We start from the raw sequence: 53,395 nt of genomic DNA, 5'->3' as shown, positions 1-53,395 counted from the left end.
TACATCATCATCGACGATACCGATCTCGACGCGGTGCGCATCGAATCCAACCATACGATGAACATCGAGGCCTTTGTCGACGAGCGTTCGGTCGACGTCATCTACCAGGACGCGCCCTATTACCTGGCGCCGGATGGCGCAATGGCCGAGGAGACCTTTGCCGTGTTGCGCGAAGCGATGCGCAAATCCGGCAAGCTGGCGATCGCCCGCCTCGTGCTGTCCAGCCGCGAGCGCGTGGTGACGATCGGCGCGCGCGAGAACGGCATGTTCGTCTGCACCTTGAGGAATCCGAACGAAGTGCGTGGCACGGCTGAATATTTCGGCAATATCCCGGCCGGAAACCCCGATCCGGAAATGCTGCAATTGGCCGAAGCGCTGATCAAGCAGAAGGAAACCACCTTCGATCCGAAGAATTACGAGGACCGCTACGAGATCGCGTTGATGACGATGATCCGCGAGAAGCTCAAGGGCCACAAGCCGATCATCGCGGCGGCGCCTGAGCGCGGCAACGTCATCAATCTCATGGATGCGCTGAAGGCGAGCCTGTCGCAATCGGCCAAGCCGCCGGCCAAATCGAAGAGCAAGGCCGATGAAACGGCCAAGCCTGCGGCGAAATCCGCCAAGGCCGGCGCTGGCGCGGCCAAGGAAAACCCGCTCAAGGCGAACCTTCTCAAAGCCGTCGGCAAGAGCAAGGCGTGACGGCTCTTGCCGGCACGGTCTTCGGCATCGTCGGCGCGCTGGCGGCCTTTCCGCTCAGGCTGGCGGCGCGCGAGGTCGCGCGCCAGCACGGCCAGTTGCGGCGCGGCGTCACTCGGCGCACCACGCATGTCGTGTTGGGCCGCATGTTGCTCGCCAGGGCCGGCGACATCGAGATCGAGCGCCGCGTCGCTGCGGAACGTGCAGCCGGGCGCAGGCTGGTCAGCGAGAACGGCTTCCTGCGGCTGCTCGGGTTGATGAAGGCACCGGAAGCCTCGACGCTGTCGCGGCAGTCGCTGATCGATCAGTCGCGGCTGACCGGCGCCGATCTCGACCTTTTGTCGCTGTTCGACGCCTTCGAGCATGATTGCGAACCGTATTCCTTCCGCGACCTGATCCTCGCCCGCAAATATGCCGGGCTGGTCGCCGGCGGCGCCTCATGGGGGGCGATCGTGCGGTCGGTGCATCGCTCCGGCCCGATCGCCTCGCTCACCGCCAAATCGCTCAATGTCGGCTCGCAGCACGGGCGGGCCGACGCGATCTATCTCGAGGGCGGCCAGAGCGAAGTCAACGGCCAGCTGCTGTTCGATCTGGGAACGCAGGATGACGACACGCTGGAAGAGCTGTTCGCCGATGCCGAGGCGGCGGAAGAGGCTGAAGACCACGAGCAGGCCGCGGCACTCTACCAGCGCTGCCTAGCCATCGACCCGAGCGATGCCATCGCCGCCTTCAACCGCGCCAACTGCCTGCGCGCCTCCGGCCACGCGGCCGAGGCGGCGCACGACTATGCCCGCGCCATCAAGTGCGACCCGGTGTTCGTCGAGGCATGGTTCAATCTGGCCGGGCTGATGAGCGAAGAGGGGCGGGTGGCGTCGGCTCGGCGGCATCTGCTGAAGGCGATTTCGCTAGATGCGAAGTACGCCGATGCGGTGTTCAACCTTGCGAGGCTGGAGTTCGACGCCGGCAATCTAGCCGAAGCGCGGCGGAACTGGGCGCGCTACCTCGAACTCGACGCGGATTCCGAATGGGCACGTATGGCGGCCAAGGGTATCCAGTTCGTCGATTTGCAGCTGGCGCGGATGTCGGCGGGGTGAGGTAATCCAATGCCTGCGCTTGAACACCCCCCTCTGTCCTGCCGGACATCTCCCCCGCAAGGGGGGAGATCGGCAGCTTCGGCGCCCCGCGTGCCTTTCAGCTTTGGTGGTTGGCGAAAACGCAGACGTCATCCAATCTCCCCCCTTGAGGGGGAGATGTCCGGCGGGACAGAGGGGGGTGCGAAGGAACTCGGCCTTCATCTGCGGGCCACCCCATGACGACCTTCCTCTTCGACGGCCCCGACACCGCCCCAATCACCATCCTGCTCGCCCATGGCGCCGGGGCGCCGATGGATTCGCCCTCGATGACCGCGACGGCAAAAGCGCTGGCCGAGGCCGGCTTCCGCGTTGCGCGCTTCGAGTTCCACTACATGGCGGCCCGCCGCTACGGCCATCGCAAGCCGCCGCCGCGCGCCGAGACGGTGAACCCCGAATACGTCAAGGCAATCGCCGACCTCCGGGCGAAGGGCGTGAAGGGTCCGCTGATCATCGGCGGCAAGTCGATGGGCGGACGCGTCGCTTCGATGATCGCCGAGGAGATGTTTTCGAAGGGCGAGATCTCGGGCCTGCTTTGCCTTGGCTATCCCTTCCATCCGCCGGGCAAACCGACACAGCTTCGGACGAAGCATCTCGCCGATCTGAAGACGCCGACATTGGTCTTCCAGGGCACGCGCGACGAGTTCGGGACCAAAGACGAGGTCGCGACCTATGCTCTGTCCGACGCAATCGAGATCTTCTGGCTGGAAGACGGCGACCATGATCTGAAGCCGCGCAAAAACATCTCCGGCTTCTCCACCGCCGATCATCTGAAGACGCTGGCTGATGCAGTGAAGGCGTGGACCGAACGGATCGTGCGCTGAAGCAGGCCGATGAAGATCGCCACCTTCAACGTCAACAACATCAACGGCCGGCTGCCAAACCTGCTCGCATGGCTGGCCGCCGCCAAACCCGACATCGCCTGCCTGCAGGAGCTCAAGGCCAGGCAGACGCAGTTTCCGCGCACCGCGCTTGCGGCGGCCGGCTACGGGGCGGTGTGGGTCGGGCAGCCGACCTGGAACGGCGTCGCCATCCTTTCGCGTGGCTCGGAGCCGGTGCTGACCCGCGAGGCGCTGCCCGGCGACGACGGCGACCAGCAGGCGCGCTACATCGAAGCGGCGGTCAACGGCATCGTCGTCGCCTGCCTCTACGCGCCGAACGGCAATCCGCAGCCCGGCCCGAAATTCCAGTACAAGCTGGCCTGGCACGAAAGGCTGGAGACGCATGCGGCGCAGTTGCTCGACACCGGCCTGCCGGTGGTGCTGGCCGGCGACTACAACATCGTGCCCGAGCCGCGCGACATCTACCCGACCCGCTCCTATGACGACAATGCACTGGTGCAGCCGGAAAGCCGGGCATCGTTCCAGCGGCTGCTCGACCAGGGCTGGCTTGATGCGCTGCGCAAGAAGCACCCGACGGAGACGCTCTACACATTCTGGGACTATCGCCGCAACCGCTGGCCGCGCGATGCCGGCCTGCGCCTCGACCATATCTTGCTCAGCAAGAAGCTGTCGCGCCGGCTGGTAGCGGCGGGCATCGACCGCGACGTGCGCGGCGAGGTCGGCGCCAGCGACCACGCGCCGGTCTGGCTGGAGTTGAAGTGAGGCACGAAAGCTGGCGCCGCCTTTCCGGGCGGCAACCAGTCAGGTTGGCCGCGCCGCTTCGCGGGCGAACGCCTCGATCAAAGGGGCGTATCCCTCAAGGTCGGGCTGAGTAGCGAAACTGTAGGTAGCGGCGGTCGAAGCCCAGGGCAGCTTTTCCGAAGTGAAGACTTCGACGAAGGGCACATACCAATGGTGCTCGTCCAGCATGGTCGCGCGCACGTTGACAAGGAAATCCAGGCCATGCGGACGCGTGAACATCCAGTTCTTGCAGTGCGGGCAATAGAGCTGCCGGTGCGGGCCGTGCAGGCCGCCGACCACCGGCTCGCCTTGCGTTATGGCGAAACCGTCGCTGGGCACGGCGATGGTCAGGGAATACGCGCTGGCGCTCAGCTTCTGGCAGCCGGTGCAGTGACACGCCGTCGTCAGCAAGGGCGGCGCGCTGATGCGAAAGCGTATTCCACCGCACAAGCAACCGCCGTCCCAAGGTAGCTTCCAATCGTCCATCGCTGGCCTCGCCTTAGCCTCTGCCAGCGATCTAGCGCGCGACCGCCAAGCTGCAATCTCACCCTTGAGGGTCCCAGAAGGGAGGAGATCGGCAGCTTCACGTCCTTCCCCCAGGAATCGTGAACACCACGTCGGCGCGGCCGTAGCCGCCATCGGCGACCTCCTCGATCAGCACCATCGTGTAGGGGCGCACGCCTTCGCCGAACATCTCGACGAACAGGGCTGTGGTCTTGTGGACCAGGTCTTCCTTTTGTCCGGCGGACAGCGCGCGCTCAGGCACCTTGAAATTTGCAAACGGCATGATGTCGATTTCCTGTTGGCTGTTGGAGGTAAAGTCAGACCGTGCCACCATTGGCGCGCAGCACCTGGCCGTTGACCCAGCCGCTGTCCGGTCCGGCGAGGAACGACACCACGCCGGCGATGTCGGCGGGCTGGCCGAGCCGCCCGAGCGGGATCATCCTGGTGATCGTCTCGACCAGTGCCTCGGACTTGCCGCCGAGGAACAGATCGGTGGCCACCGGCCCCGGCGCCACGGCATTGACGGTGATGCCGCGCGGCCCGAGTTCCTTGGCCAGCACATGCGTCATCGCCTCGACGCCGGCCTTGGTGGCAGCGTAGACACCGTAGCTCGACTGGTAGAGCCCGACCACGCTGGACGAGAAGCTGATGATGCGGCCGCCCTCGCGCAGCCGCCTTGCGGCCTCGCGCATGCCGCGGAAGACGCCGCCGAGGTTCACCGCGACCTGTTGCTCGAAACCGGCGTCGTCCGTCTGCGCGATCGGCGCGAGCTTCATGATGCCGGCATTGTTGACCAGCACGTCGAGGCCGCCAAAGGCCTGCTCGGCTGCGTCGAACAGATGCGCGACCCCCTTGGGATCACCGACATCGGCTTGAACTGCGATCGCCGTGCCGCCTGCCGCCTCGATCTCGCGCACCACGCCTTCGGCGGCTTCTGCGCCTCTGGCATAGTTGACGACGACCGAAAAGCCGTCGCGTGCCAGGCGCCTGGCAATTTCGGCACCGATACCCTTCGAGGCGCCGGTCACCAACGCCACCTTTCCATTCCGCGCAGTCATGTCAGCTCTCCAATTCTTGTCGGCTGAAAATAGGCGATAAATCCTGCGGGATAATCGCTCGGGACTTGCCAACACCATTCGGATATGGCGAACAATGGCGATGGACAGTCTCGACCGGATGCGCCTGCTTGCCCGTGTGATCGAGCGCGGCAGCTTCACCGCGGCTGCCGCCGATCTCTCGATGTCGCGATCGACCGCCACCGAGGCGATCAAGGACCTAGAGGCGCGGCTGGGGGTGAGGCTGCTCGAACGCACCACGCGCCATGTCACCCCGACGTTGGACGGCCAGGCCTATTACCAGCGCTGCCTCGCCATCCTTGCCGATGTCGAGGATGCCGAGGCCGGCTTTCAATCGGCGCAGCCGCAGGGCCTTTTGAGGATCGACGTGCACGGCTTCATGGCCCGTCATTTCATCCTGCCGCGGCTCTCCGAGTTCCTCGACCGCTACCCCGGGATCGACCTGCATATCGGCGACGGCGACCGGCTGGTCGATCTGGTGCGCGAGGGCATCGACTGCGTGCTGCGTTCCGGCGAACAGGCCGACAGCGGCATGATCGTGCGGCGGGTGGCAACATTGCGCGAAGTCACCTGCGCCAGCCTCGCCTATCTCGAAAAGCACGGCATGCCGGCAACCCCCGACGATCTCGAAGGCCATCTGATGGTCGGCTTCCGCTCGTCGCGGACCGGCGAGGTCATGCCGCTCGAATTCACCGTTGGCGGCGCGTTGCGCTATGTCACGCTGCCCAACCGGGTGACGGTCAACGGCTCCGACACGATGGCGGAGCTGGCGCGTCTCGGCTTCGGCCTGGTGCAGGCGCCGCACTACCGCTTCGCCGGGGATTTCGCACGCGGCACGCTTGTCGAAGTGCTGCCGGATTACCCGCCGTCGCCGACACCACTGTCGGCGCTCTACCCGCAGAACCGCCAACTCGCGCCGCGGGTACGCGTGTTCATCGACTGGGTGACCGGGATTTTTGGCGAGGATGGGACATCGGGCCGGGTGTGATCGTGCACCGGGCCGCCGGCTACTTTGCGAAGGGCGATCGGAACGAGATATGCCGTGACGGGCGGGGTTGGGTGAGGACCTAAGCTGCGCTCTCGCTGCGTTCGCGTCCAAGGGCCGGCAAACTGTAGGAGATCACCGACATCGTTGCGCTGATCGAAGCGAGGGAAGCCGAAAGCCGATGGTCGCGGAACGTACAAAAACGGACCGCGCCTCACGTTCACGATGGAAAATTCGGACAGTTAGCCGACAACTCGGCCCATGCTCGATCCAATTCGAGTTTCGATTGGGTCTTTTCAATGCTTTTCGCGGCAGCGTTGTCGATGAAGTTGCTTTCGATCCGCATGACTCGAAAATGTCCACCTGACGGCCGCTGATAGAGGACAATATAGCCGCAGTAACGATCGATGTTTTCAAACTTCGCCGCTATGTCGACCGCGGCATAAACGCCAGGAAAGGCAGCATTCGCTGGGTCCTTCAACCACGTGAATTTGAGTAGCCGGCGCTCGCGCACAGCGCCGGCTTGAGAATGAAAATCTTTACTTTGCTCCACGAAGGCGTTCGATGGGATCGAAGCTTTCGCGGTATCAGTCATCATTTCGTATGCCCGCCCATACTCTTGGTTATCGAGCGAAAGGAAATAGCGACCAACCGTTTCCGTTGCATCTCGAACCGCGTCCTCCGAGGGCGTCCACTCTTGCGATTGTGCGGGTAGGATCGCAACCAACACCGAAGTCACGATCGCAAGGAAAGCTACGGCTGCATGTGTCATGGGAATTTCGTCGCAGGAGCTTGCCACGAATGCAATCCGGTCACGGCCGATAGCCAGAATTTCGAACTGACCCACATCCCAATAGCGCGCTATGTTAGCGCTGCTGCAAGCGGACTGTCACGGAACTCCAGCCACCTGCCATTGCGCTGCGCGTGATCGCGGCCCTGATCCTTGATCAGCTCCGCCCTCGTGCTATAAAAAGCTATGTCAGGGACCAGCCCCGCGGCCACTGCGCCGCTCATCGTGATCGATCTTCAGACCGGCATGTTCGACGGCGTTGCCGAACCGCCGATCTATGATGCCGACGGCATGGTTGCCCGGACCCGCGCGCTGATCGAATGGGCACGGCGGAGCGGGCGCAAGATCGCCTTCATCAGGCACGACGGCCCGCAGGGCGATCCTCTGGCGCCGGGTGAGCCGGGCTGGCCGGTGTGGCCGGCGCTCGGCCAGGCCGAGGACGAGCCGATTTTCGCCAAGCGTGTCGGCGACGCGTTCAGCAATGCCGCGCTTGCAGAATGGGTAGTCGGGCAGGGCGCCGGCGAGGTCATTCTGATCGGCGCGCAGACCGATTTTTGCGTGGCGGCCACGGTGAAGGGCGCCTTTGCGGCGGGCCTGGGCGTCACCGTGCTTTCCGACGCCCACAGCACGCTCGACACCACCAGCGAGACCGCGGCGGAGATCATCGTCCGGCACAATGCGGCATTTGCCGCCGCCGGGGTCAAGCTGGCGACGACAAAGGCCCTTACCGATAGCTGATCGCCGGCTCATTCGGCAGGGCTACTTAAGCCAAGACTCGTATGCGGCCATTCCGTCGTATTCCCATTCGAAGCGTTTTCGTAATGCGCGGACGCTTTCCTTCCACGTTGTTCCTTCGCATTTATCGAGAATGTTGAGGAGGCTTTGTTTGAGACTGGGCCAGTCAAACTCTTCGACGAAGATGACCGCGCGCCGATTGAGATTTATCTGGTCTCTGATCTGGTTAGCGATGACGTACACCTCGAAGTAATCGCTTCCAATATCCTCGTCCCACCCGATCGCCAGGGTTAGTGCTAGAGCGAAGCTCTTGGGATCCGTCGGCCGCCACTGTTCCAGTATTTTCTCGCTGTCCGGGATTTTCATGCCGGAGCGGATTTCCTGCTCGGTACACCCCTCGCTGATCAGGCTTTCCGTAACAAGATGACCGTTTTTCAATATTGGACCGAGATTCCCTGCGCTAACGCCTCTCAACCTCAGCCGGGATGGATAGACGATATTTGACATGGCCGTCTTTGCAAGCTTGCAATCACCGCAAGGTAGTGACCAATTCTCGGCCGGGCAATCGATGTCCATCGACCCTGAAGGCTTTGGGCGATTTGGCGCAGGCGTTCATGATTTGCAGGCTTCCTCTGAGGGGGCCGATCGCGTAAGGCGCGGGGAAAATCCCTGAAGCCTCGCGTGGAAGCATGATACGTCTCGAAAATATCAGCAAGCAGAACGGCCGGCAGATCGTCTTCATCGAAGCCTCCGCCGCGTTGCAGAAGGGCGAGAAGGTCGGGCTGGTCGGGCCTAACGGCGCCGGCAAGACGACGCTGTTTCGCATGATCAACGGCGAGGAGCAGCCCGACGAGGGCCAGGTCTCGGTCGATCGCGGCGTCACCATCGGCTATTTCAGCCAGGATGTCGGCGACATGGAAGGCCGCAGCGCCGTTGCCGAAGTGATGGACGGCGCCGGGCCGGTGAGCGAAGTGGCGGCCGAGATGCGCGAGCTCGAGCACGCCATGGGCGACCCCGATCGCGCCGGTGAGATGGACGAGATCATCGCCCGCTACGGCGAGGCGCAGCACCGCTTCGAGGAGCTCGACGGCTATGCGCTGGATGGGCGGGCTCGCGAGGTGCTGGACGGGCTCGGCTTCAGCCAGGAGATGATGGACGGCGACGTCGGGAAACTCTCCGGCGGCTGGAAGATGCGCGTCGCGCTGGCCAGGATACTTTTGATGCGGCCCGACGCCATGCTGCTCGACGAGCCGAGCAACCATCTCGACCTGGAAAGCCTGATCTGGCTGGAGCAGTTCCTGAAGAACTATGACGGCGCGCTGCTGATGACCTCGCACGACCGCGAGTTCATGAACCGCATCGTCAACAAGGTGGTCGAGATCGACGGCGGTTCGCTGACCGCTTACTCCGGCAACTACGAATTCTACCAGCAGCAGCGGGCGATTGCCGATCGGCAGCAGCAGGCGCAGTTCGAGCGCCAGCAGGCGATGCTGGCCAAGGAGATCGCCTTCATCGAGCGCTTCAAGGCACGTGCCTCGCATGCCGCCCAGGTGCAGAGCCGGGTGAAGAAGCTGGACAAGATCGACCGGGTCGAGCCGCCCAAGCGGCGCCAGAAAGTGTCGTTCGATTTCCAGCCGGCGCCGCGCTGCGGCGAGGACGTGGTGACGCTGAAGAACGTGCACAAGGGCTATGGCAGCCGCTCGATCTACGAGGGATTGGATTTTCAGGTGCGCCGCCGCGAGCGCTGGTGCATCATGGGCGTCAACGGCGCCGGCAAGTCGACGCTGCTGAAGCTGGTGGCTGGCGCTTCCGAGCCGGACAATGGCACTGTGGCGCGCGGCCCGAGCGTCAAGATGGGCTATTTCGCCCAGCACGCCATGGAAGTGCTGGGGGGCGAGCGCACCGTGTTCCAGACGCTGGAGGACGCGTTTCCGCAGGCAGGCCAGGCACCGCTCAGGGCGCTGGCCGGCTGCTTCGGCTTTTCCGGCGACGAGATCGAGAAGAAATGCCGCGTGCTGTCGGGCGGCGAGAAGGCGCGGCTGGTGATGGCGTTGATGCTGTTCGACCCGCCCAATTTGCTGGTGCTGGACGAGCCGACCAACCACCTCGACATCGCCACCAAGGAGATGCTGATCACGGCGCTGTCGCAGTACGAGGGGACCATGCTGTTCGTCTCGCATGACCGCCATTTCCTGGCAGCGCTGTCGAACCGGGTGCTGGAACTGACGCCCGAGGGCATCCACACCTATGGCGGCGGCTACACCGAATATGTCGAGCGCACCGGGCAGGAGGCGCCGGGGTTGAGGAGCTGAGGCGCGGACCCAGCTGCCGCTCGATTCCGGAGGCTAAGCACGAGCTGTTCAGCCGTGTATCGCAATTTCGCGCAGCGGATCGCCGCCGTCGATGAACAGCTGGCCTTGCGCGGTCAACGCGGCGCCGAGCCGCCGCAGGGCGATTTTTCCTGCTTCGGGATGACGCCCATCCAGCGCGCCGACGCGCACCGCAACGGCAATATCGAAGCGCTTCTCGTCGGCCTCCAACTCGAAATCTTCGATCGCGAACCTGGCGAAGACTCAACCGGCCTGCCGCAATCTCGGCGCGCGAGGCGGCCCTGGCCTGCGCGATGGCCTTGGCCGAGCGATCGATCGCCAGCACATGCCCGCCGCCGATCCGGCGCGCGATCTCGCGCGCTGCAGCACCTGGACCGCAGCCGATCTCCAGCACTCGCATGCCCGGCCGCAAAGGCAGCGCGTTGATGATCGCCAAAAGCCTTGGCGACAAGTCGTTCGCCATTCCCTGTTCTCCAGCTTTTTCGCGATCCGAGATTAGCGACCGCGGCCGGCGACGGGAAGACACGCGGACATCGCCGATGCATTCACCCAGCTGCCGGGTCGAGGAGGGACATGATCAACATCGAAGAGAACTGGTCGGTCGCCTCAATTGCGGCGGCCGAGCGGCCCGGCGTCGTTGACCTGAGGGGTAGGGAGGGACTGGCGCCGAGCCTAACCGGTGGGGGGTAGATTACCGGCCGTTTATGTGTATACGCTCAAGCTAATATAAGAGCAAGCTAATGTTATGCGTCAGCGGGCGGGACGTTGGTTCTGATCAGTGGACGGCCGCCGCCTCCTGGCCGCGCACTCCAACCGGCCCAACACCGCTTATTGCCTTCAAGTCGTGGCTCCAATGCTGTACCCAGCCCGAATTCAAGGAGCCTCCATGACCTCACATCCCGACATCCCCGACGCCAGCATGGCCGTCGATGCGGCCGGCATGACAGCCGATGACGAGCGTGCCGACGAGGCGGATGCCGCATGGCAGGACGATGTTCGCGAGGGCGTGCGGCACATAGGCGATCTGGATTCCCTGCCGCTGTCGCCTGCCGAGCGCGCGGCGGCCGAAGCCGCGGCCACGCGTCACAAGGTTCGCATTCCCAAGGCCTATCTCGACCTGATCGACTGGAGCGACCCGGCCGATCCGATACGGCTTCAGGTCATCCCGTCGCCCAATGAACTGACGGAGCAGGAGGGCGAGCTCGACGATCCGATCGCCGACCACGCCTTCAGTCCGGTGCCGAGATTGACGCATCGCCATGCCGACCGGGTTCTGCTGTTCCCGACCTATCAATGCGCGGTCTATTGCCGGTTCTGCTTTCGCAAGGAGTCGCTGACCTCGATCGGCCGGGGTTTTTCGCGCGAGGCGCTGGAGCCGGCGTTCGCCTACATCGAGTCCCATCCGGAAATCCGCGAGGTGATTCTGACCGGCGGCGATCCGCTCTCCCTGCCGGACAAGACGCTGACGGAAATCCGCGCCCGCGTCGAGGCGATCCAGCATGTGCGGCTGTTGCGCATCCACACCCGCGTGCCCGTGGCGCTGCCCTCGCGCGTCACCGGCGGGCTGGTTCAAGCCTTGCAGGGCCGGCTGATGGTCACGGTCGTCACCCATTTCAACCATCCGCGCGAGATCACCGAGGCGACCGAGCGGGCCTGCCGTACTTTAAGGCAGGGCGGCTTCGTGCTGCTGAACCAGAGCGTTCTGCTGAAAGGCGTGAACGACACGGTCGAGGTGCTGGAAGAGCTGTGCCGCGAGCTGATGTACCGCCTTGGCGTCAAACCCTATTACCTGCACCACGGCGATCTCGCGCGCGGCATGGCGCACCGGCGCACCACGATCGCCGAGGGCCAGGCGCTGGTCAGCGCCTTGCGTGCGCGCCTGTCGGGCATCTGCAACCCCGTCTATGTGCTGGACCTGCCGGACGGCGGAGGGAAAGTGCCGCTCGGCCGGTCCTATCTCGAGGCGCGGGACGGGGAGACGTGGCAGATACGTGGGCTTGATGGGGTTGTGAGGGCGTACAGGGAGGTTGCTGGGGAGTAGGGGACGCGCAGCCACCGAACCGTCGAGGTCGCGTTCAGCTTATGTAGTAATGTCCCATATAGATATCATGGTCTAGACAGGACATGTTCGGTTCTGGGAATGTGCATTGGACGTTCCGCTAGTTTAGTCAACTAATATATATCGCCCAACTCATATCGTCGGTTTTGGGCTAGCGGGAAAACCTGCCTCCTGCTTATACGACGGTGCCTGAGGCCACACTTTACAACCGGCTGGCAAAGCTCCCTTTTGTTGATGTCAGCCTAAATCCGGCTGGTGTTTCGATGCGGCGTTGAGGCTATAAAGCCGTTCAACCGGGCGGCCTTGAGATGCATTTCGGTCGGTCGAGAGGGGGTATGGTGATCGACGGAACGCCAAACGTGATTCTGCTGATCGGCAGCGCCCCCGATGTGGTGCGCTGCGCGGCCTGGCCCAAGCAGGCCTTCGGCAAGATCGTCGCCATCAACAATGCCTGGCGCGTGCGCCCCGACTGGGATTTCCTCGTCCATGCCGGCGATTTCCCGGCGGAGCGGATGCCGCAAGGCGATCCCCTGCAGCAGGCGCAGATCTTCAGCGCCTCGCATTACGTTCCGGCGCAAAACAGCTTTGGCGGCTTCGTCTATGCCGGCGGCACCATGTCGATGACGGCGGCCTACTGGACGATCCACAGCCAGAAGCCCGACGTGCTGGCATTCCTTGGCTGCGACATGATCTACGACCAGCCCGGCAACACGCATTTTTACGGCGTCGGCCGCGCCGACCCTTTGCGCAACGACGTCACGCTGCGCAACCTCGAGGCGAAGTCGGCCCGCCTGCTCATCCATGCGCTCCGGCGCGGGTGCCTGTGCGTCAACCTATCCGACCTGCCGCGCAGCCGGCTGATCTTCCCGCGGCTGACGCTCGACGAACTCGATGCGCTTTCTTCCTCTCAGCTTTCGGAAATGAAGGCGGAGGTGCTTGCCGGCCTGCGGCTCGATCGCGCGGAGGAGGCCGACAGGATCGAGAAGGAACTCGGCTATTTCTTCGAGGACGGTATGTACTGGAAGCACCTCGACAAGCTCGACGAGAAATTCCTGGCCGATATCGACCGGCTGTGGATGGCGGCGGTGGAGGCGAGCCAGCCGAAGCTGCCAATCTCCCCCACGAGGGGGGAGATCGGCGCGTCGTCCGCTTAGCTTTTGGCCGCCTCGAGCTTGTCTTGCGTCTTCGTCTCGAAGTCGCTGGCGTCATGGCGCTCGTGCAGCTGCATCGAAGGCTGGCCGAAGGTGCGGTTGACCATGCGGCCGCGCTTGACCGCCGGCCGGGCGTCGATGGCGTCGGCCCAGCGCTGCACGTTCTTGTACTCTTCCACCTGCAGGAACTCGCCGGAATCATCATACATGCGGCCCTTGGCCAGCCCGCCATACCAGGGCCACACCGCGATGTCGGCAATCGTGTAGTCGCTGCCGCCTAAATACTCGCTTTCGGCCAGGCGCCGGTCAAGCACGTCCATCTGCCGCTTGGTCTCCATGGCGAAGCGGTCGATGGCATATTCGATCTTCATCGGCGCATAGGCATAGAAATGGCCGAAGCCGCCGCCGAGATAGGGCGCCGACCCCATCTGCCAGAACAGCCATGACAGGGTTTCGGCACGAGCCGGCTGCTCTGTCGGCAGGAATTCGCCGAATTTTTCGGCGAGATAGAGCAGGATCGAACCGGATTCGAAGATGCGGATCGGCTTTTCGCCGCTGCGGTCCATCATGGCCGGGATCTTGGAGTTGGGGTTGACCTCGACGAAGCCGCTGCCGAACTGGTCGCCGTCATTGATCCTGATCGGCCAGGCGTCGTATTCGGCGCCGCTGTGGCCGAGCGCCAGAAGCTCCTCCAGCATGATCGTCACCTTGACGCCGTTCGGCGTCGCCAGCGAATAAAGCTGCAGCGGATGCTTGCCGACCGGCAGTTCCTTGTCATGCGTCGGGCCGGCGATCGGCCGGTTGATGCTGGCGAAAGCGCCGCCATTTGGCTTGTTCCAGGTCCAGACTTTTGGCGGCGTATATTGGTCCGTTGTGTAGTCGTTCATGTCGGGAGGCCTTTGGATTGGAAGGATTGGGGATTGGAAGGATTGGGGAGGATCTCAGGGTATCAACTTGGGTGATGGAGGAGGAACTTTGCATAGGACAGCTTCGGATAGCCGTAGGTACAGATAGGGCGGCCGGCGCTGTTGCAAAACCCCGGCGCCAACGGCGAGGCGCCGGTCCACACCAAAGCCGGCGCCGCCTCTTGCGCCTGGTCACCTGCGCCATACCTATAGCCCATATCGGCCTGCGAACCTCATATCAGCCTGCGAACATTGTCAGGAACCAAAGCATGAATATCGAGCCCCTTTTGCGATCCATCGTGGCCGTCCGCGCCACCGTCCCCGAAGACGCCTTCACGGCAGACGCGCTGGGCACCCGCCGCGAAGGCAGCGGCGTCGTCATCCGCGGCGACGGGTTGGTGCTCACTATCGGCTATCTCATCACCGAGGCCGAGGAGGTCTGGCTGGCCGACCAGGACGGCCGCGTGGTGCCCGCCCATGCGCTCGCCTACGATCAGGAATCGGGCTTCGGCCTGGTGCAGGCGCTGGCGCCGCTCGGACTGCCCGCCATTGCGCTCGGTGATGCGTCCAGGGCGAAGATCGGCGATCCCGTCGTGCTCGCCGACGGCGTCGGCCGCTCGGTGCGGGCGCAGATCGTCACCAAGCAGGAATTCGCCGGCTATTGGGAATATCTGCTCGACGAAGCGATCTTCACGGCGCCGGCCCACCCCTCATGGGGCGGCGCCGGCCTCATCGGCGCTGATGGCAGGCTGCTCGGCATCGGTTCGCTGCGCCTGCAGATGAGCCGCAACGGTGAGGTCGCCGACATCAACATGGTGGTGCCGATCGATCTGCTGCCGCCTATCCTCGACGATCTCCTGACGCGCGGCCAGGTCGCCAGGCCGCCGCGGCCGTGGCTCGGCGCCTTCTCGGCCGAGAGCGACGGCAAGGTCGTGGTGATGAGCGTCGCCGAGGGCGGCCCCGCCGCCCAGGCGGGCCTACGCCAGGGCGACGTCATCTCGGATGTCCGCGACGCGGCGGTCGACGGGCTCGCCGATTTTTATCGCAAGCTGTGGAAGAGCGGCCCGGCGGGCGCCGAGATCCCGATCCGCGTGCTGCGCGACGGCCGCGAAACCTGGCTGCGCGTCAAATCCGCCGATCGCAACAGCCTGCTGTGGAAGCCGCCGCTGCAGTGAGGCAACCGAAACCTCTCACGCTCCGCAAGCGCTGAAGCCAGTGCCTGGGGTCCACTCCGCGAACGGGATGACCTTGCCTTCGACCGATACGGTCGCGTGCCTGGTGGTGCCGTCCGCCAGCTTCTTGCTGCTTTTGCCCTTGCCGGTCAGCACATTGTAGTCGCAGTCGCCGGCAACATTGTCGTCCATGTAATCCCAATATTCGTAGGCGAAACCGGCGACGACGAACGTGCCGTTGCGCCAGGCGAGCGTCAGCGTCTTGTTGGTCCGCTCGCTGCCGATCTCCATCGCCGGAATATAGAGCTTGATCGAGCCGTTGGGGAGCGCGGTGAGTTCGGGCTCGGCGTCGGATGTGGCGGGGCCTGGCCGGTCGTAGTCCTTCCATTCCGCGTAAATCTGTTCATGCACGACCCCGGCAGGCCTGAGAAAATTGCCGTCGCGGTCCCTGAGGAACAAATGCAGGTCCATGGAATAGCCGGGCTCGGTCTCGACGATCATCGCCAGATCGGCGGCGCCATCGCCGTTCCAGTCGCCGGTCGCCGCCGTGATGATCTTCTGGGTCTCGATCGGCTCCGCCAGGGCGGCGGCCGGCAGCAACAGGACCAGACCGAATATTGTCGATCGCATGTAAATCCCCCGAGCTTGGGCAGGCCTGAGACGCACGCGCTTCTCAGGAGGCCCGGCTCTGCCGCGTCTCGGAACGGCTCGTCTCGTTGAGCAGCCGGCAGAGCGAAACCGCTTCACGACGGCTCAGGCCGATCAGCGCGATCTGCGAAAATTGCGCCGGCAGATCGTGAACGATGTCCCACACCATCCATCGTCCGTTCGGCTCCAAGACACATTCGTAGCGCAATAGTTGTTCCTGCATCCGACCCCCCGGCTTTGCTCACCGGACTGGTACAGTGTCGAGGTAAATGAGTTGTTGCGCCGCGAGAGTATTCCACGGCTATCAAAACCAGGCGTTGAATCCCGCAGCGGCGAGCCTGACACACAGCAGGCCGCCCGGCGGGGCGGATCTCGACAAGGCGGCAGGGCAGGGACGCTTCTGGCGTGAGCGGCGCCGGCCGCCAACGTGGATCAGGCGTTGCGGCTCGCCATATGCGCGTCGAGCTTCCTCCTCGAGGGGCCGTAGCGCTTGATAATGGTCGCGGCCTCGCTTTGCGGTATGCCGTATTTGCGGGCAAACGCAGCGACCTCGTATGGCTCTTCGCCGGAGACCAGTTTGCGATCCTGCTTGGTCTTGGATTTGTCGTCGGCCATGGCGTCCTCCATCACATCTGGTCGTTATAGGGCTCCTTGGTCCGGCCGACCATCCTGGCCAGTTCGGCAAAGGACGGCACGCCGGTTTCGCCCTGGGCATTGTTGGCCGCCTGCAGCAGCCTGAGCGGAAAGCAGACGGCGTCGCGGTTGGACGGCGACATGTCTTCATAGAGACGCTCGTCGCTGGTCATCGCCGCCTCGGCCCGGCGCAACGCCATGTCGACTTCGTCGACCGATAACAGGCCCTTGTGGACCAGCGCGTTGTTGACGGCCGCGATTGCCATCATCAGTCCTTCGAGCTGGAGATTGGCGACGTTCATCGTCTTGCGTCCTTGCCGGGCTTCTTGACGGTAGCCTTGCCGTCTGGACGGATCGCTGCGCGCGGCGGGTTCTGGCCCTCCGAATGCCGGGTCTTGTCGTCGAAATCGTCAGCCGGCCTGGTCAATCCCATGCCGCCGGGAGGTGGCTTGTTGCCGGCCGCATCCTGCGAGAATTCGTCGGCCGCGTCGGGGCTCGTCTTTGCCGGATATTTCCTCGCTCCGGTCTCGTAGCGGTTCTGGTCGTCGGCCATGTCCTGTGCTCCGGTTGCAATGAGCAGATAACTTTCATGCGACGGCAGCGGTTCCGTGGCGAAATCGACCTTGCCGGTGCCGCAGCCTTAGCAATCTGTCGGGTTTTCGTGCATTCTTGTGCATGCCAACGATGCTTCGCTCCGACGCGCCGGCAAAATGCTGCTCCTACTGCGGTGGGCGCGACCACAATTACGAGGATTGCCCGAAGCGCAAAAGCGATGCCGAACGGCAGAAGGACGCGTCAGGCAACGCCTACCAGCGCGGCGCTGCGGCTGGAGTGGAAGTCCGCTAAAGCGGTTCCAGAAAAGTGTCGGCGGTTTTCCGTCCGGAACTGCGTCAAACAGACAAGCGGTTTTCAAAGCCAATCTCCATTGTCCGCCTAGCCTGATGGCGAGCTACCAATCGCTACCTTGCATAAACAGGTAGCGTGTTATATACAGCCATTGAATTGGAAGTTACGCATGACCGACTCGATCCAGGTGCAGTTGCGAAAAGGCGCTCTCGAGTTGTGCGTCCTGGCCGTGCTGTCGCGGGGCGAAAGCTATGGCTACGAGATCGCCAGCACGCTGGTCGCCGCTGTGAACATGGGAGAAGGCACGATCTATCCGCTGATGCGGCGGATGCAGAATGACGGCCTCGTCGCCACCCGCATCGTCGAGTCGAGCAGCGGGCCGCCGCGCAAATATTACCGGCTCACGCCGCTCGGCCAGCAGGCTTTCGAAGCTCATCGCCGCGACTGGCGCTCGCTCGCGGGCGCAGTCGACAAACTTCTTGAGGATTTGCCATGACCAGGGATGCCTTCCTGCGAAAATTGAGACTGGGGCTCGCCGGCCTGCCAACTCAGGAGATCGAGGATATTATTGGCGACTACGCCGCCCATTTCGCCGATGCCTCGGGCCGCAGCGAAGCGGAGGTCGCGGCGGCCCTGGGTGACCCGGCCAGGCTTGCCCGCGAACTCCGCGCCGAAGCTGGGCTGCGCCGTTTTGAAACTCATTGGAGCGTGTCGAACATGTTGGCGGCGACGTTCGCGCTTGCCGGCCTTGCCTTCGTCGACATCGTCTTCCTGCTGCCGCTGCTCATCACCGCGGTCGTGCTTGCGCTCGGCCTTGGCATCACGCTTGTCGCCATCGGTGCGCTGGGCATCAAGATCATTCTGACCACGCTGCTGTTCGAGCCCGGCGGCACGCTCACGGCGATGCTTGGCCGCGTCTTCATCGGCGCCGGACTGGTGTGCGGGTTCCTCGGCGGCGGCGCCCTGCTGTTGCTGGGGTCGAGCGCCGGCATACAGGTCTTCGGGCGCTATGCCCGGATGCATTCCCGTCTGACCCACCCGGACCGCAACCAGGCTTGAGCGGTGCCAAGATCGCAATTTGTCATCACGTTGAAGGAAACGGACCATGACGGGAAAACTGGCATTCGTCGCAGCGGCGGGACTGGCCGGCGCCGCGCTCTTCCTGGCCGTCGGCATCGGGCTGGCCGGGCCGGACTGGATCAACGCCGGGGGTTCATGGATTGGCGGACAATCCACCTGCGGAGCAACCACATCGACCAGAAAAGAGGTCACGCTGCCGTTCCGCAACGACGGCAGTTTCACGATCGCTTTGCCGGCTTCAGTCCGTTATCAGCCGGGTGACAAGGCCGAGGCCGTCGTCAGCGGCGAGTCGACCCTGATCGACCATGTGCGGATGGAAGGCAGCAGGCTCACCTTGGATTGCGAACCGGGCTGGTTCGCGTCCCGGTTCGATGTCAGCGTGTCGGGGCCGGCAATTTCAGACTGGAAAGTGGTCGGCAGCGGCGACCTTGCCCTGTCGCAGATCAATCAGCCCGGGCTGCAGCTGAACATCCGCGGCAGCGGCAGCGTTACCGCAACCGGAACCGCCCAGACGGTCGATCTGGATATCCGCGGTTCGGGCACCGGCCGGCTCAGGAACCTTATCGCCCAATCCGCGCGGATCGAGATCCGCGGCAGCGGCGATGCGGAGATTACCGCACAAGCGTATGCGGACGTCACGATTTCCGGCAGCGGTGACGTCGACGTCTATGGGCACCCGACCATGCGGCGTTCGGAGGTCAGAGGCAGCGGCAGCATTACGCAGGTGCCGTAAAGCAATTTCGGCGTAGGGAATTGTCCTGGCCGGCCCGAACCACCCGGCCGGTCCGACCGGCCGGCGCGAACATCCTTCCATGTCCAGAGGATTGCAATGCCGCCACTATTGTGGGCAAAACCAGCACGGGCAATCAAGTTGGGGTGGGGCAATGACCGATACGCAAGGCAATTCGGGCCGTCCGCAGGGCAAGCCGGGGACGGCGTCGATCGGTTCCGGCCTGATCGCCCTCGTCATCGTGGCGCTCGGCGTCTTTGCGCTCCTGGGATCCTGGTACACGATCGACCAGGGCGACCGCGGCGTGCTCTTGACCAACGGGGCGCTGAGCTCGGTCGTCGATCCCGGGCTGCATTTCAAGCTGCCATGGCTGCAGCGCGTCGAGAAGATCAGCCTGCGCCAGCAGGTGCTCAAATGGGGCTGCGAGAACCAGAACGATTGCAGCGGCCTGCCGGCCATGCAGGCCTATTCGCGCGACCAGCAGCCGGCGGACATGCGCGTCACCGTCAATTTCCACGTGCCGGCCGCCGAAGTCAGCAACGTCTACACCAATTACGGGTCGATCGAGGCACTGGCCGACCGTGTCATCGCCAGGAAAGCACCGCAGGAAATCAAGACGGTGTTCGGCCAGTACGACGCGGTGTCGGTGATCCAGAACCGGGCGAAGTTCAACAAGGACGTCGCCGAGGCCATTGCGGCGGTAACCGATGGCCCGGTGATGATCGACAGCGTGCAGGTCGAGAACATCGACTTCTCCGACGCCTACGAGCAGGCGGTCGAAGCCAGGATGACGGCGCAGGTCGAGGTGCAGAAGCAGGAACAAAACCTGCAGCAGGAAAAGATCAAGGCCGACATCGCCGTCACCCAGGCCAAGGGCCGCGCCGACAGCGTCAAGGCCGAAGCCGAAGCCAGCGCCTACAAGACCAGGATCGAAGGCGAGGCGACCGCGGAAGCCATCAAGGCCCGCGCCGCCGCAATCGCCAACAATCCGCTGCTGGTCGAACTGACCAAGGCGGAGAGATGGAACGGGGAATTGCCGAAGTCGATGATCCCGGGCTCAACCGTACCGTTCCTCGAACTCAGCTCGCCGGCCGCAGCATCGAACTGAGGCGCGGCATCGCGGCGCAACCAGGTCAGGGCGGCGGCGCGGTAGCCGTCCTGATGCGGTCACGGCTGAAGCACGGCGCCTCGGGCGCTTGCTTGCGTTTGCCCGAGAAAAGCCGTCAGCAGCTCCATTCCCGCCGGCCAGTCGCCGAGCCCGCTGTCGCCATTGATGTGGCCAAGCGGTCCGGCGATATGGAGATCGCTGCCCCAGCGCTCGGATTTTGCCCGGACATAGTCCAGCGAGCCGTAGGGATCGTTGGTGCTGGCGACAATCAGCGAGGGAAAGCGAAGCCGTTGTTGCGGTGTCTCGGCGAAGGCGCGGGCGGAGGAGGGGAAGGCCGGCGACGCAGGGTCCGGAACCGCAACCAGCAACGCGCCGCCGACCTCGCGGGGCGAGATCCGCTGCCAGTGCGCGACCAGCAGGCAGCCGAGGCTATGGGCGACGAGCACCGGTGGTGTCCTTGCCAGGCCTACGGCGGCTTCCAGCGCAGCCACCCAGTCGTCGAAGTCCGGCGCGTCCCAACTCGCCGGGCTGAACCGCCGCATCGCCAGGTCCGCCTGTTGCCAACGTGTCTGCCAGTGGGCTTTGCCCGATCCGCCGATGCCCGGCACAATGATGAATTCGGTCATGCGAAGCCCTTCTCTCCTGATGCAACGCGCGCAATTCTAGGTCTTCTCCCAGGCGGCGGAATGAGAGATCATCGGAAAGCAGCGAAGAAATCCGATGGATTAAAGGTGATCATGCGGAACGGCGATTATCGGCCAAGGCTCGATCCCACCGATCTGGCGATCATCGAGATCATGCAGGAGGATGGCCGCATCGGCATCTCCGAGCTTGGCCGCCGCGTCGGCCTGTCCCAGCCCGCCGCTTCGGAACGGGTGAAGCGGCTGGAGGAGCGCGGCGTCATCACCGGTTACAAGGCGGTGATCAATTCGGCAGCGCTCGGGCTCGGCACCATGGCGGTCATCCGCTTGCGCACCACGCATGAGCATATCCAGGCCTGCCTGAAGAAGTTCGCCCAGTTGCCGGAGGTGATCGAGGTACTGCGGGTGACCGGCGAGGACTGTTTTCTGGTCAAGGTCGTGGTCCCGTCACCGCCCGACCTTGAAAGCATCGTCGACAGCATCGGCCACTACGGCACGGTGACGACAAATGTGGTTCTGCGCGCCGAGCCACCGAAGCGGCTGGGGCGCGAATTGGTGACGAGGGCCTGACCGGGGCGCCGCCCCGCCGCCCGTCTATCGCTTTGTCTGCGTATGCCCGACGGCATTGGCGAACGAGATGCCGCCCTTGATCTCGCGCATCGCCATCGAGGTGATCGTGCGCCGCACGCCGGGTAACCGGCTGAGCTCCTCGCGCAGCATCCTGTCGAGCGCCATCATGTCGACGGTGACGATCTGCAGGAGATAGTCGGCCTCGCCTGTCGTGGCGTGGCAGCGGCGGATCAGCGGATGCTTCTGCACCGCCGCCTCGAAGGCGTCCGACAGCTCGAAATCGATCGACACCTGGATAAAGGCTTCGATGCCGAAGCCGAGCTTGGCCGGGTCGATGCGGGTCGAGTAGCCGCGGATGACGCCGGCGTCCTCCAGCGCCTTGACCCGCTTCCAGCACGGCGTCTTGCTCAGGCCAACCTCGTCGGCGAGCGCGGCAAAGGAGATGCGGGCATCGCGTTCGAGCGCCGCGACGATCTTCCGGTCGACCGCATCCAGCAGCATTCGTTCTTTCCTTCCGCTTCAGATGCAGTTTTTGTCCTTTGTTTCCCGCCAGCCGAATAACAGAAAGGGACAATGTTCGGCAAGAAAGCGATTAGACTCGGGGACCGGGACCCAACAAGCGCCTGCGGCCCGACGGCCGGGGCAAGGAGCATGGCCATGGACAAGCAGGACTATTATGCCCGCATCGAAACGCCTGAGATGCGCGACTATGGCGTCTACCTCAAATGCGACAGGCTGCTCGCCTGCCAGAAGCCGCTGGCCGAGATGGTCAATGCCGACGAGCTGCAGTTCCAGATCGTGCATCAGGTCGAGGAACTGTGGATGAAGCTCATCGCCTATACGCTGGTCGACGTCGTCGATTTCCTGGAAAAGCAGGACACGCATCGCATCGTCACGCTGATGGGGCGCGTGCACCGGCTGATGCGCATGATGACGGCGCAGCTCGACCTGCTCGAAACCATGTCGCCCAAGGAATACCAGCAGATCCGGTTGCAGCTCGGCAATGGCAGCGGCCAGGAATCGCCGGGCTTCAAGCAGCTGCTGCGGCTGCCGCCCGATCTGTGGCGGGCCTTCAAGGCGTCCTACCTCGATGGCCGCGGGCTCTCGGTCGAGGACGTCTACGATGCCGGCTACGATCACGGCGACAGCTATGTCGTTGCCGAAGCGCTGGTCGAGTTCGACGAGCTGTTCCAGAAATTCCGCGCCAACCACCTCTACCTCATCCACCGCACGATCGGCCTCGGCGCGAAATCGCTGAAGGGCCGGCCGGTCGAATTGCTGGAGGCCGGCGCCCGCCACCGCTTCTTCCCGGAGCTCTGGGACATACGCTGGGCGATGACCGACCGCTGGGGCAGCCAGTATGGAACGATACGGGAGCCGATCAGCAAGCCGGGGGCCAAGGTGGGGTAGTCCTGAACCTGGTTCCTCGCCCTAGTAAAGGCAGGCAATCGATAGGGAGTCCCCCTCATCCGGCCGCGGAGCCTGTCCTCGGGCTTGCCGGAGGCAAGACCCGTGGGCGGCCACCTTCTCCCCGCTGGGGAGAAGAGGCTGGCATCAACGCAGGCGACCTCCTCTCCCCTCGGGGAGAGGTCGGACTGCCCCGAATTGCCCTTCGCAATTCGGTTGGCAATCCGGGTGAGGGGGCACTTGCCCATATGCGCCCTGCCTCCATTGGGCGAGGAACCAGGTTCTGCAATGTCTGGCCCGCTACGCGCTTGTATCCTGCAGGTTTTTCGGGGGATGATGTCGGGCTTGCGGCTGGTGGTGCGTCCTTGGGGCGAAACCGTCGCAACTCTTGGGAGGACATCATGACCTTGGAAACCACTCAATCATCCGTTCAGTCGCCGTGGCAGACCGCGGCAATCCTTGTCGCCCGCCTGATCTTTGCCGCCGTCTTCCTGATGGCCGTGACCTTCAAATTCATCGATATCGGCGCCACCGCCGGCTATATCGCGGCGGCCGGATTTCCGTTCCCGCTGTTCCTGGCCTGGTGCGCAGCCCTGCTCGAGGTCGTCCTCGTCCTATGCTTCCTGACCGGCGCCTTCTTCTCCTGGGCAGCACTCGTCGCCGGCGCCTATGTGCTGTTCCTGGGCTTCGCCTTCCACGGGCCATCGCACTGGGCCGGCAACCAGGCGGAGTTCGGCTTCTTCGTCGACCATTTCACCTTCCTGGCCGGGCTGCTGTTTGCCGCCGTGCACGGGCCAGGCCGCGTCCTGGCGCTGAAGCTTGGCAGGGGGTGATGCCGGAATTTCGGATCCGGCGTCTCGATCCGCACCAGCATCGTCGTGACATCGAGGACGGCCGGGTCCCGTCATTCAGGCCATCGCAGGTCGAGTGCAATAAAAGCGACAGCTAAAGTAACGGGCGTTCTAGGTTTATGCTTTTTGTAGAGGCGCCTGCATTCCCTCTGTACTTCCAACTTTCGACGGGCTAAGCAAGACACGGGTCTTGAGGGGGAATTCATGAACATCGCCACGCGTTTTGCTGCCGCCATGATCGGCGCGTCACTGCTTGCCGGCTGCACCACGTTGACCGAAGGCGAATTCAACACGATGCATGCCACGCTTGAAGGCAGCCCTGCCGTGAAGCGCCTGGTCATCAAGGACTGCATTGCAAGAGAGAAATCCACGTCGCTCGGCGAAAAGAAAACGTACGCTGCGTTCATGAATGTGAGCGTGGCGAAGTACGAGACGGCCCTGTGCAGCCGTATCAGCAATGCCATTGCCAGTGGCAGACTGACCTACGCCGACTATGTGAAGCTGCATTCGCCAACCGCCGACAACAGCAAGGTCATCAGGATCATGCAGGGCCGCTAGCAGTCGCCGCCAGCCCGGCACGGCAGCCGTTATCGCTGTGTCAACTCCGATCGCGGCGCCAGTTATGATCGCCGCGTCACATCTGGTCGTTGTAAGGTTCCTTGATCTGACCGACCATGCGCGCCAGTTTCGAGAAGGACGGCATGTCCGTCTCCGGCTGACACTGATTGGCCAACTCCAGCAGTCGGATCGGGAAGTTGACGGCGTCGCGGCTCGACGCCGACATGCCTTCGGACCTTTCCTCGTTGGTCTCGCTGGCTTCGGCCTTGCGCAAGGCGATGTCTATCTCCTCGACAGAGAGCACGCCCTTGCGGACCAGCACCTGATTGATCGATGCGATGGCCATAAGCAGGCCTTCGAGTTGCAGATTGGCGACATTCATGGCTTTTGCTCCCATTGGCTAAGCTTCAAACGCGCGAATGCCTGTTCTGATCCGGACGGTGGCGTCTCGCCGGCCGGTGTGCCTCGCCCACCACCTCGCATTTTTTGCTGCCGCCACATTTTGTTCTTGCTTTGTGCCGGCAGCTATGCTACTAATCTGGGTATGGTGCTGATTCACACCGACGACCCGCCTCCCGAGGCGGGTTTTTTGTTTCAGGCCGGTTTGGAGACTATCACGGCGAGCGAGGCGAGCTTTCCGTCACTCAGGCTTCGGATGTAGTTGCGGCGGCGCTGCAGGAATTCCGCGCCCATGACGATTTCATTTGCCTGCTGCTTCGCCGGCGAGGGCACGATGCCGGAATTGGCTCTCTGCAGCGCCAGCTCAACATGTTCGCCGGTTTCGTCGACGATCTCGTCGATGCGAAACCCGGCATCGCCAAACAGGGTTTTCAATTTTTCCCGATCGGCGAGGTGACTGGTCGCCGGCGAAACCGCCCAGGGCATGGGGTAGTACGGCTCGCCGCCGGCGAGCACGGCCTCGGTCCAGATCAGCCTGCCTCGCGGTTTCAGCACGCGCCAGGCCTCGTCGATGACCGCGGCCTTATTCTCGATGTTCATGCCGACATAGAAGCAGATCGCCGCATTGAACGTGCTGTCGCCAAAAGGCAATTTCGTCGCGTCGGCCTGATGGAAGCGAACCTTGTCGGACAATCCGCTGAGTGCGGTCAGTCGGCTCGACGCGGCGACAAAGGCCGGCGTCAGGTCGATGCCGTCGACCTGGCAGCCATAGGTCGAGGCCAGAAATCTTGCCGGCCCGCCAATGCCGCTGCCGATATCCAAGATCCGATCTATCGGCGAAGGCGCAAGACGGGCAGCATGCTCCCGCGTGGCGATCAGTTCGCGGCCATGGAGCTGATCGAATGGATAGAGTTGCGCGGCGGCGAGTTTGCCGGCCGGGTCGGCGTCCGGGATCGCGGCCAATATGCGATCGACGATGCCGTCGCTGCCGTAGTGACCGGTGACATTGCCCATGACGCGTTCCCCTCAAGCGCAAACACCATCCCATCAACGCAAGTCTCACGCAATGCCCCGCCTTTCTCGCCAAAGAACCCCTCTTTCCAGCCGTCCACCGATGAAGGGTGCGAGGTCGTCAGTGCATTTTTTTCCGCTGATGCCACATTTTGTTCTTGCTTTGTGCCGGCAGCTATGCTACTAATTTGGGTATGGTGCCAATTGGCTCCAACGACCCGCCCGCCGAGGCGGGTTTTTTGTTTCAGGCTTCCTTTTCGACCAAACGTTACGTGAGCTGCCAGCTGTGGGGCCGGCAGGACAGGGGCGCGAAGGAACGCGACCTGACGATCGTCGGAACCGCGAAATCACCAACCATGAATCCCGCAACGCGCTCGTGCGCCCACCCCAGAGAACATCCCCATGTCCAACCGTTACGCCACCATCATCACCGACGATGACGGCCACGAGGTCGTCAGCGCCATTGGCGAGTTCGCCGGCGCCGCACCCTATGCACGCATCGGCCGCTTCGAACTGGTCGCCGCCGGCGTGCGGATCGGTATGCTGCGTGGCGGTATCGTCGATGCGGTCGGCGGCTTCGGCTTCCCGTCGGAAGCACTCGACGGCAAGGCGGTGGCAATTCTCAGGGCACGGCTGAATGCCTTGCTTGACGCCGGTGCGATGAAGCCCGGCACGCTGACTGATGCGAAGCCGGCGAGCCAGCCGCACAAGCCGAAGTCGGCACGCGCCGGCAAGAAGGCCAAGCCGCGCAAGCGCATTGTGCGGCCAGCCAACAAGAAGCCGGCGATCTCCGCCGGGACGGCAGAGTAGGGCATGGCCAAGGCTCCTTCCACCGGCGATCCCCAGCCGCACGATCAAGCACCCGGCAAGCGAACCAAGCGGGCGAAGAAGACGCTGGCCGACGGCTTCCTCGAAGCGATCCGCGCCGATTTCCGCGCCCATGGCGCCGGCGTCATCGCCGAGGTGCGCGCCGAAAAGCCCGATCAGTATCTGAAGCTCGTGCTCTCGGTGCTGCCCAAGGATCTTAGTGTCAACATCAACAATCTGGATGCATTGAGCGATGACGAAATCAGGCAGCGCATCCGCGGCCTCGAAGCCGTCCTTAGGCCGTTCCTCGAGAAGCCGGACTTCGCAAAAGGCTTCGCCCAGCCGGGCGGCAAGGAAGGAATATCTCAGCCTGCTGGCGGAGCTGGACCGGAGGCGCCGCACTAACCAGCTTGCCGCCTATCGGCCTTATCCCCGACAGGCCGAATTTCACGCAGCCGGCGCGACCAATCGCGAGCGCCTGTTCATGGCCGGCAACCAGCTCGGCAAGACCAGGGCGGGCGGCGCCGAGTGGGCGATGCACCTCACCGGCCGCTATCCCGATTGGTGGCAAGGCAAGGTTTTCGATTGTGCGGTACGGATGTGGGCGGCCGGCGTCACCGGTGAAAGCACGCGCGACAACCCGCAGCGCATCCTGATCGGCCCGCCGCAGCAGCAGGCGGCCTGGGGCACCGGGATGATCCCGGCCGACGCGATCGTCAGCACGATGGCGGGACGGGCGCCGGGCGCGCTCGACAGCATCGTGGTGCGCTGGGGCGGCGGTGGCGATGTCCAGGCCGACGAATCGGTGCTGTCGTTCAAGAGCTACGAGAAAGGCCGCGAGAAATGGCAGGGCGAAACGCTGCACGGCGTCTGGTTCGACGAGGAGCCGCCGCTCGACATCTATTCCGAGGGACTGACCCGCACCAACGCCACCGGCGGCATCACCATCGTCACCTTCACGCCGCTGCTCGGCATGTCGGACGTGGTGCTGCTGTTTTTGTCCGCGGAGCAGGTGGGAGGGATGGGGAGGGGATGACAGGGCTGCGAAATCGCGCAACTCGCGTTCCTTCGCGCCCCCTCTGTCCTGCCGGACATCTCCCCCTCTAGTGGGGAGATTGGATGTCGCATTGGCTTTCGCCAATCTCCAATGCTTGCGGATAAGCGAGACGCTGAAGCTGCCATCTCCCCCCCAAGGGGGGGAGATGTCCGGCAGGACAGAGGGGGGCGCTGTCCCGCCATCATGAAAACATCTTACCGAACAGCAGCATACGTCCAACACCTGCCACCATGATTCAATGCCGCGAGGGTGAAAACAATGACCCGTCACGTCACCTTCATGACCATCGACGATGCCGAGCATTATACGCCGCAGCAGCGCGCCGAGATCATTGCCGCCTATCCGGCGCATGAGCGTGAGGCGCGGGCCAAAGGCATTCCGGTGCTCGGCTCCGGCCGCATATTTCCGGTGGCCGAGGAGCTGATCGCCTGTGAGCCGTTCCCGCTGCCGCGCTATTGGCCGCGGCTCGGCGCACTCGATTTCGGCTGGGACCATCCCTCGGCGGCGGTCGAGCTCGCCTGGGATACGGAGGCCGACGTCGTCTATGTCACAAAGGCCTGCCGCGCTTCGCAGCAGACTCCCGCCATGCAGGCGCTGACTCTGAAACCGTGGGGCGAATGGCTGCCATGGGCATGGCCGCGCGACGGCCGCCGCGAGACACTGGAGGGTGCCGGCACCGCGCTTGCCAAGCAATATTCGGCACATGGGCTGAACATGCTCGCCAGCCATGCGCAGTTCGCCGACGGTTCGGTATCGGTCGAGGCCGGGCTGATGGACATGCTCGATCGCATGCAATCAGGCCGCTTCAAGGTGTTTTCGACGCTTTTGCCGTGGTTCGAGGAGTTCCGGCTCTATCACCGCCGGGATGGCCAGGTGGTGAAGTTGCGCGACGATTTGATGGCGGCGACCCGCTATGGCGTGATGATGCTGAGGGAAGCGGTGGTCGACCCGGCGGTGTTCAAAGCCGCGCGGCGGAAGGCGGGGCAGGCCGATCCGCTGGGGGCGTTTCGGTGACCATCCGCATCATCCCCGCCACACTGCGCGATCTCTCCTATATCGCCGCCAACCTGCGGCCGGAGGACCGAGCCGAGATCGACTGCCAGTTCGACGAGTGGTCGCCGGCTTTGCTGGCGCTGACGGCGCTGCAGGGGTTTGCCTATGTTGCCGAGCTCGACGGCAATCCGGAGGCCGGCTTCGGCGCCGCCGAACAGCGCAGCGGGCTGTGGATCGCCTGGAGCTGGGGCACGCGCCGCATGAGGCGCTGCGTGCCTGGGATTACGGAATTCTTTCACGCCGTGCTCGGGCCGCAGGTTGCGGCGCACGGCGCCTGGCGGGTCGAGGCGCGAGCGCTGGCCGCCAATGAATTGGCGCTGCGCTGGCTGGCCCGGCTTGGTGCCACGCAACGCTGCCGCCTGCCGGGCTACGGCCGGAACGGCGAGGATTTTCTGCTCTACGACTGGACGAGAATCTCTCACTTTGGAGCAAACCATGTGCCTTTTTCAAAAGCCGCCGGCGCTGAAGCCGTTGCCGCCGACACCGACCATTGCCGACAAGGACGTGCAGGCGCGCGAGGCCGCGTTGCGGGCCCAGCTGGCGGCCAATGATGGGACCGCGGGAACGGTGAAGACCGATTTGTCGCCCAGTGAGCTCACCGGCCAGCGCCGCGTGCTGCTGGGGGTTTGACATGGGCGCGATGAGAAGAGTGTTCCGCAACCGCGTGCTGGCGTGGTGGTACTGGCGCCGGCACGCAAGGTTGGTGAAGAAGAGAGGCGGGTGATGCTGCCGATCTCCCCCCTCGTGGGGGAGATGCCCGGCAGGGCAGAGGGGGGCACTGTCCCGCCGGCCTTGGTGATCAATTTGTAAGTTGCCGCCATCGGCTCATTCCGGCGGGAAACGAAAACAGAGGCTGGCGTTCCTTCGCGCCCCCCTCTGGCCTGCCGGCCATCTCCCCCCTCGAGGGGGGAGATCGCAGCTTCCGCGTTTTCCGTAACAACCGAGCGCAAATCGTGTTCCTTCCGCACGGTTGACATTCTTCCCTCAGCCGCCATGCTGCATTGCAACATGGCTATCGAGAAGTTCGGCATGACGGAAACATCGCGCATCGAGTGCCTGGACGGGCTTCGGGCGCTCGCCGCGATCTGGGTGCTTATCGGGCACTGCCTGCTGTTGACCGGCTGGCAGGTTCCTATCCTCGGCGAACCGGACCTCGGCGTCGATCTGTTCATCATGCTGTCCGGCTTCCTGATGGTGTTCCATTACCAGCTGCGCCAGGACAAGGAGCCCTGGCAAAGGCCGGAAACCTGGCTGAAATTCTGGACCCGCCGCTACTTCAGGATAGCGCCGCTGTTCTACATCATGCTGTTCGCTGCCCTGGCGCTTGGCCCCTATCTCTACCAGTCGAGGATGGTCATCGACGAGTTCCTGCTGAGGTCGCCGCAGGCGCCCGAGCGTTATCTCGACAGCGGCCTGAAGAATATTGGCGCCCATCTGCTGTTCCTGTTCGGCCTGGTGCCGAATTTCGCCTATCGCACGCCGCTGCCGGACTGGAGCCTCGGGCTGGAGATGCAGTTCTATGCGGTGTTTCCGGCGATCATGCTGCTGGTGCGCAGGCTTGACTGGGTATGGAGCGCCATTCTGGTAGCGGCCACCGGCAGCGCGATCGTGTTGTTGATGGGGCAATTGTCGGTGCATTTTCCGATGCCGTCGTTCCTGCCGCTGAAGATGCAGATTTTCCTGTGCGGGATGCTGCTGGCGGGCGTCGTCCATCAAAGGCAAAAGCGGCCCTTCGCATATCTGGCGTTGGCCATGGCTCTGGCCGCGCTGCCCTTCGGCGGCGGCTATGGGCTTGGCAAGCTTTTGATGCGGGAAGCGCTCGTATTGGGTTTCTTTGCCCTGGTTCTCTACCGGATGCTGCCGGGAATGATGGGCATCGTGGCCAGAAAGATCGCCATGACGCTCGCCAACAGGTTCTTTCATCTGATGGGTGAGCTTTCCTTCAGCATCTATTTGATCCATCTGCTGGTTCTCCAGCCGGTCGCGGCCCTGGTCATCACCCAGTTCGGCCACGAATTGTCGGCGCCGCTGCGCTTTGCGGTCGTCACTGTCGTCGTTCTGCCGGTGGTGTGCCTGCTGTCCTGGATCACCTACACGCTGATCGAAGTGCCCGGCCAGAAGATGGGACGTTTCGTGGTGCAGCGTTTTGGGCGGAGCCCGGCGCTCGAGGGCAGCGCATGATCAGCTGAAACTGCCGATCTCCCCCCCCTCGTGGGGGAGATGCCCGGCAGGGCAGAGGGGGGCGCTGTCCCGCCGGCTTGTGGATCATTTGTAACGCGACGTTAGGCGAATTCCGGTTGGGCGAATCCGGTCGGAAAAACATAAAAAACGCAGGCTTGCGATCCTTCGCGCCCCTCTGTCCTGCCGGACATCTCCCCCACAAGGGGGAGGTCGGCAGCTTCGGCGTCCCGCCGCTTCTTTTCAATCAAATCCATCAAGCGAGGCTGACCATGAGCGATTCCCGTGCTCGCGATATTCTGTCGCGACAGGCAGAACTGGAGAGCGAACGCAGCCAGTATGAGCATGTCTGGGAGGCGGTTTCCGAATTCTGCGATCCCGATGCGCCCGACATGTGGAGTGGCCGCCGCCAGGCCGGCACGGATTCGCAGGCCGAACGGCAGGAGCGGCGCGGTGCGCGCGTCTACGCCAACACCATCAACTCGGCCGCCAACCGGCTGGCCGCCGGGCTGGAAAGCCTGATCATCCCGCAGTCAGAGAAATGGCATGGGCTGTCGACCGCGGCAATCAACGACGAGGAAACCGACGAGGAAAAGGAATGGGCGGAAGCGCTGCGCGATTTCCTGTTTTCGCTGCGCTACTCCGCCAATTCGAACTTCGTGCCGGCAACACAGGCATGCCTGCGCAATGTCGTGCGCTACGGCCCAGCCTATCTCTACGCCGAGGAGGGTTTTGGCGGCACGCTGATCCGCTATGCCTCGATCCCCGTGGTCGAGGGCTATCTCTCGCGCAACCGCTGGGGCCAGGTCGATATTTTCCACCGCCGCTACGAGCGCACGGCGCGGCAGGCGGCGCAACTGCTCGGCTATGAAAAGCTGCCGGTGCGGATCAAGGTTCTGGTCGACGACCCCTCGAAATGCGAGACGAAGATCTCGCTGATCCAGTGCATCCAGCCGCGCGACGAGCGCAAGATGTACAGTCTGAGCGGCACCTATCAGTATCTCGATACGGCGTTCGCTTCCTATCACGTCATCGAGGACGAGGAGGTGATCGTCAGGGAAAGCGGTTTTCGCTCGTTCCCGGTATCGTGCTTCAACTGGCGCCGCTACGAGGGCGATCCCTACGGCATCTCGCCGACCATCGAGGCGCTGACGACGGTGCGCGAGGAGAACGCCGTGCGGCGCTCCGGCCTGCGCGCCCTGCAGCAGATCACCGATCCGGCGACCGCGTCCAAGGCGCGGCTCGACTATGTGCCGGTGCTCAATCCCGGCGAGAATTATCCGGGCCTGATCGACGATGCCGGCCGGCCGCTGATCGCGCCCATCGCCACCGGCCAGAACCCGACCTATGCGTTCAATTATGCCGACAGCCGGGCCGAGGATATCCGGGACATGATGTTCGTCAACCTGTTCCAGACGCTGGTGCAGAACCCGCAGATGACGGCGACCGAGGCCTTGATCCGGCAGGAGGAGAAGGGCGCGCTGCTCGGGCCGTCCGGCTCGATCATCCAGGCCGGCTTTGCCAGCAATCTCGACCGCGAGCTGGGTATTCTGGAAGACAAAGGACTTTACGAGGAAGACAGCCGCTTCCTGCCGCCGGCGAGCCTCGCCGGCAAGGCGCTGCGGCCGACCTTCACCGGCCCGCTCGACGTGCTGCGCCGCTCGGCCGAAGCCCGCGACACCATCCAGGTGGTGACGACGGCCATGCAGATGGCGCAATTCGATCCCGGCATCATGGACAATATCGACGGCGATGAAGCACTGAAGATCGTGCAGGGCGCGGGCCGCAGCCCGCAGCGCATCTTTCGCCGCCAGGACGAGGTGGCCGGTATTCGCGATGCTCGTGCCAAGGCCCAGCAGGAACAGGCCGGCATGGCGGCGGTCGCCACCGCCGGCAAGGTCGCCAGGGATGCCGTGCCCGCCGCAGTGCAGGCGCGCGACAGCGGCCTGCTCGATGGGCTCGGCGGGCTGATGCCGCAGGGTGTGCAAGATGCTTCGGGCGGGCAGCGCGCATGAGCGGCAAACGCTTCGCCCATTCCAGCCAGGCCGGCGGCCCGGCCAAGGCGCGGGATGCGCTGGCCAAGGCCTATCTCAGGGTGTTCTCAGGCCAGGACGGCGAAATGGTGCTGGCCGACCTGACGGCCGCGACCGGCTATTATCGCCGGCCATCCTATGGCGAGTGGCTGGCCAAGACGAAAACTCCGAACGGCTTCGAGCTGCACAGCGCGCTGAGCAATGCGCGGGCCGAAGTGGTGCAGCACATTATGGGGTTTTTGACGCTGGACGAAGCGCAGCTGGCGGCGCTGGCAAAGGCGGCGAGGCTGGAGGGGAGGTAGGGTGGTGGAGGACCTGTGGCTAAGTCTTGCTCAAATCTACGGTGAGTCGCAACGGGCTGGTTTTGACGCCTGGCGGCCAACACCTCTGGACCGATTTCGAAAGTTGTCGGGCCGCTTCCGCCGCTGCTTCCGAATGAGGTTCGTAGGATACAACCGTAACCGACTTGATCTTGCCGGCCTTGTCCAGTGTCACCTCGAAAGTGGCTTTGACACGATTGTCGACAGCGGCCACCGGCAAGACCAGGCATTCGTCAATCCGCTCAACACTGACAGCCTGTCTGGCGTGTGCGGAAACCGAACAAACAGCCAGCAGTGAGGTCATCAAAAATCGCATCGTCGCCCCCTTTGGATAGCAGACGATAGCGCCGACGTTTAATCAGCGGAAGGACCAAATCATCGGGGAAAAAGGATGCGCCGAGGCTGAAGCTGCGCCCCTCTCCCCGTTCTACGGGGAGATGATGCCGGCAGGCAGGTGAGGGGCGGAGCCGGCATGTCAGAAGTTTGCGCTGCCCCTCATCCCCCTGCCGGGACCTTCTCCCCGCAGAACGGGGAGAAGGGGGCACGCTCAATAATCGCCGTTATAATAGCGGTCGTCACAGGGGGCGGTGTAGATGCGGCCGCTGTTGCGATCCTGATAACGGCAAAGCTGTTCGCCGCGCGGCTGCGGCGTGGTGGCGTTGCCGACGACGGCGCCCAGCAAGGCGCCGGCTCCGGCACCGATGACCGTGCTCTTGGTGTTGCCGCCGATCGCCTGGCCGGCAAGCGCACCGGCGCCGGCGCCGAGCAGCGCACCGGTGCTGGTTCTCTGCTGTGCTTCGGTCTGCGCGCAGCCTGCCAATGCGGCGGTTACGAGCATGGCGGCAATGGCTCTGGAAATGGTCATCGTCTGGTACTCCCTTGAAGTCTATGAACTAATACACGGGCCGATTTTGCCAAGTGCGGTGGCATTTGCGGCGGAACATAGGCACTGAGCCTCACGAAATAAGACATGGTTGTTTTAGTCTGACAGCTCGGTTTCGGAAAGAAATGTAACCGAACAAGACGACGGAGCTTCATCTCAAATCGACCTTCGAGGGGCTACGCTGCCTCGATCTGCATCACCTTTTTTGCCGCAGCGGTCAGAAATCCGGATCGGCTGTAGCCGTGGCGCTCTGCATATCGATCGATCTGATCGAGGATATCTTCCGGAATGGTGACATTGACGCGCACGACTTTCGCCGCTTCGGCTTTCAAGGGAACCAGGATGGCGACACCGCTCAGATTGTCCTTGTCCGACATCACTTCCTCCAGGGACGACGGCTCGGGAATTGCTTCGCCATCCTCGACCAGCCCCTCGACATGAAAGGCCAGTGCTTCCTCGGCCATGGCGCGGGCATCATCCAGATTGACGCCTGCTGTCACCAGGCCCGGAAAATCGGGGAAGGAGACGCCGAAGTCGCTGTCCGCTTGCTTGTGGATCAGTCCGATGTAGTTCCGCATTTCTCTACCTCAGCTTCAAGCCGGATTGTTTTTCGATACTCTTGAGAGTGCCGATCGGGATGTCGCGCTTGGGATGCGGAACCGTCACCCGGCCCGGCTTGGCTTTGTGCTTGAACTGGGCGTGACTTCCTTTTCGAGCCACTTCGTACCAGCCATCCGCCAGCAGCCTATGAATGACATCGGCGCTCTTCATGTTGTGTATAGATACACACAGAAGGGCTAAATGTCCATGAGATTTGCGGCAGATTACGTGCCGCGGTCCAGTTGAACCTTCCTCAAATCCCCAAAAAATGGAGATACCAGATGACCCGAGGTCTTCCCCGGACGCTTTCGCGTGCCGCCGCCAGAGAAGCCGGCCTTGCCCCGCCCAAGGCGGGGCTTACCGCCAGGACGACCGGGCAGGGCGGCGCCTACCGCACCGTCTTCTCCTTCAATGCCATGCCGGTGCCGGTCACCGATGCACTGGCCTATGCCAGTCAGAAGCTGTTCGATTTCATCGATGGCAAGATCCGTATCAAGGGCGGCACGGCAAGATTGCAGTTCGCCGTGCTGACGCCGCGAGCCTCGACCATCAACGACAATGCCGCGCTAACCTGGTCGCTCGGCTCGACGGCAGCATTGAGCGCTGTGCTTGCCGGCACCATGGTCAATGTGCTGGGCGCGACCGGCCGTACGCTGGATGGCGCGGGTGCCGCGCTGTCGAGCGCATCGATTGCCGATGTTGACGCAGCCGCTACGCTCGACGGCACCGTGACGCCGGTCGACCTCTATCTCAACCTGGCGTTTGCCACCGGCACGGATATCGACGCTGACGGCACGGTTGCCGTCACCGGCACTATCACGCTGTTCTGGGAGAACTGGGGCGACAATATCTAGGTTCCCTCCAGATATGGGTGATTGGCGAAAGCGGAAGTGACGGCCAATCTCCCCCCGCGTGGGGGAGATGCCCGGCAGGGCAGAGGGGGGCGCTGTCCCGCCGGCTTATCCAGCTGATTCGTGCTTGCAATCTTTCCCGGGGCGTTGGTGACGAAGTGCACCGGATCCTCGCGTTCCTTCGCGCCCCCCTCTGTCCTGCCGGACATCTCCCCCACGAGGGGGGAGATTGGCAGCTTCGCCGCTGGCTCTCTCTAAACCTCAACATAAGGAATCTTTTCATGACAGATCTGGCAGACGCCGGGTCCGCGGTGGCGGCGCCACCGGCGGGCAACCTTGCACGGCCACCGGCCAACGGGGACAACGGGTCCGCCCCGCCTGCGGCCAAAAGCTGGTTTGACGGTCTTTCCGAAGGCAACCGCAAGCTTGCTGAAACCAAGGGCTGGACCAAGCCTGAAAGCCTCGATCGGGTTTTCACCTCTTATGCGGAGCTGGAGCGGCAGCAGGGTGAGAGCCTGCGCGTTCCGGCAGCCGATGCAGCCGCGGAAGACTGGGACAGGTTCCATGCCCGACTGCCCGAGGCGATGCGTCCGCTGACCTCGCCCGACAAGGTCGAGTACAGGCGCCCCGACGGGCTCCCCGAAAACTTCGCCTATTCGGACGAGCTCGCCAATGCGTCCAAGGCCTGGGCAGTCGAGGCAGGTGCTACCCCGAAGGTCGCGCAGGCCTATCACGACCGCTTCGTCGGCTACATGGCCGAGCAGGCCAAGGCACAGCAAATCGCCGTTGCCCGCTCGGTCGAGACGACCCACGACGACCTTGTGCGGGATTGGGGACCGACCGGCAGCGATGGCTTTCGCAAGAAGCTCGAGGTCGCCAACAGGGCGATGAAGAAGCTCGGCCTGGTCAATGCCTATAAGGCGAAGGGCATCCTTCTGCCGGATGGCGCCTTGACCGACCCGCAGATCGCCAAGGCGTTCCACGCCATCGGCGAGGCGATGTTCCGCGAAGACACGATCGACGGCGGCGCGGCCTTGAGTGGAGGCAATCCCTTCAAGCGCAATGCCGCCGGCGAGCGCAACCTGACTGGCATCTCAGCCCTGGTCAAAAGCGACCCCGCCCGCGCCCGGCGGCTGGCACGCGAGGCCGGCGAAAACCCCGATCTGTGGATGCCCAATAATCCTCTCTGAAATTGGACCATGATCTTTTCCGAAACCGGTTTCCACTTTTCTGGATCATGGTCCGCCAATCCCCACAAACCTGAAGGAAGACAAAAATGGCAGACGCCTATACCCGCATCGCGGACGCGATCGTTCCGTCCGTCTATGCGCAATACTCGTTCGAAGAGCATGTCCAGTCGCTCGACATCTACCAGGCCGGGATCCTGTTTTCCGACCCGGCCATCGCCTCGAAGCTCTCCATGGGCGGGCGTTCCGTCGACATGCCCGGCTGGAAGGATCTCGGCAACGATCCCTCGGAGCCGGTCAATGACGACCCGGCCGACTCGATCGAGATGAAGAAGATCGGTGCGCGCCGTGAAGTCGCGGCCCGCAATGTGCGTGCGCAGGCCTGGGGCATCCCGGACCTGACTTCGATCCTTGCCGGCGACGATCCGCAGAAGCTCATCGTGCGTCGCCAGACCGACTACTGGCAGCGCGCCAACAAGCTGACGCTGCTCGGCATCCTGAAAGGCGTGCTGGCCGACAACATCGCCAATGACGGCAGCGATCTGGTGCGCGTTACCGGTGCTTCCATCGTCGACACCGACATCATCGAGGCCGCCTATCTGATGGGCGACCGCGCCGACAAGTTCAAGACGATCTGGATGCATTCGAAACAGATGAAGGCGCTGAAGCTCGCCGACCTCATCGACTATGTGCCGTCGTCCGAGCAGGGCGGGCCGCTGATCCCCTACTACATGGGGCTCAGGGCCGTCGTCGATGACGATATTCCGGTCGCCGGCGGCGTCTACACCGCCTTCATGTTCAAGGAGAAGGCGATCCTGTGGAACGAGCTGCCGGTCAACACCGAAGGCGGCCCGCTCGAGTTCGACCGCAAGCCGCGGCAGGGCCATGGCGGCGGCGTCACCGAAATGGTCGGCCGCCGGCATTTCGTGCCGCATGTGCCGGGCACCCGCTTCCTCGACGCGTCCTCGGCCGGCGAATTCGCCACCGATGCCGAGCTGGCATTGGCGGCAAACTGGGACCGCACGGCGTCGAGCGTCAAGCACATGACGTTCATCGCGCTGAAAACGATGGAGGCCTGATCCGGCCGGAAGGGGCGGGCATCAGAGGTCCCGCCCCTTCTGGACACCAGGTCGGCCGGTGTGGCGAATCCCAAGTTCACCCGCTGCGCCGCGCCGGAGTGATGCGAATTTTGCGGTTCGCCACAACGTTCATGTTGCTCGTTTGGCCAATCGACGGCACCAAACAGTTACAAGAAAGGGCGATGCTGCCTTGTCTGAGCAAGGGAGGTAACTATGAACGTGAAGTACAAAACAGTTCAGGAAGTGCTCCGAAAAGCGGGCATTGTCATGAGCAAGAAGGGGGAAGTTCATCGCATAAACTTCTTCAGCGGTCTGGAGGACACCGCCTACTACACACCAAGTCTTCAAGATGCCCTGGACAAGGGCTTGGCTATGGCGGGAGGTATCGGAAGGGTGAAAGCAAGCGTCTTTGCCAAGTCAGCCGAAACAGGGATCTCGACCAGCGCACGCATCGGCTGACTCAATCCAGGCAAGACATCGCCGCATTGTGCGGCGGTGTCGTGAAACCGCAATAACCGAAGCATTGCCGTCTTCCTTGCTCGAATGGAAAAAAGACGGATCACGCAGCACGTGCCACCCATTCCCTGACGGGCGGCTGGCATCGTGACGGCTCCCTGCACGAGACGTGCAACGTTCTGCCCAAGCCACAATCACAAGAAATCCCCAGCCGCCTTGAAGCGGCTTTTTGCCGTGGAGACACCATGCCCCGTTTTCCCCGACCAACCACACAGACAGAGGCCTGAGCCATGGCCATCACCCCGCTCGACATCGCCAACATGGCGCTCGCCGTGCTCGACGAGGCGCCGATCGACAGCCTCGACCAGGACGCCAAGGCGGCGCGTCTGCTCAATCTGCACTTCGACCTGACCCGCGAGGCCGAATTGACCAAGCACGCCTATGTCTTCGCTATCCTGGCGGCCTCGGTCGCCGGCTTCGACACCGGCAGCGGCGCTGGCACGCTGAACTTTGCCTATGAACTTCCCGCCGACTGCCTGCGGCCCTTGCCGCTGACCCATAATGGCGAGCCGGACGGCGTGCCGCTCTCATGGCGGCAGGAGGCCGGGTTGGTCTATTCCGATCAGGCCGGGCCGCGCATCATCCGCTATATCGCCAACCTGACCGACCCCAACGACTGGGACGCGCTGTTCACCGAGGTGCTGATTGCGGCGCTCGCCATCAAGATCGCGCATCCCTTGACCCACAAGTCCGGCATGATCGACGTCGCCCGCAGCGCCTATGACAGGGCGCTGGATGCCGCCTACTCGGCCAATGCCATCCAGCGCGGCGGCAGATTTTCCAATATGTCCTGGGCTTTCCAACGCGGCGACAACAGGTTCGCCGGCCGATGACCACGCTCTATCCGGTCCAGGACGCATTCATCCGCGGCGAGATTTCTCCCCGCTTGCACGCTCGCGCCTCGCTCGAGCTCTACCGGGCGGCGCTGTCCAAATGCACGAACTTCGTCACGCTGCCGCATGGCGGCATCAGAAAGCGTGGCGGAACGTATTTTTGCGCGGAGGTGAACAACTCGTCGAAGGCGACACGGCTGATCCCGTTCATCTTCTCGGCCGATCAGGCCTATGCGCTCGAATTCGGCGATCTTTACATCCGCGTCTACGCCTATGGCGCCCGCGTCGGTACGGTCGAGGTGGCGGCCCCTTATCTCGAGGCCGATCTCTTCGACCTGCAATTCGTCCAGTCGGCAGACCAGATGTGGATCACCCACAAGGATTATCCGGTCAAGGTGCTGACGCGCACCGCGCACACGACTTGGACGCTCGCCGATTTCGTCTTTCTCGACGGCCCATACGACAAGATCAACACCACCGCCACGACGTTGACGCCGGCCGCAACCGGCAACGCCATGCCGGTCATGACCTCGAATACGCTGCCAAGCGGCACGGTCAGCAACAGCAACGGCTCATCCGACGTGTGGCAGGTGTTCGACGGCGACAAGCAGGAGGGGGTGGACATAGCGGGATTTCCGAGCGGGTATCTGCGCTACCAGTTCGGCGGCGGCGAGGCCAAGACAGTCGACGCCTACTGGATTACCGCGACGAATGATCACTCAGACACTGTCTCGCCGACCCAGTGGCAATTCCAGGCCTCGCACAACGGCACCGACTGGACGACGCTCGACAGCCGGGACGGAGAGACCGGCTGGTCCAAATCGGAAACCCGCTTCTTCGACGGCTTCAACAACACGGTTGCCTATGAATATTATCAGCTGCTGTTTTCGGGCGGCGACAGCGACGGAACCGCCATCGCCGAACTGGCCCTGCACGAATACGCGCCGTCGCAAACGCCGTTTGATCTCTCGGCCTCCTCGGCCGTCGGTATCAATGACGGCACTGGTTTCCAGACGAGCGATGTCGGCCGCGCCATTCGTCTGCTTGGCGCGGATGGCTTCTGGCTCTGGGCAAAGGTCACTGCCCGCACCAGCATGACGGTGGTCACGGTCCAGTTGTATGGACATGCTCTGCCCGATCTCAGCCCGATCATCCGCTGGCGTCTCGGCACGTTCGTGCCCGGCAAGTACGTGCAGAGCGGTTCGCTTTACGAGGAGCGCCTGGCGTTCAGCCGAAAATTCTCGGTCTATGCCTCGCAAACCGGCGATTTCGACAACTTCGCCACCGGCGAGAAAGACACCGACGCGCTGGAATTCGTGCAGGCCGGCGGCGGTCAGGCCAATGACATCACGTGGGTGGCGGAATCGGACGGTGCGCTGATCATCGGAACGCTTGGCGGGGTGAGGGCGCTGTCCGGCTCTGGCATCGACGAGGCGCTGACACCGTCCTCGTTCAAGAACCGCCGGTCGCGGACCTTCGGCTGTGCCCCGATGCGTCCTGTCGATGCGGGGCAGTCGTTCCTCTATGTCACCCGCTCCCGCAAATCGATCGCCGAGCTGACACAAAACGCCACCGGCCGCTTCACCTCCGACGACGTCGGTCAAATATCGGAGCACATTCCGAAGAAAGGCGTCGTCGAACTCGCCTTTCAGACCGACCCCGACCCGCTGCTCTGGTTCCCGCTCGGGAATGGCGAACTCGGCGGCTACACGCACCAGCCGTCGCAAGACGTGCGCGGCATGCATATCCACCAGATCGCCGGAAGCTCGCAGGATCCAACTGGGCCGTTGTCGAAAGCGCCGTGGTGACGCCCGGCCAGGACGGCAATGACGACCTGTGGCTGATCGTCAAGCGCACGATCGGCGGCGTGACCAGGCGCTATATCGAAATAAAGACCGTGCCGTTCGAATATGCGCAATCGAGGACGCTTTCGAGGTCGACTGCGGGCTGACCTATTCGGGTGCTGCCGTCAATGTCGTCTCCGGCCTCGATCATCTCGAAGGCCAGGCGGTCGACGTGCTGGCCGGCGGCAAGGTCTACAAAGGGCTCACGGTCGCTTCCGGCCAGGTGATGCTGCCCGGCGGCGCCACCGCCGCCAAATGGCAGGTCGGGCTCGGCTACCAGTCCGAGGCCAACACGCTGGAGCTGGACGTCGGCGGCCGCGACGGCTCGATCGTCGGCCGGCGCAAGAAGGTCGCCAAGCTCATTCTTTCGCTGCTGGAAACCGACATCGCCGGGCTTCAGGTCCAGTCGTTTATCCGCGGCCGATGGGAGCAGGTTCGCATCCCGTCCGTGGTTGCTCCGGGTGCCATGGCGAAATTGTTCACCGGCAATGTCGAGGTGCCGATCGACGACAGCTGGGAAGGGCAGGGGCGGGTGAAGATCCGCCACGTCAATCCGACGCCCTGCACGATCAGGGCGATGACACCGGTGTTCGACGCCGAGCCTTAGACGCATTGCAGGTTGGCGAAACTCTTGACGACGGCCGATCTCCCCCCTCGTGGGGGAGATGTCCGGCAGGACAGAGAGGGGCGCTGTCCCGCCGACCAATCGTAATTACGTCCTTATCCATTCTGGCCTGACCGCAGTTAGCTAAAGCCGCCGCGATCCTTCGCGCCCCCCTCTGCCCTGCCGCGCATCTCCCCCACAAGGGGGGAGATTGGCAGCTGCGATGTCCTCCCTCAAGAAGGAACCACCCGTGACCCAACTCCCCCATGCCGAAGACCTCGGCAGGGCGCGGACGGCTGCCGATTTTGCCGCCGTCATCGCCTTGCTCGACACCGACCTCAACAATGCGATCGCCCGCAAGGGCGAGCTGGAAACGGAAAAGTTTCACGCGATCTTCGGCGCCGGCAATTTGACGGCGGCGCGTGCCGCATTGGACGACTGCACCGCTGAAATTGCGCGAATCGAGAAAACTATCGAGGACGCGGACGAGCGCCGCGTTGGCGCCCCCCTGGACGAACCCCCCGCCGAACCCTGCGCTGACACGCCGCCGCACGGCGACGAGGTCAGGACAAACGCCGAGGCGCTCGGCGAGCGCTGGCGCACGGTCCACTGGCTGATCGAGCAACTGCGCCAGGAGCTGTTCGCGGCCGATGCCTTGAGCCGCGCCGTCACCGCCGCCAACGGCGTGTCCGACGGCGCCGCCGGGGTCAAAGTCAACCTGACCACCATCCGGCGCACAGCCATGGCCGGCCCGCGGGCCACAGCACCCACGCGGCTCAGCCGCCCGGCGATCCAGGCCGACCGGCTGCTTTTGTCCTTCCTCAGTCCCGGCGGCGTGCTCGACCGGCGCCCTCGATCGGCGCGCCCGTCGACGGCATCAAAAGCAAATTCATTCCCGCCGGCGAACGAGGCTGACCATGTGCACACTAGCTCTTATCGGCACGGCGCTTTCGGTCGGCGGCGCGCTGGCGGAAGGCCAGCAGTCCAGGCAGATGGCCGACTACCAGGCCAAAGCCTATGAACAGCAGGCGCGGGCCGACGCTCAAAGCTCGGCCTTCGAGCAGGGCCAGGAGCGCCATAAGCAGGACCTGCTGCAGGCGCAGGCGCGTGCCCAGGCCGGCGCTTCGGGCGTCGCCATGGCGGGATCGCCGACCGAGGTGCTGGCCGCCAATGCCAGGCAGGGCCAGCTCGACCTCAAGGCGATCCAGTACGGCTCGCAGCTGCGCCAGAACGGTCTCGGCACGCAGGCGGCGATCGCGCGCTTTTCCGGCAGGCAGGCGGTGGGCGCCTCGATCTTCAAGGCAGGCGGCAACCTCGTATCGGGCATTGCCGGCCTCTACGACCCGGCCAAGGCGGTGACGTTCGGCAGAAGCGCCTTCCCGCCGGCGCCGGGCGGAGGCCTCTACTGATGGCCACCATCCCGCTCCAGCTTGCCCAGCGCCGGCTCGATACCGACACTGTGGCCTCCTATCCCAACGGCTCGCCGGTGGGCGCCGCCATGCAAGGCTTTGGCGACGAGCTCTCGGCGGTGGCCGAACGCTTCCGGCAGCAGAAGCAGCAGCAGGATGCGTTCGACGCCGACATTATCGGCCGCGAGCTGAACGCACGCATCGCGCACGCCGAGGCCGTGGCGGTGCAGACCGCGCCGGCCGACGGCGGCGGCCTGCACGACTTCATGTATGGCCAGCTCGATCCGCGCAGCGACGGCGTCGTCAAGCCCGGCCTGTTCGACCAGATCTTCGACGACACGGCGGCGAAAGTGCCGGAGGGCGAACGCGCCAATTTCCTCGCGCAAAAGCAGGCGTTGCGGCTGGCCGGCTCGGCGCGCATGGCCGCGCAGCAGCACGCGCGCCGCCAGAACTACGAGCAGGCCGAGTGGACCAAGGTCGAGCACGGCTACACAAGCGCCATCGCGCAGGGCGACCCGGACGATAGCGACACATTCGAGGCGATCAGGCGGAGCGGGCTCGAACTGATCGGCAAGATGGGCAGCCCGGTGGCCCGGCAAGCGGCCGAGGCCGCCTGGCGCAGCAACGCGGCAAAGGCGCTCGTCCAGGCGATGATCGCCCAGGATCCGAAGCGCGCTGCCGAGATGCTGGGGGCGGTGTTGGCCGCAACGGACGGCAAGACCAAGGACGATACCGTCGAGGCTGTGAGTGGGCCTCCGGCGGATGGAACTGCCGCACCGGCTTCGCTCCGTGACCGGGTAGGCAAGCTTACGCCGGACGAAAGGTCGGCGCAGGCCTTTGGGGACGACATTGCCCCCGAAGAGCGGCCAGGGTTGGTCCAGCAGGCCCGAGCCGCCGACGCGATGCGGCAAGTCGAAAAACGCACAAACATTATCCTGGCCGAGCAGAATGCGCCGGCCGACATCAGGGACAGTGGAACCTATTCCGGCCCGATCCCAACGCCGGAACAATTCGTCGCTCTCTATGGCGCTACCGAAGGCGCCGGGCGCTTCGAGGCGTTCAACAGGACCGTTGAGGTTAATCGCCAATTCCACGGCATGCGCGACCTGTCGAATAACGCCGTGCGGGCCATGGTCAAGGACGCCGACCCCACCGCAGATAGTTCAACGCCGGAAGTGGACAAGGCACGCCATGACGCTATCGCCGCCGCCGCGGACCTGACGTTCAAGGCCAGGCAGGCCGATCCGGGCGGCTATGTCCGCGAGGCATTCGCGAACCTTGATGCGGCCTGGAGCAACCTGTCGAAGCCGGGAGACTATCGGGCGGCGATCATTGGCTCCATCGCCGCCCAGCAACAGTTGGGTTTTGAGACCGCCCAGCCGCTACCCAACTCTGTCGCTGAGGACATTGTCGGCAGACTCAAGGCCCAGCCGCAACACCAGACCGCAGAGCTGCGCAATGTGTTCGCCGCGCTACCGAATCAAGCCGCGCGCGAAGCGGTGCTGAGCCACCTGTTTCAGACCAGCGCGTCCCAAACGGACAACAGCATCGCGGACAGGTCGGTCCGGGCAGCTGTAGTCGACCCGATGATGCTGCTCGATTTAGCCAACACTGTCGAGCCAGGACGATCGGTATCAAACGCGGAACTCACCAACTACTTACCGACGAATCAAGAGTGGCTCGGGAGATTGATAGCCGGCGACAGTGAGCGGGGGAGCCTATGGCGTCTTCTCGCGCAAAAACTCGTGGGCTCCGATGGGCTTGGCGAAGACAGCATCTCGGTGGCCGACTTCACGCCGTTGGGGACGTCATTTGCACTGGAGAAGGCTGGAAATGCAGCGCTGGAAGGCAACTACGACCAAACACTGCTCAATGCCGCGGGCGCAATTCCTGGCGATAGGTTGGCGGTGGTGGCCCTGGAACGCGCCGCGGCGAAGATTGCCAAGCCCTGGGTAGAGAAACTCTCAATATTTTCGAGGCGGCCGACTGACCTAGTCGAAGGCGGCGAGGCACTTGTTCGTGGGGTCGATGCCGAAACCCTTAGGCACCAGCAAGCGCTTGCGCGCTCGGTCTCGCCACCAATCCCACGCCGGAAGACGCGAGCCGGTGAAATGTCCGATAGTGCCTTTGATACCGCGTTACTAGGTGCGATGCTTGCTAGGGATACGTCCAAAGTTAAACATGCCGGGGCGAAGGTTGGGTGGGCTCCATCCAAGGACTATCGAAAAACCTTTTTCGACGCGAATCCTAGTCTCAACAAAAGCGACTATATAGTGCATCATGGCGTCGAGCAGGGAGTTTTTAAAAGGTATCCCGGGCTTTTTGCAGAGCAAGAGCTGCATTCAATCGAGAATCTTCGTGGAATCCGGAACGAGTTCGACATAAATTTGCACCAGAAGGTCATTCGGAACGAGTGGGAATATTTCTATAAGAAAAACCCTCATGCTACTCGCCAGAAGGTCCTTGACTATGTTACGGAAATCGACAAGAAGTATGGACATTTGTTCTATCTACCAATAGGTGACTGATGAGATACTTTGACATTCTGCCCGATGTGGCCGGCGGATTGGGCGACGGCACTGTCATGGATACCAGTGTCCACCCTCCTATCGTGAGCAAGCTTGTGTACCAGATGGAGGGATGGATCGGTGATGTTCTTATAACAAGCTTTCCATGTTTCCTCGTGACGGAAGAGGCCGCGCACGCATTGTCAGAAATCGGCTTCACCGGAGCGGCATTCGCCCCTGTTGAAGTCATAACGTCCGAAGATTTTCGCGAACAGCAGCCCGAGGTAGAGCTTCCATCTTTCGTGTGGCTGAAGGTGAGCGGGAAGGCGGGTCACGATGACTTCGGCATCGCCAAGAACCTTGACCTCGTCTTATCAGAGCGAGTCTTCGATGTGTTTGATGAACGAGGTCTCCCTTCAGCTACCATCAAGCCGTTCGACATTTGGCATGAGCAGCGTTGAGCTTTGCGAGCCCATTCCGGTAGAGCCGTGCAGCGCACTCGCGACAAGCCTGTGCAGCGCTGAATATGGATGTGTCTCACGAGAAAGCGCTGGCCGACCGGGGGCACGCATCGTGCGAGAGCAGATCATATTAAACACCATAGCGATGCAGGAGACTATGCTCGCTGGGCAAGAAGAAGATGGCTCAAGCAAGAAATGAAAGGGAACACAAGTGGTCGAGCGAAATTGTAGCGACGTCAAACCCGACTTGACTAGCGTCACCCGCTTGCCGTCGGCTGACAAAAGCACAGGCGATGAAGAGCTTGATGCTGCACGTCTGGAAGCCCGAAAATATCTTGAGTTTTATGACTGGTTTCAGACATCAAGGGAGAATATCTTGGGTATGGGGCCGACGGCATAGTATATATTTTCCTTTTCGAGATTGTACCTGGCAGGCCGGAAGTGGATCCGTGAGTATGGGTGATCGTAGGCGATGTGCCTCCGACATACCTGACTTGTGAGGACGCCAAGACTCCATACGAGGCGCTGGATGGATATGTCGGCGCCATGGAAGAGTGGGTCGAAGCTGCGCGACGGGGGGACCCGGTGGCGGATCTAATCCCGGTCGATGTGCCGGCTAGCCCAGCCAACGCCGAAATGTGGGTAGCCGTCTCAAGTTCCTTGATGAGAATGTGCTTCCGTTACTTCCGAAGTGATGTATCGGCGCTTCTCTGCAAGCGCCGTCAGCTAGCTAAAGGTTCTACCGTGCGGTGATCATCGGCAAGCCCCGAACTCGAGCAGCAAGCAGGCGCATTGCCCAGACTTCGATCGCAAAGAGCCGCGGCAAAGCAGCTTGGTTCAACCAGCTATACTAATCTTTTAGTGCTTTCACGATGCTGGCTTATGGCCCGCTAACCGCAGAGCGGTCAGTTGGCGGTGCCTTCTGGATCGCCTCCCGTTTCAGATGAAGGATTGACCTGTTGCGCACAGACTCTTTTGCGACCATGGCAAGGATCGCTTTTCTGCTTACCTTGGCCGGTGTTCTCCTGCTCGCGCTTTCGCCGGTGCGCTTCCTGCAGGAGTTGGACATGGGCTTCACCTTCCACCATGACAAGCTCAACCACGCCGCGGCGTTCGCTGCGTTGGCGGCACTCGGAAGCCTCGGCTGGCCGGAACACAAGACGAGGCTGGTCGTGCTCCTCGCCATTACCGGCGCGGCGATCGAGCTTCTTCAGGGCGCGCAGCTGATCGCGCGCGACATGGATATCCTCGACTGGGTCGCCGACTGCGCCGGCATGGCCTGTGGGCTGGCGGAGATCGGCGGCACAAGAAGGCTCATTGGCGGATCGCTATAGCCCTGGACCGCGTTGCTCGCTGTCCGCAAAATTGTCCGTGAATACACCGGCCGCGCCGGATAACGCGGTGTCCGGCCGCGCAGCTTAGATTTCCCACCGCCAGCACCGAACCCCCTTCCAGCCTCGCTCATGCGGGGCTTTTTTTATGGAGCAAGCCCTCATGTCCCGACCTGCAACTGCCGCCGTTCGTCTCCTGACCGGCGAACGCGAACCCGTGCGCCTCGCAACCACGGCCGACATCCTCCTGCACGGCCTGCAGGCCATCGACGGCGTGCCGGCCGAAATCGGCGACCGCGTGCTGGTCAAGGACCAGGCCGACCCGACGCAGAACGGCATCTACACGGCGAGCGCAGGCGAATGGTTCCGTGCCGCCGACGCCCGCACGACGCGCACCCTGCAGAAGGGCACGACCGTTCACACCCAGATCGGGTCGGTCAATGCCGACCGCGTGTTCGAATTCACGGCCGACGAGCCGGCCGTCGGCGCCGATGCCATCACCATCGCCGCATCCGTTCCGCCCGACATCGCCGACGTGGTCGAAGAGGTCGAAGCGCTGCGCGATGAAACCCAGGCCTTGAAGGATGCTGCGGAAACCAGCGCCGGCCAGGCATCGGCCAGCGCAGCCGCTTCCGCCGCGAATGCCGGCCAAACCACGGCGGACCGGGCTGCCACCAATTCCGATGCCGTCGCCGCCGCGGCGGCCGTCGTCAGCGCCCAGGCCGCACGCGACGCTTCGCTCTACGGCAAAGGCATTTTCCCGACGACTGGGGCGGCAATCGGCTTCGGCATCGTCGGCAACGGTCCGATCACGGCAGGCTCGGGCGGCGCCAATGGCACGTTCGACCTGGCGTTTACCGGCGGCACCGGTTCGGGCGCCGCCGGCCGCTTCGTGGTGGCGGGCGGGGCGCTGACGCAGATACTGATCACGGCGCCGGGCTCCTACACGGTGGCGCCGACGCTCAGCTTTGTGGCGTCGGCAGGGCTGGCCGGCGCAGCGGCGGTGGCGGTGCTTGGCAGGAATGTCGATGTCGGCGAGTATTTTTGGACGGAGGTCAGCGCCGGCATTGTGGGGCTGTACAGCGTCGGGGCAGGCCCGATTGCCGTCGACACCGGCATTCGCGCGTCACCGGCGGAAATTGCCCTGATCAGCTCACGGACTGTGGGGCCAGTCCCAATCACTGGTTCTGTCGGCGGCACGGTCGTTGCCAACGACAACGTCTTTTTCTGGCCAGGGTCGCTGTCGGCTGTCGATGAATATCTGTCGACGCTGGAGCTTGGATTTGGCGCCGTGCCGGGGACAGCACATATCGTCTTAGCCCACGTTGAGGCCGACGGGACGCTTAGCCTGGTTTCCGAGCAGACGATATCCGCTCCAGCCGGCCCGTCGTCAGTTGTTTCGGGGCTCGCGATCCTGAAGCCTGCCGGCAGTGTCATGGGCGTCCAACGCACTGGTGCTGGCAGCTGGTACTACACTGCCGGGGCAATTCCGAACGGCGAAGTCGAGTGGTTCACAGGGGCAATTCCTGGGTCGCACATGGTCAAGACTATAAGCGCGATAAATGGTCCACAATGGAGGGCAACCTTTAGCGGCGAAGTAGCCGGCAAAGCACGCGCGGCTGCGGCGGCACTTGCCGGCATTAATCAGGCGATCGGCACCACGCAGATGATCGGATGGCCAACGCTGGTCAACACGGGGACGGATACACCGGCTAGCTACAGCGTCATCCCTGAAATCCCGTCTTCAGTCAGTGGCTACATCACTGAAGTTAATGTCGGAGCCGCAGCCAACGGCGCTGCCAAGATCCACGTTGTTGATATTGCGGCTGGCCCCACCGTCAATGTGATTAGCACCACGCCCGTCGACTTGTTGAATGGCGTCGCCAAGCTATCGCTCGGCATTCCGATTGCGGTCGGGCAATATCCAGCGATCAGTGGTGGCGGCTACAAATATCAGGCGAACAGTAATCCGCTCGGCATTCGAGCGTGGGTGAAATCGGGAGCACTGTCGAATGGCGCAGCCGTCATCGAGCAAGGGGCGCACCGTTTCGAGGTTTCATTCACGATCAAGACTGGCATCATCGCCGATGTCTCGCGCGCCTTAAATCCGCCAACGACCAATGGGGCGGCGGCCGCCGGCATCGGCTTGTTGAAGGATGCCGATCACACCGGCGTCTCTGACGCCACCGCAATTTTTGCGGCCGCCGCGGCGCAGCATCCGCAACCCTATGTCGATCACGGCAGTTTCGCGCTGACTGCAATGCCCGCAACCGGCGATGGATTTTGGGGACCCGGAAAGCCATCTGTCGGCGGGCGCCGGTTCTTCATCCCAAGTCGGCCGTCGCTGCAGAATCTGTACGATGGCTTTCGGGCGAAGATGGCGGAACACATCGCCAACAATGACGTGCTTTGTCTGATCGCGGACAGCATCGGTCTTTGGGCGCTTGCCAGCGATGGGCCGAAGCACTGGTTCAACCATGTCACCAGTTTCGCCAACATCGGCATCGCTGCCGACGAGCCGGGCATGACCGCTTTGCGGCCCTCTTCCAGCTATACGCCGGCTTTCTATGGCGTCACGGCTGCTGGAACCGTCTCGACCGGAACGCGCGGGCCGATCGGCGAAAGCATCATCTTGGCGGCCGGCGCGTCTCTCACGTTCACCGGCGCCTATGAACAGGTCGACGTGCACTATACTCAGGACGCCGGCCAGGGCTCGCTTGCCTTCGCCTTTAACGGTGGCGCGGCCTACAAGACGGTCAATGCTGCCGGGGCTCTGGTGCTTGACCAGTTTTCTGGACCGTCGCTTACCGGGCAGGCCGCGAGTGGCAATTACACTCTTACAACGGTTGGCGGGCCGGTCGAGATCACCGGGCTTATCCGGCTTGGCATAAAGGCAACTGCTTCGCGCGCACGTTTGCGCACGCTGCGCGCGGCACATGGGAGCTTTACCTTCTCGTCCTACAATACGGCGCGTCTTACCTCTGCCATTGTTCAATGTGGTTATGCCGGTGGCAAGATCGTGCCGGTTCTGGCGCTCGGCATCAACGATAGCTTTGGCACTGCGCCATCGTCCATTTCGTCCACCATCGCGACGATCCTCAACACGCTGGAAGCGGCCTTGGCTCCCCGCATCATCGTGATGCCGCCCACGCGGCCATCGGCGGCATGGGATGCAAGCTACACGTCAGGCCGTACCTACGATGCCGCCCTCGGCGCAATCCGTCAGGCCTATAGGTCCCGCAATGTGCTGAGCATCCCGATTGATGGGTTCGACTATATTAGCTCGGGCAACTACCAAGAGGGTTTGCATTTCAACGATGCCGGCCATGACGGCAACGCGCAGCGCTTCATCGAACACGTCGCGGAAAGGGGATAACTAGTCGACACTGGACGCGGTTCGTGGGTTATGGCAGGGTTTCCCCGAAGGGGAGCCCAGTGCCATGGCCAACGCCGACAGCATTATTGCGATATACGATGACTACTATGCCGGCGACAAGGTGCACGCGAAACGCGAGATTGCTTCTGTTCAGTCAGTCGACCACGTCGAAGACTTTGTCCAAGGCGAAATCTTCGACACGATACTCGATATCGGCGGCGGCGAAGGCGCCGTGCTGGACAAACTCAACAAGCGTGGGATCGGAAAGACCTTGGCGGTGGTCGAGATTTCTTCTTCGGGTATCGAGGCGATCAACTCGCGGAAAATTCCCAATCTCAAAAGCGTCTTGCGTTTTGACGGATATCACATCCCCCATCCCGACAAGTCCTTCGACCTGGGATTGGCAATCCACGTGGTCGAGCATGTCGAGCACGAACGGATGTTTCTGAGGGAGGCGGCTCGGGTTTGCAAGAAGCTCTATATCGAAGTGCCTTTGGAACATACGCGAGATCTTAGCAAAGCCATTCGGATGTCGGGGCCGTTTGGGCATATCAACTTCTACACGATCCAGACGTTTGAAAACCTTCTCAAAACATCCGGGCTAAAGGTCGAACGGCTAAAGGCTTTTGGCCAAAGCTTGCCCTATGAGCAGTATCTGGCGGGCCGCTCAAAAGGTTGGCTAAAGCACCAAATCCGAACGGGGTCGTTGAAAATCGCACCCAAAACCGCGATGCGCAGCATGGCCTACATGGCTGGGGCACTATGCTCGACCAGCTGATGGATTTTTCGCGCCAATAGGTTTTGCTGGATTGCCCCCGACCATAGTCAAGGGGGGCACGTCTTTGGTCACTACAGATCCCGCACCGACGACAGCCCCTCTGCCGATCGTCACACCTTTGAGAATGATAACATTGAAGCCGATGAAGACGTTGTCTTCAATTTTCACCGGCGCCATTGTGATATTCGTCCAGTCCTTCTTGCCCTGATGCCAGTCAGCGACGTCAGCCGTCCGATTTTGCCATGCTGTTGCATGGGAGTTGTGGTCAACAATCGTTGTCCCCCAACTTATGATCACGTCATTCCCGATCTCGATGCGGTCTGCTGCCACTAGATGGCTCTTGCCGATGTAGGTTCCATTTCCGATAACGATCTGCGCGTCAGGCCGGTCGAACGAAAAATACGAGCTTAAGATGCAACGTTCGCCGATGGAGTGACGGCCGCGCCGAGCGGTGTGTACGCTGCGCAGGTCCATCTTCGTGCCGGCACCGGCCTTGATGCCGGCTAAGCGCTGCAAGAACGGTGGCACGAAACGCATTTATTGGTTTTGCCCGAAACGAGATAGCGATGTGCGACCGGTCTGGATTATCTAAATCGCGCTGTCAACCAATGAGCACTGTCAAGCGAGAGTGCAAGCATCCAGCGCAGCGGGAAAGTAGCGAGTTCACAAGGCAAGATCTTCGCCGTCACCGAAACTGCGTCCGCCGCCGCCAGCGGCTAGCGCCTGCTGTCCTGCGGCTTCTCGTGAGATTCCTGGCCTTTCGACCACCAGACAAAATACAGCGAGCCCATCTTCATCACGGGAACGCGGCGGTCGCGTTCCCGGGCTCGCAACTCACGATAGGTCTTCATCTTCAGAGTGCCGCCCGGCAACCTGATACGCACTGCCATCGGTCCAACTCCCGTTGTGCAACGCAGCAATTGTGTGCAATGCGGTAAGTAGAGACCTTCCGTTACGGAAGAGTCAACAGCAGCACCATCAACTTATTTTGCGAGCTGGCCGGCGCAGGCTTCGCGGTGCCGGGCGGGCAGGCGCATGCCCGGGCGACGGAGCTTCATCCTGGCGACTGTTCGTCAATCAGGCGCTGGCGGTTCGACCACCAGGTGAAATAGACGCGGCCGAGCCTGACGACGGGTATGCGGCGGGCGCGTTCGCGATCGCGCAATTCGCGATACACTTTCACCTTCAGCGTGCCGCCAGGCATCCTGATACGCACCGCCATCGATTCCGCCACCCCATTGTGCAATGCAGCACCAGAGACCTTCCGTGGCGGAAGAGTCAACGCCTGCCCGCTGACTATTTTTGGGATTTGGCGAGCGGTCCTGGAGGTTTGGCGCGCGCAGGGCGGTTCCTGATCCTGCACGAAGGCGCCAGCGCCCGGTCGGGGATCGTCTGGTGTGCGGGCTATTTCCTGGGCGGGAGTTTCTTGGGCGAGGATGGGCGATCGGACACGCTGCTCGGCCACCAGATGACGAAGTAATTGCCGACCTGCCAAACCGGCACCTCGCACTTCTGCTCGCGACGCCGCAGCTCGTCGTTTTTCTTGATCTTCAAAGTTCCGCCTGGAAGCCTGATTCTTATCGTCACGTGTCCTCCCACACCCGCTACAGGTACGAACGATATACGCGAACAGTTTCATCCGGCTAAGCAATTTCATCCAGGCCGAGCAATTTCGGGCCGGTAGACGCAGCGCGCCGGACCGGCGCGAGATCGCCGGAACCGGCTCTATTTGAAGAAATCCGCAATGCCGTTGATGGCCAGCACCGCATAGACGATCGGTCCGGCGATAAACGCACAATAGAGGCAGAGGATCGCCGCCAGCACCAGCAGCAGCGGCTTGTCGCGACCGACGGCGCGGAGCTCGGACCTCACCGACCAGCGCGCCGCAGCGGTTTGTTCATCATCAGGCATGTGCACCATCCCGCGCCCATTTCACACGGCGGGTCGAAAACATCAACCTTCCTTGCCACATCGGCACGCGCTGCCGCCCAATTCTGCTTTGCCGCCACGCATCCGTTTTTCAACCTCAAAACCTGCCCACAAGGGCGGAA

Annotated in this window: 65 protein-coding genes and 1 pseudogene (1 of these 66 only partly in view); 41 read left to right on the top strand and 25 right to left on the bottom strand. The window is 63.0% G+C overall.

Features of this window, described 5'->3' with window-relative positions:
• From ku to NKH37_RS13000, 4 genes are all read left to right on the top strand, one after another.
• A protein-coding gene (ku, locus tag NKH37_RS13015) for a non-homologous end joining protein Ku (protein WP_023718114.1) crosses the window boundary here: on the top strand, positions 1-699 show its 3' portion. The gene continues 216 nt to the left of window position 1, outside the view; 699 of the gene's 915 nt are visible here — the last part of the coding sequence; the start codon falls outside the window, past its left edge; its stop codon occupies positions 697-699.
• Positions 696-1,790 carry a tetratricopeptide repeat protein gene (locus NKH37_RS13010; protein ID WP_352481636.1) on the top strand — a complete coding sequence of 365 codons (1,095 nt, stop codon included), beginning with the start codon at positions 696-698 and terminating at the stop codon, positions 1,788-1,790. The genes ku and NKH37_RS13010 overlap by 4 nt, the downstream gene beginning before the upstream one ends.
• 215 nt (positions 1,791-2,005) lie before the next feature.
• The gene (locus tag NKH37_RS13005) at positions 2,006-2,650 is read left to right on the top strand and encodes an alpha/beta hydrolase family protein (protein WP_352496061.1); all 645 of its coding nucleotides are present in this window, start codon (positions 2,006-2,008) and stop codon (positions 2,648-2,650) included.
• A gap of 9 nt (positions 2,651-2,659) precedes the next feature.
• The gene (locus NKH37_RS13000) at positions 2,660-3,430 is read left to right on the top strand and encodes an exodeoxyribonuclease III (RefSeq protein WP_352496062.1); all 771 of its coding nucleotides are present in this window, start codon (positions 2,660-2,662) and stop codon (positions 3,428-3,430) included.
• Between the two features lie 39 nt (positions 3,431-3,469).
• On the opposite strand, the gene NKH37_RS12995 is transcribed toward NKH37_RS13000, so the two are convergent.
• From NKH37_RS12995 to NKH37_RS12985, 3 genes are all read right to left on the bottom strand, one after another.
• Positions 3,470-3,934, bottom strand: a complete 465-nt coding sequence (locus tag NKH37_RS12995; protein WP_352481634.1) for a GFA family protein — start codon at positions 3,932-3,934, stop codon at positions 3,470-3,472.
• A 97-nt stretch (positions 3,935-4,031) separates the two neighbouring features.
• Positions 4,032-4,235 carry a tautomerase family protein gene (locus NKH37_RS12990; RefSeq protein ID WP_292656388.1) on the bottom strand — a complete coding sequence of 68 codons (204 nt, stop codon included), beginning with the start codon at positions 4,233-4,235 and terminating at the stop codon, positions 4,032-4,034.
• A 34-nt stretch (positions 4,236-4,269) separates the two neighbouring features.
• Positions 4,270-5,010, bottom strand: a complete 741-nt coding sequence (locus NKH37_RS12985; RefSeq protein WP_353003525.1) for an SDR family oxidoreductase — start codon at positions 5,008-5,010, stop codon at positions 4,270-4,272.
• Positions 5,011-5,110: 100 nt separating this feature from the next.
• Between NKH37_RS12985 and NKH37_RS12980 the strand changes: the two genes are divergently transcribed.
• On the top strand, positions 5,111-6,016 hold the full coding sequence (locus tag NKH37_RS12980; protein WP_353003737.1) for a LysR family transcriptional regulator: 906 nt from the start codon (positions 5,111-5,113) through the stop codon (positions 6,014-6,016).
• 217 nt (positions 6,017-6,233) lie between these two features.
• Here NKH37_RS12980 and NKH37_RS12975 read toward each other — a convergent pair whose 3' ends face one another.
• Positions 6,234-6,785 carry a DUF4019 domain-containing protein gene (locus NKH37_RS12975; RefSeq protein WP_352496063.1) on the bottom strand — a complete coding sequence of 184 codons (552 nt, stop codon included), beginning with the start codon at positions 6,783-6,785 and terminating at the stop codon, positions 6,234-6,236.
• Between the two features lie 204 nt (positions 6,786-6,989).
• Here NKH37_RS12975 and NKH37_RS12970 point away from each other — a divergent pair, with 204 nt between their 5' ends.
• The gene (locus NKH37_RS12970) at positions 6,990-7,541 is read left to right on the top strand and encodes an isochorismatase family protein (RefSeq protein WP_502895810.1); all 552 of its coding nucleotides are present in this window, start codon (positions 6,990-6,992) and stop codon (positions 7,539-7,541) included.
• A gap of 21 nt (positions 7,542-7,562) precedes the next feature.
• Here NKH37_RS12970 and NKH37_RS12965 read toward each other — a convergent pair whose 3' ends face one another.
• Positions 7,563-8,045, bottom strand: coding sequence for an Imm8 family immunity protein (locus NKH37_RS12965; protein WP_352643614.1), 483 nt, complete (start codon positions 8,043-8,045; stop codon positions 7,563-7,565).
• Between the two features lie 182 nt (positions 8,046-8,227).
• Here NKH37_RS12965 and NKH37_RS12960 point away from each other — a divergent pair, with 182 nt between their 5' ends.
• Entirely contained in the window at positions 8,228-9,850 is a 1,623-nt protein-coding gene (locus tag NKH37_RS12960) for an ABC-F family ATP-binding cassette domain-containing protein (RefSeq protein WP_353003521.1), read from the top strand.
• A gap of 48 nt (positions 9,851-9,898) precedes the next feature.
• Here the strand turns inward: NKH37_RS12960 and NKH37_RS12955 are convergent.
• Positions 9,899-10,331, bottom strand: a pseudogene (locus NKH37_RS12955) (SAM-dependent methyltransferase).
• 423 nt (positions 10,332-10,754) lie between these two features.
• Here NKH37_RS12955 and NKH37_RS12950 point away from each other — a divergent pair.
• Both NKH37_RS12950 and NKH37_RS12945 read left to right on the top strand, forming a co-directional pair.
• Positions 10,755-11,909, top strand: coding sequence for a KamA family radical SAM protein (locus NKH37_RS12950; protein ID WP_502895809.1), 1,155 nt, complete (start codon positions 10,755-10,757; stop codon positions 11,907-11,909).
• 353 nt (positions 11,910-12,262) lie between these two features.
• Positions 12,263-13,081 carry a hypothetical protein gene (locus NKH37_RS12945; protein WP_352917597.1) on the top strand — a complete coding sequence of 273 codons (819 nt, stop codon included), beginning with the start codon at positions 12,263-12,265 and terminating at the stop codon, positions 13,079-13,081.
• On the opposite strand, the gene yghU is transcribed toward NKH37_RS12945, so the two are convergent.
• A complete protein-coding gene (gene yghU, locus NKH37_RS12940; protein WP_353003520.1) occupies positions 13,078-13,965 on the bottom strand; it encodes a glutathione-dependent disulfide-bond oxidoreductase in 888 nt (295 codons plus the stop codon). The genes NKH37_RS12945 and yghU overlap by 4 nt on opposite strands.
• Before the next feature lie 287 nt (positions 13,966-14,252).
• On the opposite strand from yghU, the gene NKH37_RS12935 reads away from it, so the two are divergent.
• The gene (locus NKH37_RS12935) at positions 14,253-15,158 is read left to right on the top strand and encodes a S1C family serine protease (protein WP_023718127.1); all 906 of its coding nucleotides are present in this window, start codon (positions 14,253-14,255) and stop codon (positions 15,156-15,158) included.
• 15 nt (positions 15,159-15,173) lie between these two features.
• Here the strand turns inward: NKH37_RS12935 and NKH37_RS12930 are convergent, their stop codons facing one another.
• From NKH37_RS12930 to NKH37_RS12910, 5 genes are all read right to left on the bottom strand, one after another.
• Positions 15,174-15,785: a hypothetical protein gene (locus NKH37_RS12930; protein WP_023718128.1), complete on the bottom strand. Its 612-nt coding sequence runs from the start codon at positions 15,783-15,785 to the stop codon at positions 15,174-15,176.
• A 43-nt stretch (positions 15,786-15,828) separates the two neighbouring features.
• Complete coding sequence (locus NKH37_RS12925; RefSeq protein WP_031193725.1) at positions 15,829-16,026, bottom strand: hypothetical protein; 198 nt, start codon at positions 16,024-16,026, stop codon at positions 15,829-15,831.
• Between the two features lie 209 nt (positions 16,027-16,235).
• Positions 16,236-16,418 (bottom strand): DUF3606 domain-containing protein, encoded by a 183-nt coding sequence (locus NKH37_RS12920; protein WP_023675702.1) that lies wholly within the window; start codon positions 16,416-16,418, stop codon positions 16,236-16,238.
• An 11-nt stretch (positions 16,419-16,429) separates the two neighbouring features.
• Positions 16,430-16,738, bottom strand: a complete 309-nt coding sequence (locus tag NKH37_RS12915; protein WP_023675703.1) for a hypothetical protein — start codon at positions 16,736-16,738, stop codon at positions 16,430-16,432.
• Entirely contained in the window at positions 16,735-16,989 is a 255-nt protein-coding gene (locus NKH37_RS12910; protein ID WP_023718130.1) for a hypothetical protein, read from the bottom strand. The genes NKH37_RS12915 and NKH37_RS12910 overlap by 4 nt, the downstream gene beginning before the upstream one ends.
• Before the next feature lie 122 nt (positions 16,990-17,111).
• Between NKH37_RS12910 and NKH37_RS12905 the strand changes: the two genes are divergently transcribed.
• The 5 genes from NKH37_RS12905 to NKH37_RS12885 all read left to right on the top strand — a co-directional run bounded on the left by NKH37_RS12905 (position 17,112) and on the right by NKH37_RS12885 (position 20,200).
• Positions 17,112-17,282, top strand: a complete 171-nt coding sequence (locus tag NKH37_RS12905; protein WP_352642923.1) for a hypothetical protein — start codon at positions 17,112-17,114, stop codon at positions 17,280-17,282.
• Positions 17,283-17,451: 169 nt separating this feature from the next.
• Positions 17,452-17,778 carry a PadR family transcriptional regulator gene (locus tag NKH37_RS12900; RefSeq protein ID WP_023718132.1) on the top strand — a complete coding sequence of 109 codons (327 nt, stop codon included), beginning with the start codon at positions 17,452-17,454 and terminating at the stop codon, positions 17,776-17,778.
• Positions 17,775-18,341, top strand: coding sequence for a DUF1700 domain-containing protein (locus NKH37_RS12895; RefSeq protein WP_023718133.1), 567 nt, complete (start codon positions 17,775-17,777; stop codon positions 18,339-18,341). The genes NKH37_RS12900 and NKH37_RS12895 overlap by 4 nt, the downstream gene beginning before the upstream one ends.
• Positions 18,342-18,387: 46 nt before the next feature.
• On the top strand, positions 18,388-19,095 hold the full coding sequence (locus tag NKH37_RS12890) for a GIN domain-containing protein (RefSeq protein WP_352481626.1): 708 nt from the start codon (positions 18,388-18,390) through the stop codon (positions 19,093-19,095).
• Positions 19,096-19,246: 151 nt separating this feature from the next.
• The gene (locus tag NKH37_RS12885; protein ID WP_023718135.1) at positions 19,247-20,200 is read left to right on the top strand and encodes a prohibitin family protein; all 954 of its coding nucleotides are present in this window, start codon (positions 19,247-19,249) and stop codon (positions 20,198-20,200) included.
• Positions 20,201-20,259: 59 nt separating this feature from the next.
• Here the strand turns inward: NKH37_RS12885 and NKH37_RS12880 are convergent, their stop codons facing one another.
• The gene (locus tag NKH37_RS12880; RefSeq protein WP_352481625.1) at positions 20,260-20,826 is read right to left on the bottom strand and encodes an RBBP9/YdeN family alpha/beta hydrolase; all 567 of its coding nucleotides are present in this window, start codon (positions 20,824-20,826) and stop codon (positions 20,260-20,262) included.
• A 111-nt stretch (positions 20,827-20,937) separates the two neighbouring features.
• Here NKH37_RS12880 and NKH37_RS12875 point away from each other — a divergent pair, with 111 nt between their 5' ends.
• Positions 20,938-21,411 carry an Lrp/AsnC family transcriptional regulator gene (locus tag NKH37_RS12875; RefSeq protein ID WP_023718137.1) on the top strand — a complete coding sequence of 158 codons (474 nt, stop codon included), beginning with the start codon at positions 20,938-20,940 and terminating at the stop codon, positions 21,409-21,411.
• Between the two features lie 24 nt (positions 21,412-21,435).
• Here NKH37_RS12875 and NKH37_RS12870 read toward each other — a convergent pair whose 3' ends face one another.
• Complete coding sequence (locus NKH37_RS12870; protein ID WP_031193729.1) at positions 21,436-21,912, bottom strand: Lrp/AsnC family transcriptional regulator; 477 nt, start codon at positions 21,910-21,912, stop codon at positions 21,436-21,438.
• A 156-nt stretch (positions 21,913-22,068) separates the two neighbouring features.
• Here NKH37_RS12870 and NKH37_RS12865 point away from each other — a divergent pair, with 156 nt between their 5' ends.
• From NKH37_RS12865 to NKH37_RS12855, 3 genes are all read left to right on the top strand, one after another.
• Entirely contained in the window at positions 22,069-22,821 is a 753-nt protein-coding gene (locus NKH37_RS12865; protein WP_352481624.1) for a tryptophan 2,3-dioxygenase family protein, read from the top strand.
• Positions 22,822-23,219: 398 nt separating this feature from the next.
• On the top strand, positions 23,220-23,651 hold the full coding sequence (locus NKH37_RS12860) for a DoxX family protein (protein WP_352481623.1): 432 nt from the start codon (positions 23,220-23,222) through the stop codon (positions 23,649-23,651).
• Positions 23,652-23,873: 222 nt separating this feature from the next.
• Positions 23,874-24,227, top strand: coding sequence for a hypothetical protein (locus tag NKH37_RS12855; protein ID WP_023718140.1), 354 nt, complete (start codon positions 23,874-23,876; stop codon positions 24,225-24,227).
• 76 nt (positions 24,228-24,303) lie between these two features.
• Here the strand turns inward: NKH37_RS12855 and NKH37_RS12850 are convergent, their stop codons facing one another.
• Both NKH37_RS12850 and NKH37_RS12845 read right to left on the bottom strand, forming a co-directional pair.
• A complete protein-coding gene (locus NKH37_RS12850) occupies positions 24,304-24,609 on the bottom strand; it encodes a hypothetical protein (RefSeq protein WP_023675713.1) in 306 nt (101 codons plus the stop codon).
• A 212-nt stretch (positions 24,610-24,821) separates the two neighbouring features.
• On the bottom strand, positions 24,822-25,640 hold the full coding sequence (locus tag NKH37_RS12845; protein ID WP_353003517.1) for a class I SAM-dependent methyltransferase: 819 nt from the start codon (positions 25,638-25,640) through the stop codon (positions 24,822-24,824).
• A gap of 399 nt (positions 25,641-26,039) precedes the next feature.
• Between NKH37_RS12845 and NKH37_RS12840 the strand changes: the two genes are divergently transcribed.
• From NKH37_RS12840 to NKH37_RS12805, 8 genes are all read left to right on the top strand, one after another.
• A complete protein-coding gene (locus tag NKH37_RS12840; protein WP_023718143.1) occupies positions 26,040-26,447 on the top strand; it encodes a hypothetical protein in 408 nt (135 codons plus the stop codon).
• Positions 26,448-26,450: 3 nt separating this feature from the next.
• Entirely contained in the window at positions 26,451-26,849 is a 399-nt protein-coding gene (locus NKH37_RS12835) for a hypothetical protein (RefSeq protein ID WP_023718144.1), read from the top strand.
• Positions 26,850-26,928: 79 nt separating this feature from the next.
• Positions 26,929-27,480, top strand: a complete 552-nt coding sequence (locus NKH37_RS12830) for a terminase large subunit domain-containing protein (protein ID WP_352642931.1) — start codon at positions 26,929-26,931, stop codon at positions 27,478-27,480.
• A gap of 279 nt (positions 27,481-27,759) precedes the next feature.
• Positions 27,760-28,515: a phage terminase large subunit family protein gene (locus NKH37_RS12825; RefSeq protein WP_051409635.1), complete on the top strand. Its 756-nt coding sequence runs from the start codon at positions 27,760-27,762 to the stop codon at positions 28,513-28,515.
• Positions 28,512-29,105: a hypothetical protein gene (locus NKH37_RS12820; RefSeq protein WP_352861866.1), complete on the top strand. Its 594-nt coding sequence runs from the start codon at positions 28,512-28,514 to the stop codon at positions 29,103-29,105. Before NKH37_RS12825 ends, NKH37_RS12820 begins: the two co-directional genes overlap by 4 nt.
• Before the next feature lie 478 nt (positions 29,106-29,583).
• Complete coding sequence (locus NKH37_RS12815; RefSeq protein WP_352516075.1) at positions 29,584-30,735, top strand: acyltransferase family protein; 1,152 nt, start codon at positions 29,584-29,586, stop codon at positions 30,733-30,735.
• A 269-nt stretch (positions 30,736-31,004) separates the two neighbouring features.
• On the top strand, positions 31,005-32,747 hold the full coding sequence (locus NKH37_RS12810) for a portal protein (RefSeq protein ID WP_353041066.1): 1,743 nt from the start codon (positions 31,005-31,007) through the stop codon (positions 32,745-32,747).
• A complete protein-coding gene (locus tag NKH37_RS12805) occupies positions 32,744-33,067 on the top strand; it encodes a Bbp19 family protein (RefSeq protein ID WP_353003516.1) in 324 nt (107 codons plus the stop codon). The genes NKH37_RS12810 and NKH37_RS12805 overlap by 4 nt, the downstream gene beginning before the upstream one ends.
• A 19-nt stretch (positions 33,068-33,086) precedes the next feature.
• Here NKH37_RS12805 and NKH37_RS12800 read toward each other — a convergent pair whose 3' ends face one another.
• The 4 genes from NKH37_RS12800 to NKH37_RS12785 all read right to left on the bottom strand — a co-directional run bounded on the left by NKH37_RS12800 (position 33,087) and on the right by NKH37_RS12785 (position 34,739).
• On the bottom strand, positions 33,087-33,389 hold the full coding sequence (locus tag NKH37_RS12800; RefSeq protein ID WP_352589714.1) for a hypothetical protein: 303 nt from the start codon (positions 33,387-33,389) through the stop codon (positions 33,087-33,089).
• A 243-nt stretch (positions 33,390-33,632) separates the two neighbouring features.
• Positions 33,633-33,950, bottom strand: coding sequence for a YMGG-like glycine zipper-containing protein (locus tag NKH37_RS12795; protein ID WP_023718151.1), 318 nt, complete (start codon positions 33,948-33,950; stop codon positions 33,633-33,635).
• A 194-nt stretch (positions 33,951-34,144) separates the two neighbouring features.
• Positions 34,145-34,546, bottom strand: a complete 402-nt coding sequence (locus NKH37_RS12790; RefSeq protein WP_023718152.1) for a type II toxin-antitoxin system HicB family antitoxin — start codon at positions 34,544-34,546, stop codon at positions 34,145-34,147.
• A 4-nt stretch (positions 34,547-34,550) separates the two neighbouring features.
• On the bottom strand, positions 34,551-34,739 hold the full coding sequence (locus tag NKH37_RS12785; protein ID WP_352496017.1) for a type II toxin-antitoxin system HicA family toxin: 189 nt from the start codon (positions 34,737-34,739) through the stop codon (positions 34,551-34,553).
• A 110-nt stretch (positions 34,740-34,849) separates the two neighbouring features.
• Here NKH37_RS12785 and NKH37_RS12780 point away from each other — a divergent pair, with 110 nt between their 5' ends.
• The 14 genes from NKH37_RS12780 (at position 34,850) to NKH37_RS12715 (ending at position 51,344) form a co-directional block, all read left to right on the top strand.
• Positions 34,850-35,422 carry a hypothetical protein gene (locus NKH37_RS12780; protein WP_353003514.1) on the top strand — a complete coding sequence of 191 codons (573 nt, stop codon included), beginning with the start codon at positions 34,850-34,852 and terminating at the stop codon, positions 35,420-35,422.
• A 278-nt stretch (positions 35,423-35,700) separates the two neighbouring features.
• Positions 35,701-36,609, top strand: a complete 909-nt coding sequence (locus NKH37_RS12775) for a hypothetical protein (protein WP_352496019.1) — start codon at positions 35,701-35,703, stop codon at positions 36,607-36,609.
• Positions 36,610-36,695: 86 nt separating this feature from the next.
• Positions 36,696-37,685, top strand: a complete 990-nt coding sequence (locus NKH37_RS12770) for a Coat protein (RefSeq protein WP_353041064.1) — start codon at positions 36,696-36,698, stop codon at positions 37,683-37,685.
• A 213-nt stretch (positions 37,686-37,898) separates the two neighbouring features.
• Positions 37,899-38,144 (top strand): hypothetical protein, encoded by a 246-nt coding sequence (locus NKH37_RS12765; protein WP_023718157.1) that lies wholly within the window; start codon positions 37,899-37,901, stop codon positions 38,142-38,144.
• Between the two features lie 287 nt (positions 38,145-38,431).
• Positions 38,432-39,034 (top strand): phage connector family protein, encoded by a 603-nt coding sequence (locus NKH37_RS12760; RefSeq protein WP_352851174.1) that lies wholly within the window; start codon positions 38,432-38,434, stop codon positions 39,032-39,034.
• Positions 39,031-40,842, top strand: coding sequence for a phage tail protein (locus tag NKH37_RS12755; protein ID WP_353003510.1), 1,812 nt, complete (start codon positions 39,031-39,033; stop codon positions 40,840-40,842). The genes NKH37_RS12760 and NKH37_RS12755 overlap by 4 nt, the downstream gene beginning before the upstream one ends.
• Before the next feature lie 28 nt (positions 40,843-40,870).
• Positions 40,871-41,485 (top strand): phage tail protein, encoded by a 615-nt coding sequence (locus NKH37_RS12750; protein ID WP_353003508.1) that lies wholly within the window; start codon positions 40,871-40,873, stop codon positions 41,483-41,485.
• 247 nt (positions 41,486-41,732) lie between these two features.
• Positions 41,733-42,503 carry a hypothetical protein gene (locus NKH37_RS12745; RefSeq protein ID WP_353003507.1) on the top strand — a complete coding sequence of 257 codons (771 nt, stop codon included), beginning with the start codon at positions 41,733-41,735 and terminating at the stop codon, positions 42,501-42,503.
• Positions 42,475-42,891, top strand: coding sequence for a hypothetical protein (locus tag NKH37_RS12740; RefSeq protein WP_353003505.1), 417 nt, complete (start codon positions 42,475-42,477; stop codon positions 42,889-42,891). The genes NKH37_RS12745 and NKH37_RS12740 overlap by 29 nt, the downstream gene beginning before the upstream one ends.
• Positions 42,891-45,419, top strand: coding sequence for a hypothetical protein (locus tag NKH37_RS12735; RefSeq protein ID WP_353003503.1), 2,529 nt, complete (start codon positions 42,891-42,893; stop codon positions 45,417-45,419). The genes NKH37_RS12740 and NKH37_RS12735 overlap by 1 nt, the downstream gene beginning before the upstream one ends.
• On the top strand, positions 45,419-45,859 hold the full coding sequence (locus tag NKH37_RS12730) for a hypothetical protein (RefSeq protein WP_023723056.1): 441 nt from the start codon (positions 45,419-45,421) through the stop codon (positions 45,857-45,859). The genes NKH37_RS12735 and NKH37_RS12730 overlap by 1 nt, the downstream gene beginning before the upstream one ends.
• Positions 45,860-46,818: 959 nt before the next feature.
• The gene (locus NKH37_RS12725; RefSeq protein WP_353003501.1) at positions 46,819-47,193 is read left to right on the top strand and encodes a hypothetical protein; all 375 of its coding nucleotides are present in this window, start codon (positions 46,819-46,821) and stop codon (positions 47,191-47,193) included.
• A 160-nt stretch (positions 47,194-47,353) separates the two neighbouring features.
• Positions 47,354-50,566 (top strand): SGNH/GDSL hydrolase family protein, encoded by a 3,213-nt coding sequence (locus NKH37_RS12720; protein WP_353003499.1) that lies wholly within the window; start codon positions 47,354-47,356, stop codon positions 50,564-50,566.
• A 64-nt stretch (positions 50,567-50,630) separates the two neighbouring features.
• A complete protein-coding gene (locus NKH37_RS12715; RefSeq protein WP_352964444.1) occupies positions 50,631-51,344 on the top strand; it encodes a class I SAM-dependent methyltransferase in 714 nt (237 codons plus the stop codon).
• Here NKH37_RS12715 and NKH37_RS12710 read toward each other — a convergent pair.
• From NKH37_RS12710 to NKH37_RS12690, 5 genes are all read right to left on the bottom strand, one after another.
• Positions 51,327-51,881 carry an acyltransferase gene (locus tag NKH37_RS12710; protein WP_352964447.1) on the bottom strand — a complete coding sequence of 185 codons (555 nt, stop codon included), beginning with the start codon at positions 51,879-51,881 and terminating at the stop codon, positions 51,327-51,329. The genes NKH37_RS12715 and NKH37_RS12710 overlap by 18 nt on opposite strands.
• A gap of 179 nt (positions 51,882-52,060) precedes the next feature.
• Positions 52,061-52,234: a hypothetical protein gene (locus NKH37_RS12705; RefSeq protein ID WP_352788670.1), complete on the bottom strand. Its 174-nt coding sequence runs from the start codon at positions 52,232-52,234 to the stop codon at positions 52,061-52,063.
• A gap of 164 nt (positions 52,235-52,398) precedes the next feature.
• Positions 52,399-52,566 carry a hypothetical protein gene (locus tag NKH37_RS12700; RefSeq protein ID WP_352549019.1) on the bottom strand — a complete coding sequence of 56 codons (168 nt, stop codon included), beginning with the start codon at positions 52,564-52,566 and terminating at the stop codon, positions 52,399-52,401.
• Positions 52,567-52,748: 182 nt separating this feature from the next.
• Entirely contained in the window at positions 52,749-52,898 is a 150-nt protein-coding gene (locus tag NKH37_RS12695; protein WP_353041062.1) for a hypothetical protein, read from the bottom strand.
• A gap of 171 nt (positions 52,899-53,069) precedes the next feature.
• Positions 53,070-53,255 carry a hypothetical protein gene (locus NKH37_RS12690; RefSeq protein WP_353003496.1) on the bottom strand — a complete coding sequence of 62 codons (186 nt, stop codon included), beginning with the start codon at positions 53,253-53,255 and terminating at the stop codon, positions 53,070-53,072.
• Positions 53,256-53,395: the final 140 nt, after the last annotated feature.

Origin of the sequence: Mesorhizobium sp. M1217 (assembly GCF_040318275.1) — a bacterium.
Classification (GTDB): Bacteria; Pseudomonadota; Alphaproteobacteria; order Rhizobiales; family Rhizobiaceae; genus Mesorhizobium.
Note: the sequence above shows the minus strand (reverse complement) of the source record. Positions and strands in the feature narration are given on the sequence as shown.

Bases quoted from the DNA above. Each gene is read 5' to 3' on its own strand.
- NKH37_RS13005 (WP_352496061.1), top strand. From the start codon at position 2,006: ATGACGACCTTCCTCTTCGACGGCCCCGACACCGCCCCAATCACCATC.
- NKH37_RS13000 (WP_352496062.1), top strand. From the start codon at position 2,660: ATGAAGATCGCCACCTTCAACGTCAACAACATCAACGGCCGGCTGCCA.
- NKH37_RS12995 (WP_352481634.1), bottom strand. From the start codon at position 3,934: ATGGACGATTGGAAGCTACCTTGGGACGGCGGTTGCTTGTGCGGTGGA.
- NKH37_RS12990 (WP_292656388.1), bottom strand. From the start codon at position 4,235: ATGCCGTTTGCAAATTTCAAGGTGCCTGAGCGCGCGCTGTCCGCCGGA.
- NKH37_RS12985 (WP_353003525.1), bottom strand. From the start codon at position 5,010: ATGACTGCGCGGAATGGAAAGGTGGCGTTGGTGACCGGCGCCTCGAAG.
- NKH37_RS12980 (WP_353003737.1), top strand. From the start codon at position 5,111: ATGGACAGTCTCGACCGGATGCGCCTGCTTGCCCGTGTGATCGAGCGC.
- NKH37_RS12975 (WP_352496063.1), bottom strand. From the start codon at position 6,785: ATGACACATGCAGCCGTAGCTTTCCTTGCGATCGTGACTTCGGTGTTG.
- NKH37_RS12970 (WP_502895810.1), top strand. From the start codon at position 6,990: ATGTCAGGGACCAGCCCCGCGGCCACTGCGCCGCTCATCGTGATCGAT.
- NKH37_RS12965 (WP_352643614.1), bottom strand. From the start codon at position 8,045: ATGTCAAATATCGTCTATCCATCCCGGCTGAGGTTGAGAGGCGTTAGC.
- NKH37_RS12960 (WP_353003521.1), top strand. From the start codon at position 8,228: ATGATACGTCTCGAAAATATCAGCAAGCAGAACGGCCGGCAGATCGTC.
- NKH37_RS12950 (WP_502895809.1), top strand. From the start codon at position 10,755: ATGACCTCACATCCCGACATCCCCGACGCCAGCATGGCCGTCGATGCG.
- NKH37_RS12945 (WP_352917597.1), top strand. From the start codon at position 12,263: ATGGTGATCGACGGAACGCCAAACGTGATTCTGCTGATCGGCAGCGCC.
- yghU (WP_353003520.1), bottom strand. From the start codon at position 13,965: ATGAACGACTACACAACGGACCAATATACGCCGCCAAAAGTCTGGACC.
- NKH37_RS12935 (WP_023718127.1), top strand. From the start codon at position 14,253: ATGAATATCGAGCCCCTTTTGCGATCCATCGTGGCCGTCCGCGCCACC.
- NKH37_RS12930 (WP_023718128.1), bottom strand. From the start codon at position 15,785: ATGCGATCGACAATATTCGGTCTGGTCCTGTTGCTGCCGGCCGCCGCC.
- NKH37_RS12925 (WP_031193725.1), bottom strand. From the start codon at position 16,026: ATGCAGGAACAACTATTGCGCTACGAATGTGTCTTGGAGCCGAACGGA.
- NKH37_RS12920 (WP_023675702.1), bottom strand. From the start codon at position 16,418: ATGGCCGACGACAAATCCAAGACCAAGCAGGATCGCAAACTGGTCTCC.
- NKH37_RS12915 (WP_023675703.1), bottom strand. From the start codon at position 16,738: ATGAACGTCGCCAATCTCCAGCTCGAAGGACTGATGATGGCAATCGCG.
- NKH37_RS12910 (WP_023718130.1), bottom strand. From the start codon at position 16,989: ATGGCCGACGACCAGAACCGCTACGAGACCGGAGCGAGGAAATATCCG.
- NKH37_RS12905 (WP_352642923.1), top strand. From the start codon at position 17,112: ATGCCAACGATGCTTCGCTCCGACGCGCCGGCAAAATGCTGCTCCTAC.
- NKH37_RS12900 (WP_023718132.1), top strand. From the start codon at position 17,452: ATGACCGACTCGATCCAGGTGCAGTTGCGAAAAGGCGCTCTCGAGTTG.
- NKH37_RS12895 (WP_023718133.1), top strand. From the start codon at position 17,775: ATGACCAGGGATGCCTTCCTGCGAAAATTGAGACTGGGGCTCGCCGGC.
- NKH37_RS12890 (WP_352481626.1), top strand. From the start codon at position 18,388: ATGACGGGAAAACTGGCATTCGTCGCAGCGGCGGGACTGGCCGGCGCC.
- NKH37_RS12885 (WP_023718135.1), top strand. From the start codon at position 19,247: ATGACCGATACGCAAGGCAATTCGGGCCGTCCGCAGGGCAAGCCGGGG.
- NKH37_RS12880 (WP_352481625.1), bottom strand. From the start codon at position 20,826: ATGACCGAATTCATCATTGTGCCGGGCATCGGCGGATCGGGCAAAGCC.
- NKH37_RS12875 (WP_023718137.1), top strand. From the start codon at position 20,938: ATGCGGAACGGCGATTATCGGCCAAGGCTCGATCCCACCGATCTGGCG.
- NKH37_RS12870 (WP_031193729.1), bottom strand. From the start codon at position 21,912: ATGCTGCTGGATGCGGTCGACCGGAAGATCGTCGCGGCGCTCGAACGC.
- NKH37_RS12865 (WP_352481624.1), top strand. From the start codon at position 22,069: ATGGACAAGCAGGACTATTATGCCCGCATCGAAACGCCTGAGATGCGC.
- NKH37_RS12860 (WP_352481623.1), top strand. From the start codon at position 23,220: ATGACCTTGGAAACCACTCAATCATCCGTTCAGTCGCCGTGGCAGACC.
- NKH37_RS12855 (WP_023718140.1), top strand. From the start codon at position 23,874: ATGAACATCGCCACGCGTTTTGCTGCCGCCATGATCGGCGCGTCACTG.
- NKH37_RS12850 (WP_023675713.1), bottom strand. From the start codon at position 24,609: ATGAATGTCGCCAATCTGCAACTCGAAGGCCTGCTTATGGCCATCGCA.
- NKH37_RS12845 (WP_353003517.1), bottom strand. From the start codon at position 25,640: ATGGGCAATGTCACCGGTCACTACGGCAGCGACGGCATCGTCGATCGC.
- NKH37_RS12840 (WP_023718143.1), top strand. From the start codon at position 26,040: ATGTCCAACCGTTACGCCACCATCATCACCGACGATGACGGCCACGAG.
- NKH37_RS12835 (WP_023718144.1), top strand. From the start codon at position 26,451: ATGGCCAAGGCTCCTTCCACCGGCGATCCCCAGCCGCACGATCAAGCA.
- NKH37_RS12830 (WP_352642931.1), top strand. From the start codon at position 26,929: ATGGCCGGCAACCAGCTCGGCAAGACCAGGGCGGGCGGCGCCGAGTGG.
- NKH37_RS12825 (WP_051409635.1), top strand. From the start codon at position 27,760: ATGACCCGTCACGTCACCTTCATGACCATCGACGATGCCGAGCATTAT.
- NKH37_RS12815 (WP_352516075.1), top strand. From the start codon at position 29,584: ATGACGGAAACATCGCGCATCGAGTGCCTGGACGGGCTTCGGGCGCTC.
- NKH37_RS12810 (WP_353041066.1), top strand. From the start codon at position 31,005: ATGAGCGATTCCCGTGCTCGCGATATTCTGTCGCGACAGGCAGAACTG.
- NKH37_RS12805 (WP_353003516.1), top strand. From the start codon at position 32,744: ATGAGCGGCAAACGCTTCGCCCATTCCAGCCAGGCCGGCGGCCCGGCC.
- NKH37_RS12800 (WP_352589714.1), bottom strand. From the start codon at position 33,389: ATGACCTCACTGCTGGCTGTTTGTTCGGTTTCCGCACACGCCAGACAG.
- NKH37_RS12795 (WP_023718151.1), bottom strand. From the start codon at position 33,950: ATGACCATTTCCAGAGCCATTGCCGCCATGCTCGTAACCGCCGCATTG.
- NKH37_RS12790 (WP_023718152.1), bottom strand. From the start codon at position 34,546: ATGCGGAACTACATCGGACTGATCCACAAGCAAGCGGACAGCGACTTC.
- NKH37_RS12785 (WP_352496017.1), bottom strand. From the start codon at position 34,739: ATGAAGAGCGCCGATGTCATTCATAGGCTGCTGGCGGATGGCTGGTAC.
- NKH37_RS12780 (WP_353003514.1), top strand. From the start codon at position 34,850: ATGACCCGAGGTCTTCCCCGGACGCTTTCGCGTGCCGCCGCCAGAGAA.
- NKH37_RS12775 (WP_352496019.1), top strand. From the start codon at position 35,701: ATGACAGATCTGGCAGACGCCGGGTCCGCGGTGGCGGCGCCACCGGCG.
- NKH37_RS12770 (WP_353041064.1), top strand. From the start codon at position 36,696: ATGGCAGACGCCTATACCCGCATCGCGGACGCGATCGTTCCGTCCGTC.
- NKH37_RS12765 (WP_023718157.1), top strand. From the start codon at position 37,899: ATGAACGTGAAGTACAAAACAGTTCAGGAAGTGCTCCGAAAAGCGGGC.
- NKH37_RS12760 (WP_352851174.1), top strand. From the start codon at position 38,432: ATGGCCATCACCCCGCTCGACATCGCCAACATGGCGCTCGCCGTGCTC.
- NKH37_RS12755 (WP_353003510.1), top strand. From the start codon at position 39,031: ATGACCACGCTCTATCCGGTCCAGGACGCATTCATCCGCGGCGAGATT.
- NKH37_RS12740 (WP_353003505.1), top strand. From the start codon at position 42,475: ATGGCCGACTACCAGGCCAAAGCCTATGAACAGCAGGCGCGGGCCGAC.
- NKH37_RS12735 (WP_353003503.1), top strand. From the start codon at position 42,891: ATGGCCACCATCCCGCTCCAGCTTGCCCAGCGCCGGCTCGATACCGAC.
- NKH37_RS12730 (WP_023723056.1), top strand. From the start codon at position 45,419: ATGAGATACTTTGACATTCTGCCCGATGTGGCCGGCGGATTGGGCGAC.
- NKH37_RS12720 (WP_353003499.1), top strand. From the start codon at position 47,354: ATGTCCCGACCTGCAACTGCCGCCGTTCGTCTCCTGACCGGCGAACGC.
- NKH37_RS12715 (WP_352964444.1), top strand. From the start codon at position 50,631: ATGGCCAACGCCGACAGCATTATTGCGATATACGATGACTACTATGCC.
- NKH37_RS12710 (WP_352964447.1), bottom strand. From the start codon at position 51,881: ATGCGTTTCGTGCCACCGTTCTTGCAGCGCTTAGCCGGCATCAAGGCC.
- NKH37_RS12705 (WP_352788670.1), bottom strand. From the start codon at position 52,234: ATGGCAGTGCGTATCAGGTTGCCGGGCGGCACTCTGAAGATGAAGACC.
- NKH37_RS12700 (WP_352549019.1), bottom strand. From the start codon at position 52,566: ATGGCGGTGCGTATCAGGATGCCTGGCGGCACGCTGAAGGTGAAAGTG.
- NKH37_RS12690 (WP_353003496.1), bottom strand. From the start codon at position 53,255: ATGCCTGATGATGAACAAACCGCTGCGGCGCGCTGGTCGGTGAGGTCC.